The organism is Trueperaceae bacterium, from assembly GCA_036381595.1.
Lineage (GTDB): Bacteria > Deinococcota > Deinococci > Deinococcales > Trueperaceae > DASVCN01.
In genome coordinates, this window is sequence record DASVCN010000023.1 from 230,687 (window position 1) to 288,357 (window position 57,671).

The 57,671-nt window shown below is 67.4% G+C and carries 53 protein-coding genes (2 of these 53 running past the window's edge); 20 read left to right on the top strand and 33 right to left on the bottom strand.

Annotated features, from left to right (window positions below; genetic code table 11):
- The 3 genes from VF168_07605 to VF168_07615 all read right to left on the bottom strand — a co-directional run.
- Positions 1-169: the start of a hypothetical protein gene (locus VF168_07605; protein HEX7004036.1), read on the bottom strand. Its footprint begins 593 nt before the window's first position; only the first 169 of its 762 coding nucleotides appear in the window; it begins with the start codon at positions 167-169; its stop codon lies beyond the left edge, outside the window.
- Between the two features lie 149 nt (positions 170-318).
- Positions 319-1,545 (bottom strand): ABC transporter permease, encoded by a 1,227-nt coding sequence (locus VF168_07610; GenBank protein ID HEX7004037.1) that lies wholly within the window; start codon positions 1,543-1,545, stop codon positions 319-321.
- The gene (locus tag VF168_07615) at positions 1,542-2,294 is read right to left on the bottom strand and encodes an ATP-binding cassette domain-containing protein (GenBank protein HEX7004038.1); all 753 of its coding nucleotides are present in this window, start codon (positions 2,292-2,294) and stop codon (positions 1,542-1,544) included. The genes VF168_07610 and VF168_07615 overlap by 4 nt, the downstream gene beginning before the upstream one ends.
- Before the next feature lie 164 nt (positions 2,295-2,458).
- Here VF168_07615 and VF168_07620 point away from each other — a divergent pair, with 164 nt between their 5' ends.
- The 5 genes from VF168_07620 (at position 2,459) to ruvA (ending at position 6,639) form a co-directional block, all read left to right on the top strand.
- A complete protein-coding gene (locus VF168_07620; GenBank protein ID HEX7004039.1) occupies positions 2,459-3,235 on the top strand; it encodes an alpha-hydroxy-acid oxidizing protein in 777 nt (258 codons plus the stop codon).
- A 77-nt stretch (positions 3,236-3,312) separates the two neighbouring features.
- Positions 3,313-3,780, top strand: coding sequence for a hypothetical protein (locus VF168_07625; protein ID HEX7004040.1), 468 nt, complete (start codon positions 3,313-3,315; stop codon positions 3,778-3,780).
- Complete coding sequence (locus VF168_07630) at positions 3,777-4,808, top strand: DUF4397 domain-containing protein (protein ID HEX7004041.1); 1,032 nt, start codon at positions 3,777-3,779, stop codon at positions 4,806-4,808. The genes VF168_07625 and VF168_07630 overlap by 4 nt, the downstream gene beginning before the upstream one ends.
- A 4-nt stretch (positions 4,809-4,812) precedes the next feature.
- Positions 4,813-5,907 (top strand): AI-2E family transporter, encoded by a 1,095-nt coding sequence (locus VF168_07635; GenBank protein HEX7004042.1) that lies wholly within the window; start codon positions 4,813-4,815, stop codon positions 5,905-5,907.
- Positions 5,908-6,045: 138 nt separating this feature from the next.
- Complete coding sequence (ruvA, locus tag VF168_07640; protein ID HEX7004043.1) at positions 6,046-6,639, top strand: Holliday junction branch migration protein RuvA; 594 nt, start codon at positions 6,046-6,048, stop codon at positions 6,637-6,639.
- Positions 6,640-6,714: 75 nt separating this feature from the next.
- Here ruvA and ald read toward each other — a convergent pair whose 3' ends face one another.
- Together ald and truB are read right to left on the bottom strand one after the other, a co-directional pair.
- On the bottom strand, positions 6,715-7,842 hold the full coding sequence (gene ald / locus VF168_07645; GenBank protein ID HEX7004044.1) for an alanine dehydrogenase: 1,128 nt from the start codon (positions 7,840-7,842) through the stop codon (positions 6,715-6,717).
- A gap of 112 nt (positions 7,843-7,954) precedes the next feature.
- The gene (truB, locus tag VF168_07650; protein ID HEX7004045.1) at positions 7,955-8,896 is read right to left on the bottom strand and encodes a tRNA pseudouridine(55) synthase TruB; all 942 of its coding nucleotides are present in this window, start codon (positions 8,894-8,896) and stop codon (positions 7,955-7,957) included.
- Between the two features lie 84 nt (positions 8,897-8,980).
- Here truB and VF168_07655 point away from each other — a divergent pair, with 84 nt between their 5' ends.
- Positions 8,981-11,692, top strand: a complete 2,712-nt coding sequence (locus tag VF168_07655; GenBank protein HEX7004046.1) for a hypothetical protein — start codon at positions 8,981-8,983, stop codon at positions 11,690-11,692.
- Between the two features lie 221 nt (positions 11,693-11,913).
- Here VF168_07655 and VF168_07660 read toward each other — a convergent pair whose 3' ends face one another.
- Positions 11,914-12,426, bottom strand: coding sequence for a hypothetical protein (locus VF168_07660; GenBank protein ID HEX7004047.1), 513 nt, complete (start codon positions 12,424-12,426; stop codon positions 11,914-11,916).
- A 72-nt stretch (positions 12,427-12,498) separates the two neighbouring features.
- The gene (locus VF168_07665) at positions 12,499-14,139 is read right to left on the bottom strand and encodes a tetratricopeptide repeat protein (protein ID HEX7004048.1); all 1,641 of its coding nucleotides are present in this window, start codon (positions 14,137-14,139) and stop codon (positions 12,499-12,501) included.
- A 255-nt stretch (positions 14,140-14,394) separates the two neighbouring features.
- Between VF168_07665 and VF168_07670 the strand changes: the two genes are divergently transcribed.
- Genes VF168_07670 through VF168_07680 form a run of 3 tightly spaced genes read left to right on the top strand, consistent with a single transcriptional unit; the run spans position 14,395 to position 16,889 of the window.
- Positions 14,395-14,811 carry a hypothetical protein gene (locus VF168_07670; GenBank protein ID HEX7004049.1) on the top strand — a complete coding sequence of 139 codons (417 nt, stop codon included), beginning with the start codon at positions 14,395-14,397 and terminating at the stop codon, positions 14,809-14,811.
- Positions 14,808-15,476, top strand: coding sequence for a response regulator transcription factor (locus VF168_07675; protein ID HEX7004050.1), 669 nt, complete (start codon positions 14,808-14,810; stop codon positions 15,474-15,476). The genes VF168_07670 and VF168_07675 overlap by 4 nt, the downstream gene beginning before the upstream one ends.
- A gap of 54 nt (positions 15,477-15,530) precedes the next feature.
- The gene (locus VF168_07680; protein ID HEX7004051.1) at positions 15,531-16,889 is read left to right on the top strand and encodes a HAMP domain-containing sensor histidine kinase; all 1,359 of its coding nucleotides are present in this window, start codon (positions 15,531-15,533) and stop codon (positions 16,887-16,889) included.
- 169 nt (positions 16,890-17,058) lie between these two features.
- Here VF168_07680 and dcd read toward each other — a convergent pair whose 3' ends face one another.
- Positions 17,059-17,607, bottom strand: a complete 549-nt coding sequence (gene dcd / locus VF168_07685) for a dCTP deaminase (GenBank protein HEX7004052.1) — start codon at positions 17,605-17,607, stop codon at positions 17,059-17,061.
- A 69-nt stretch (positions 17,608-17,676) separates the two neighbouring features.
- Between dcd and VF168_07690 the strand changes: the two genes are divergently transcribed.
- Positions 17,677-18,450: a type III pantothenate kinase gene (locus tag VF168_07690; GenBank protein ID HEX7004053.1), complete on the top strand. Its 774-nt coding sequence runs from the start codon at positions 17,677-17,679 to the stop codon at positions 18,448-18,450.
- Between the two features lie 115 nt (positions 18,451-18,565).
- Here the strand turns inward: VF168_07690 and VF168_07695 are convergent, their stop codons facing one another.
- The 5 genes from VF168_07695 to VF168_07715 form a co-directional block, all read right to left on the bottom strand.
- On the bottom strand, positions 18,566-19,030 hold the full coding sequence (locus VF168_07695) for a hypothetical protein (protein ID HEX7004054.1): 465 nt from the start codon (positions 19,028-19,030) through the stop codon (positions 18,566-18,568).
- 103 nt (positions 19,031-19,133) lie between these two features.
- Positions 19,134-19,949, bottom strand: a complete 816-nt coding sequence (phnE, locus tag VF168_07700; protein ID HEX7004055.1) for a phosphonate ABC transporter, permease protein PhnE — start codon at positions 19,947-19,949, stop codon at positions 19,134-19,136.
- Positions 19,949-20,728 carry a phosphonate ABC transporter, permease protein PhnE gene (phnE, locus tag VF168_07705; GenBank protein ID HEX7004056.1) on the bottom strand — a complete coding sequence of 260 codons (780 nt, stop codon included), beginning with the start codon at positions 20,726-20,728 and terminating at the stop codon, positions 19,949-19,951. The genes phnE (VF168_07700) and phnE (VF168_07705) overlap by 1 nt, the downstream gene beginning before the upstream one ends.
- Positions 20,715-21,485: a phosphonate ABC transporter ATP-binding protein gene (gene phnC, locus VF168_07710; GenBank protein HEX7004057.1), complete on the bottom strand. Its 771-nt coding sequence runs from the start codon at positions 21,483-21,485 to the stop codon at positions 20,715-20,717. Before phnC ends, phnE (VF168_07705) begins: the two co-directional genes overlap by 14 nt.
- Positions 21,486-21,684: 199 nt before the next feature.
- The gene (locus tag VF168_07715) at positions 21,685-22,554 is read right to left on the bottom strand and encodes a phosphate/phosphite/phosphonate ABC transporter substrate-binding protein (protein ID HEX7004058.1); all 870 of its coding nucleotides are present in this window, start codon (positions 22,552-22,554) and stop codon (positions 21,685-21,687) included.
- 180 nt (positions 22,555-22,734) lie between these two features.
- Between VF168_07715 and VF168_07720 the strand changes: the two genes are divergently transcribed.
- Complete coding sequence (locus VF168_07720) at positions 22,735-24,414, top strand: PHP domain-containing protein (protein ID HEX7004059.1); 1,680 nt, start codon at positions 22,735-22,737, stop codon at positions 24,412-24,414.
- A gap of 115 nt (positions 24,415-24,529) precedes the next feature.
- A complete protein-coding gene (gene dctP / locus VF168_07725) occupies positions 24,530-25,612 on the top strand; it encodes a TRAP transporter substrate-binding protein DctP (protein HEX7004060.1) in 1,083 nt (360 codons plus the stop codon).
- Between the two features lie 163 nt (positions 25,613-25,775).
- Here the strand turns inward: dctP and VF168_07730 are convergent, their stop codons facing one another.
- The 11 genes from VF168_07730 to alaS form a co-directional block, all read right to left on the bottom strand.
- Positions 25,776-27,137, bottom strand: coding sequence for a TRAP transporter large permease subunit (locus VF168_07730; GenBank protein HEX7004061.1), 1,362 nt, complete (start codon positions 27,135-27,137; stop codon positions 25,776-25,778).
- On the bottom strand, positions 27,138-27,707 hold the full coding sequence (locus VF168_07735; GenBank protein HEX7004062.1) for a TRAP transporter small permease subunit: 570 nt from the start codon (positions 27,705-27,707) through the stop codon (positions 27,138-27,140).
- A gap of 122 nt (positions 27,708-27,829) precedes the next feature.
- Positions 27,830-28,669, bottom strand: a complete 840-nt coding sequence (locus VF168_07740; GenBank protein ID HEX7004063.1) for a carbohydrate ABC transporter permease — start codon at positions 28,667-28,669, stop codon at positions 27,830-27,832.
- A gap of 1 nt (position 28,670) precedes the next feature.
- Positions 28,671-29,621, bottom strand: coding sequence for a sugar ABC transporter permease (locus tag VF168_07745; protein ID HEX7004064.1), 951 nt, complete (start codon positions 29,619-29,621; stop codon positions 28,671-28,673).
- 25 nt (positions 29,622-29,646) lie between these two features.
- Complete coding sequence (locus VF168_07750; GenBank protein HEX7004065.1) at positions 29,647-30,684, bottom strand: ABC transporter ATP-binding protein; 1,038 nt, start codon at positions 30,682-30,684, stop codon at positions 29,647-29,649.
- 99 nt (positions 30,685-30,783) lie between these two features.
- Entirely contained in the window at positions 30,784-32,205 is a 1,422-nt protein-coding gene (locus VF168_07755) for an extracellular solute-binding protein (protein ID HEX7004066.1), read from the bottom strand.
- A 359-nt stretch (positions 32,206-32,564) separates the two neighbouring features.
- Complete coding sequence (locus VF168_07760; protein ID HEX7004067.1) at positions 32,565-32,939, bottom strand: hypothetical protein; 375 nt, start codon at positions 32,937-32,939, stop codon at positions 32,565-32,567.
- An 80-nt stretch (positions 32,940-33,019) separates the two neighbouring features.
- Positions 33,020-33,310 (bottom strand): hypothetical protein, encoded by a 291-nt coding sequence (locus tag VF168_07765; GenBank protein HEX7004068.1) that lies wholly within the window; start codon positions 33,308-33,310, stop codon positions 33,020-33,022.
- Between the two features lie 25 nt (positions 33,311-33,335).
- Complete coding sequence (mltG, locus tag VF168_07770) at positions 33,336-34,544, bottom strand: endolytic transglycosylase MltG (protein HEX7004069.1); 1,209 nt, start codon at positions 34,542-34,544, stop codon at positions 33,336-33,338.
- Positions 34,537-34,971: a Holliday junction resolvase RuvX gene (ruvX, locus tag VF168_07775; GenBank protein ID HEX7004070.1), complete on the bottom strand. Its 435-nt coding sequence runs from the start codon at positions 34,969-34,971 to the stop codon at positions 34,537-34,539. The genes mltG and ruvX overlap by 8 nt, the downstream gene beginning before the upstream one ends.
- 51 nt (positions 34,972-35,022) lie before the next feature.
- Positions 35,023-37,689, bottom strand: coding sequence for an alanine--tRNA ligase (gene alaS, locus VF168_07780; protein HEX7004071.1), 2,667 nt, complete (start codon positions 37,687-37,689; stop codon positions 35,023-35,025).
- A gap of 141 nt (positions 37,690-37,830) precedes the next feature.
- On the opposite strand from alaS, the gene VF168_07785 reads away from it, so the two are divergent.
- Both VF168_07785 and VF168_07790 read left to right on the top strand, forming a co-directional pair.
- Positions 37,831-38,616, top strand: a complete 786-nt coding sequence (locus tag VF168_07785; protein ID HEX7004072.1) for an SDR family NAD(P)-dependent oxidoreductase — start codon at positions 37,831-37,833, stop codon at positions 38,614-38,616.
- 208 nt (positions 38,617-38,824) lie between these two features.
- Positions 38,825-39,916, top strand: coding sequence for a PAS domain S-box protein (locus tag VF168_07790; GenBank protein ID HEX7004073.1), 1,092 nt, complete (start codon positions 38,825-38,827; stop codon positions 39,914-39,916).
- Between the two features lie 52 nt (positions 39,917-39,968).
- Here VF168_07790 and VF168_07795 read toward each other — a convergent pair whose 3' ends face one another.
- From VF168_07795 to VF168_07810, 4 genes are all read right to left on the bottom strand, one after another.
- On the bottom strand, positions 39,969-41,015 hold the full coding sequence (locus VF168_07795) for a DNA topoisomerase IB (GenBank protein ID HEX7004074.1): 1,047 nt from the start codon (positions 41,013-41,015) through the stop codon (positions 39,969-39,971).
- Positions 41,016-41,135: 120 nt separating this feature from the next.
- The gene (locus VF168_07800; GenBank protein HEX7004075.1) at positions 41,136-42,017 is read right to left on the bottom strand and encodes an RIO1 family regulatory kinase/ATPase; all 882 of its coding nucleotides are present in this window, start codon (positions 42,015-42,017) and stop codon (positions 41,136-41,138) included.
- 17 nt (positions 42,018-42,034) lie between these two features.
- The gene (locus VF168_07805; protein ID HEX7004076.1) at positions 42,035-42,505 is read right to left on the bottom strand and encodes a hypothetical protein; all 471 of its coding nucleotides are present in this window, start codon (positions 42,503-42,505) and stop codon (positions 42,035-42,037) included.
- Between the two features lie 18 nt (positions 42,506-42,523).
- A complete protein-coding gene (locus VF168_07810; GenBank protein ID HEX7004077.1) occupies positions 42,524-43,411 on the bottom strand; it encodes an RIO1 family regulatory kinase/ATPase in 888 nt (295 codons plus the stop codon).
- Between the two features lie 329 nt (positions 43,412-43,740).
- On the opposite strand from VF168_07810, the gene VF168_07815 reads away from it, so the two are divergent.
- Both VF168_07815 and thiI read left to right on the top strand, forming a co-directional pair.
- Positions 43,741-44,811 carry a CAP domain-containing protein gene (locus VF168_07815; GenBank protein HEX7004078.1) on the top strand — a complete coding sequence of 357 codons (1,071 nt, stop codon included), beginning with the start codon at positions 43,741-43,743 and terminating at the stop codon, positions 44,809-44,811.
- 97 nt (positions 44,812-44,908) lie between these two features.
- The gene (gene thiI, locus VF168_07820; GenBank protein HEX7004079.1) at positions 44,909-46,396 is read left to right on the top strand and encodes a tRNA uracil 4-sulfurtransferase ThiI; all 1,488 of its coding nucleotides are present in this window, start codon (positions 44,909-44,911) and stop codon (positions 46,394-46,396) included.
- A 62-nt stretch (positions 46,397-46,458) separates the two neighbouring features.
- On the opposite strand, the gene VF168_07825 is transcribed toward thiI, so the two are convergent.
- From VF168_07825 to VF168_07840, 4 genes are all read right to left on the bottom strand, one after another.
- Positions 46,459-47,883, bottom strand: a complete 1,425-nt coding sequence (locus tag VF168_07825) for a hypothetical protein (GenBank protein ID HEX7004080.1) — start codon at positions 47,881-47,883, stop codon at positions 46,459-46,461.
- Positions 47,884-47,949: 66 nt separating this feature from the next.
- Positions 47,950-48,816, bottom strand: a complete 867-nt coding sequence (locus tag VF168_07830; GenBank protein HEX7004081.1) for a carbohydrate ABC transporter permease — start codon at positions 48,814-48,816, stop codon at positions 47,950-47,952.
- Positions 48,813-49,913 carry a sugar ABC transporter permease gene (locus VF168_07835; protein HEX7004082.1) on the bottom strand — a complete coding sequence of 367 codons (1,101 nt, stop codon included), beginning with the start codon at positions 49,911-49,913 and terminating at the stop codon, positions 48,813-48,815. Before VF168_07835 ends, VF168_07830 begins: the two co-directional genes overlap by 4 nt.
- Positions 49,914-49,956: 43 nt before the next feature.
- A complete protein-coding gene (locus tag VF168_07840; protein ID HEX7004083.1) occupies positions 49,957-51,204 on the bottom strand; it encodes an ABC transporter substrate-binding protein in 1,248 nt (415 codons plus the stop codon).
- Between the two features lie 274 nt (positions 51,205-51,478).
- On the opposite strand from VF168_07840, the gene VF168_07845 reads away from it, so the two are divergent.
- The 4 genes from VF168_07845 to VF168_07860 are packed head-to-tail and all read left to right on the top strand — an operon-like array spanning position 51,479 to position 55,561.
- Positions 51,479-52,396 (top strand): PfkB family carbohydrate kinase, encoded by a 918-nt coding sequence (locus tag VF168_07845; protein ID HEX7004084.1) that lies wholly within the window; start codon positions 51,479-51,481, stop codon positions 52,394-52,396.
- 12 nt (positions 52,397-52,408) lie between these two features.
- Positions 52,409-53,485, top strand: a complete 1,077-nt coding sequence (locus VF168_07850) for a tagatose 1,6-diphosphate aldolase (protein ID HEX7004085.1) — start codon at positions 52,409-52,411, stop codon at positions 53,483-53,485.
- Positions 53,482-54,558: a Gfo/Idh/MocA family oxidoreductase gene (locus VF168_07855; protein HEX7004086.1), complete on the top strand. Its 1,077-nt coding sequence runs from the start codon at positions 53,482-53,484 to the stop codon at positions 54,556-54,558. The genes VF168_07850 and VF168_07855 overlap by 4 nt, the downstream gene beginning before the upstream one ends.
- 7 nt (positions 54,559-54,565) lie before the next feature.
- Positions 54,566-55,561, top strand: a complete 996-nt coding sequence (locus tag VF168_07860) for a Gfo/Idh/MocA family oxidoreductase (GenBank protein ID HEX7004087.1) — start codon at positions 54,566-54,568, stop codon at positions 55,559-55,561.
- Between the two features lie 67 nt (positions 55,562-55,628).
- Here the strand turns inward: VF168_07860 and VF168_07865 are convergent, their stop codons facing one another.
- Positions 55,629-57,671, bottom strand: partial view of a hypothetical protein gene (locus VF168_07865; GenBank protein HEX7004088.1) — the 3' portion only. It continues 207 nt past the right edge of the window; 2,043 of the gene's 2,250 nt are visible here — the last part of the coding sequence; the start codon falls outside the window, past its right edge; the stop codon is at positions 55,629-55,631.

Sequence of the window (57,671 nt, forward strand, 5' to 3'; positions counted from 1 at the left end):
AACGCCCGCTGACTCCGCGGTAGAGGAGGATTCCCGCCGCCGTCCCGAGGAGCGCTGCCGACGAACGGCGGCGGCGCGTCAGCGCTGCCGAGGCCGTCAGCGCCCCGAGGGAGAGCGAGAGCCCACGCTCGAACGGGCTCAGGTCGATTCGATCCTCGCTAGCTGCCATGCCCCTCCCGCGCCGCGCCGGGCGTCAGTGCGAGCCTAGGGCAGGCCGGGGAGGCTCACGACGCATCAAGGCACAGTCGTCGTCGGGTGCCGCTCGCCGCGAACGGCGGGCGAGGTTCCTCGACCTTCCGACGGGGCCGCCGCTGCGCCTCAGGTCCTGAAGATCACCCGCTCACGGCTGAAGTTGCGCAGTGCTAGAGCAAGCAGGACGACGATCACAACGATCAGCGAGCCCCAGGTTAGGGCCACCGAGGCTGCCCGGGCGCCGCCGGTGACGATCTCGTCCATGAGCAGCAGAACGTTGACCACGGGCACCAGGTAGACGCCGACTCCGAGCTCGAGCAGATCGGCGAACTGAAGCGCCATCACCGGCAGGATGAGGAGGAAGCTGAGTGGGGCGACGTAACTCTGCGCCTCCTTGAAAGACCGGGCGAACATCGTCACGCCAAGCAGCAGCGCAGCCAGCGTCGCGGCCAGCAGCAGCGTGCTGAGGAGGAGCAGGATCACCGACGAGGGCGTCACCTGCAGCGAACCGCCGAGGAGCTCGACGATCTCGGCGCCGTCGCCGCCCAGTCGTGAGGTGACCAGGCCCCGGAGGATCGTGCCACCGGCGACGTAGCCCAGGATCGCCATGACCGCCGCGCTGAGACCGAAGAGCATGGTGGCGAGGAACTTGCCCACCACTACTTCCGAGCGCTTCACGGGCGCCACCAGCAGCGACTCGAGGGTCCCTCGCTCCTTCTCGCCGGCGGTCGCGTCGATGGCCGTCATCTGACCGCCAACCAACGTCCAGATCGCGATGAAGAAGGGGATTATCCAGGAGAGCTGGCCGCTGCTCCGCTCGGCGACGGTAGAAGCGTCGACCGCCTGCACCGAGACCGGCTCCAGCAGAGAAGGATCGAGCCCGGCTCGACGTAGCCTCTGGGACACCAGCTCCTGACGGAAGGCGTCGACCGCTCGCCTGACTTTGGACACCGCTACCTCGGCCTCCAGGTTCCCCTGCTTGCTGTAGAGCACGACCTCCACCTGCTCGCCTTCGCTGAGGCGTTGGACCATCCCGGCAGGAACCGTGAGGCCGACGTCGGCCTCCTCGTTCCGGACCGCTGCCTCGGGATCGTCCTGGGCGTAAGGTTCGACGTTGGCGAGAGCCAGCTGTTCGCCGAGTTCAGGAGGGAGCTCGGCGAGGTTCTCTACAGCCAGAGGAGTTTCGCTGGCCTGTTCGCGGTTGAACAGACTGCCCAGCAGCAGGGGCAGGCCGAGCATGATCACAGGCAGGAGCACGAGCGGCAGCAGCAGGTTCGAGACTATCGCGCGTCGGTCCCGCAGGGTGGAGAGCACCTCCTTGGCGGTGATCTGCGAGATGATCCGCCACCTCACGCCGCTACCTCCGGCTGCAGGCCAGAGCGCCGCACGGTGGTGAAGAACGCGTCCTCGAGAGTGCTGCTGCCGGTGTTGGCGAGGAGTCCGGGAACCGTGTCCTGGGTAACCAGTTCACCCCGGAAGACGATCGCCAGACGGTCGCAGACCTCTTCGACCTCGCTCATCACGTGGGTCGAGTAGACGACCGCCTTGCCCTCGCTGGCGAACCGGCGCACCAGGTCGAGCACGGCCCGGCGAGCCATGACGTCGAGCCCGCTCGTGGCTTCGTCGAAGAAGACCACCGGCGGGTCGTGCAGTATCGCTCTGGCGATGACGATCTTCTGCTTCATCCCCGTGGAGAAGCCCCCAGCCTGACGGGTCAACGCCTCGCCGAGCTCGAGCACGTCGGCCAACTCGGCGATCCGCCGGTCGATCCTGGTCCTGTCGATGCCGTAGAGACGTCCGAAGTAGCCGAGGATCTCCCGGCCGGTCAGCCGGTCGTAGAGGCCCATGCCCCCGTTGACCACGCCGATGGAACGGCGCACCGCCTCCGCTTCTGCGCCCACGTCCAGCCCGGCGACGCTGGCGCGGCCGGCATCGGGGCGAAGCAGAGTGGCGAGGATCCTCAGCGTGGTCGTCTTGCCGGCGCCGTTCGGGCCCAACAGCCCGAAGACTTCACCGGCCCCGACCGAGAACGAGATGTCGCTTATCGCCCTCACGGCGCCGAACGATTTGGCGAGGCTGTCTACTTCTACCAACTTGCTCACTCCTCAGCTGCCGGCCCTCGCAAGAGTCTACCGGCTGCTCCGAACCGTGCCCGAACGGAGCGGAACCGGAACAGCGCCGCGCGGAACGGGGCGCGCCTGGAGTGCGCGACGTGGAGCGCCCGACTGCTCCGGCCGCCCACCGGCCTGCTGGTATCATCCGGGCGATGACAGAGCGCGAATTCGCTGCCCTCGACGAGTATGCGCTGGTGGCGCGGGTGCTTCACGAGGTAGACGAGGTCGACAGCCGCATCGAGCTGCTGGAGTGCGACCTGGCCAGTCCTATCGTGCCGCTCGAGGCGAACGGCGCCGCCCCTTCCGCTCGACTCGCCCTGCGTGCCGCCCAGGGTTTCGCGGGCAAGCGCGACGAGCAGCGTCACGGGTCGATCGTGCCGCTGCTACGGAATGACAAGATGGGAGAGTTGATGCCCCGCGTCAAGAGCCTCTCCGAGATGGGCTTCCCGGCACTGGCGTTGGACATGAGACAACTCGCCTTCACCGCGCCGCACGGTACTAGCCAGTGGCGTCCCAGGACGCGGGAGGAGCTGGCCGAACTGCGAGCGGCAGCTGGTTGCCCACTCTGGGTCTTCGGGCTGAACAGCTCGGCCGATGCAGAGATCGTCGTCGAGGCGGGTCTCGAAGGCGTGGTGGTCAGCTCCACCCTGGGGAGCTTCGTAGGCGGACCGGCGGCCATCGAAGTGCTTCCCGAGATACTCGACGCGGTAGCGGGCATGACCGGTGTCTACGTCGGCGGTCCGGTCCGCACCGGAGTGGACGTGTTCCGCTACCTGGCGGTTGGCGCAGAGGCGGTGATCGTCGAAAGCGATCGCTCGATCGCCAATCTCGAGGCCGAACTCCACTACGCCATGCGGCTTACCGGCTGCGAGACCCTGGCAGACATCGGTTACGAGAGCATCTACGCTCCCCTGTTCGGCGAGCTGTAGCCCACTCTCCCGGGGAACGGTGTGGCCGTCACCGGTTTACGCCGTGGCTGACAATAGAATGCGCTGGGGAGGGACTCTTGAGCGAACAGGGGGCACGCCGATTCAGGCTGGATCGGCGCCGGGTGGGCATCGTCCTGGCCGCGGCGCTGGCGCTGCTGCTCATCCTCTGGCTGGTGCTCCTCCTCCCCTGGCCCTTCACGACACAGCCGGCCTCGCTCGAGGTGCGTATCGACGCCGCCGTAGAGAGCCTCGCCGACTACGGGGCACGAAGCGAAGCTGTGCTGCGCCTGCAGTTCCTCGAGGCGGCGCTCATCGACGGGCGCCGTTCCAGCGAGTTGCGAAGCGACTACCGGCTGCTCGAGGAGAAGCTCGAACCGATCATCCGGCGGATGGAGCCGCAGCCGGCGTCGGCGCTGGAGGCCGAACTGACCGGGCTCTTGCCCGATCTGACGCGGGACCGTAGCGCCGCCGCCCATCGACTGGCGGAGATGACTGACCTCCTCTTGCCCGCCGGCGGACTGGAGCGGCAGGGGGACCGCCCGTGAGAGCGTTCGCAAGAGTCTTTCAACTGTGGTTGCTCCTGGCCTGCGCCTGGGGGGCCGCCCAGCCGATGGCGGCGATCCGACTCACGCACCTGTCGCCCGACGCGCCGCAGTTCGACATGGTCGTCGATCGCCAGCTATTCATGATCGACGTGACCTACGGAGAGGTGAGTCCCTATCAGCCGATCCCGGCGGGTCAGCACGAGATCAGCGTGTGGCCGCACCGGCTGCCGGACGGTGCTGCCGGCGAGGAGGCGGAGGGCCCGCAGACGCTGGAGCCGATAACGATCATCGTCGATCTGGAGGACGGCGGCTACTACACCCTGGCGATCTCGGGCTTCTACCAGGCGGCTCCGGAAACGTCGAGCGGAACGCTGGCCGTGGAGGTCGAACCTGCCGAGGCGACCGTGCTCGTCACCGGTCCCCGCGGGTTCGAACGGACGTTCCAGGGGGACAGGGTGCTCGAGGAGCTGGAAGCGGGCCGTTACGCGGTCAGGGCGGAGTACCAGGGGTATCAGCCGGCGACCTTCGAGATAAGCGTGCAGCAGAACGAAACCTCCACCGTCAGCATCACCCTTCAGGAGGGGGAGGAGGAGGGGGACGCCACCGCCACGCTGCCCGAGAACGTACCGGCGGCCCCCTCGGGTAGCTGGCGCCCGGTGGAACTCCACGCCTTCCGCGACGACCTCGAGGTCGTCCCCCCGCCCGGCGGCTCGCGGGTGAGGCTGGTGCACCTCTCGCCCCTCACCGGGCCGGTCGACCTCCTCGCCATCCCCTCGGACGGTGCCGGCGAGCCGGCGGTGATGGCCTCGGGCCTCGAGTTCCCCAACGCCGGGGATTACATGCGCCTGCCCGGCCGCGACTACACCTTTCAGGTGAGGCTGGCCGGAGCCGACGCGATCGTGACCCAGGTTCGTGACGTGACCGTCCCCGCTGGCGGCGTCTACACCTTCTTCCTCGTCCAGGAGCCGGCCGACAACTACGTCAGGCTGGTGCCGTCGGTCGACGCGCTGCTGCCGGTACGGAGGTAGGAAGGTGTGGGCCGCGGCTCGCCAGGTCTGGCGGAATCCCTACGTACGCGTGGCCGTGGGCCTCATCGCCCTCTACCTCCTCTACCGCTTCCTCTACTGGTCGAGACCGGTCTGGGGAGCGGTGCTCGCCGCCTACCTCATCGCCTTCCTCCTCCACCCGCTCGTCACCTGGGCGGAGCACCGTTCGAATCGGACGGTGGGCGTACTCCTGGTCGCGTTCCTGCTGCTCGCCCTGCTAGCCGGGCTCTGGTTCCTGGGCATACAGATCGCCGCGCAGCTCTCGGTGTTCGTCGAGGAGCTTCCGGCCCTGGCCGAGGTACTGGAGGAGCTGCCCTTCATCATCGCCCGGGGCATCGACCCTGGCTTCGGCACCACCTTCCAGCAGGTCTTCCAGAACCTGACCGCTGCCGCCAGGCAGCTCATCGACGAGGTCCTCCCGTCGATCTCGGCCTTCCGCGGCGGCCTCGTCGAGAGCCTTACGGTAGTCACGAGCGGTGGGCTGCAGGTCGTCATCGTGACCGTGCTCTCCATCTACCTGGTCTATAACTTCAGGCGCTACAACCGCACGTTGCTGCAGGCCTTCCCGCCGCGGTACCGCGACGCCGCGCTGGAGATCAACGACAGGGTGAGCTACGCGGTCGGCGGGTACATCCGCGGGCAGCTCATCATCGCCGCCTGCGTGGGCGTGCTCGTCGGCGTCGGCCTCGCCATCCTGCAGATCCCGCTCGCGGCCGGTCTGGGGCTCCTCGCCGGTGTGGGGAACCTCGTCCCGTTCGTGGGCCCCCTCCTGGCCTCGGTGCCCACCTTCCTGTTCGCCCTCACCGAGAGCTGGTTCCACGCCTTCGCCGCTCTGGGCGTGCTGTTGCTCGTGAACATCGTCGACAGCAACATCCTCACGCCGATCATCTACTCTCGTACCGTCTCCCTCGCCCCGGTGACCGTACTGTTGGCGATCCTCTTCGGGTCGGTCCTCTTCGGCCTCTGGGGAGCCGTTGCCGCGGTACCGGTAGCGGTGCTCCTCACCCTGCTCTACCGCGACTACTACCTCACCAGCGCCTGGTACTGGCGGGGCAGCGAGCAGGAGGTCGAGCAGGGATAGCGGCGCTTGGGGTCCGTCGAACGGCGCGGCAGAGCGGCGCGGTCGGGCCGGATACTACAATGAGGCCATGCGACCGCGATCCTCGGCCCCCGGAGAGGGGCGTTCGGCCAGCAGCTTCCGGAACCGTCCGGCGTTACCGTGATCGCCTTCGTGGACGGGGTGGTCAGCGAGATACGCGAGGCCAGCGTCGTCGTCCAGGCCGGCCCCATGGGCTTGGAGCTGTTCGCCCCCAAACCCACGCTCGTGAACGTCTCCAAGGGCGATTCGGTCAGGCTGCACACCCACCTGGTCGTCAAGGAAGACCTGTTGGCCCTCTACGGGTTCCACCATCGCGATCTGCTCGAGCTTTTCCGCCACCTCATCGCGGTGGGCGGGATCGGCCCGAAACTCGCTCTGGCGATCCTCTCGGCGTTGCCGGCGGCGACGATAGCCAGCGCCATCCTCGCTGGCGACGCCGGCCTCCTCGCCAGCGCCCCCGGGGTAGGCAAGCGTACCGCCGAACGGATAATCCTCGAACTGGGCAACAAACTGCCCGAGTCGTTGGGTTCGCCTGCCGGCTCTCAGCGACCCCAGTCGCCGCTCACCGGGCCCGCCGAGGACGCCGTCGAAGCGCTCATCGCCCTTGGCTACCGGGAGGGTCAGGTGAAGCAGGCTGTCGCGGAGCTCGCCCTTGCGAAACCCGAGGAGAGCGCCGAGGGGCTCATCCGCAGGGCGTTGGGCAAACTGCGGTGAGCCGGTAGGGAAGTCGCGCGCCAAGCCGCCGGAAACTCTCTCGCGGCGGCCGCCCAACTGTTCCTCCGCTGTGGCTCACGCCGGCACCGGCCGCTGTTCGAGGGCCTCCCGCGGCGGGGTGAACTCCAACCCGAACGCTTCGCCCACGGCGCGGTGGGTGAGCAGACCCTGATGTGCGTTCAGGCCGCGCAGCAGGGCTTGATCGTCGCGCAGGGCTGCGATGCCCTTCGCGGCCAGCTTCAACGCGTAGGGCAGGGTCTGGTTGGAGAGCGCCTTGGTGCTCGTGTTCGGCACTGCTCCGGGCATGTTGGCGACCCCGTAATGGACCACTCCGTCCACGGTGAACGTCGGCTTGTCGTGAGTGGTGGGGTGGATAGTCTCGATGCAGCCGCCCTGGTCGACGGCCACGTCGACGATCACGCTGCCCGGCCTCATCTGGGCTAGCATCTCGCGGCGCACGAGCCGCGGCGCGCGAGCCCCGGGGATCAGCACCGCGCCGATCAGAAGGTCGGCGCGGCGGGTCATCTCGGCGATGTTGGCGACGTTGCTGGCTAGAGTCTGGATCCTCCCCCCGAACACATCGTCGAGGTACTGCAGGCGTGAGTGGCTGACGTCCAGGATGGTCACCCGGGCCCCCAGGCCGAGGGCCATCTTGGCAGCGTTCGTGCCTACCACTCCTCCGCCCAGGATAACGACCTCGCCTGCCGCTACCCCTGGCACCCCGCCCAGCAACAGGCCGCGTCCGCCAAGGAAGCGGCTCAGGTAGTGCGCCCCGACCTGCGTCGCCATTCGGCCGGCGACCTCGCTCATGGGCGTGAGCAGTGGCAGGCTGCCGTTCTCCAGCTGCACCGTCTCATAAGCCACGGCGGTGGTGCCGGCCTCGAGGAGCGCGTCGGTGAGCGCCTGGTCGGCGGCCAGGTGCAGGTAGGTGAAAAGCAGCAGGTCGTCGCGGAGGAAGTCGAACTCCGCCGGTACCGGTTCTTTGACCTTGAGGACGAGTTGCGGCGCCCACGCCTCGGCCGCGCTCTCCACGACGGTCGCTCCCTGGCTCCGGTAGTCGTCGTCGGGGAAACCGCTGCCGTCCCCGGCGCCACTCTGGACGAAGACCCGGTGGCCAGCCTCGGTGAGGGCTCTCACCGCTCCGGGGGTCGCTGCCACCCGGTATTCGTGCGTCTTCGTTTCCCTAGGAATGCCGATATCCATCGTTCCCTCTTTCTGCTCCGGGCGGTTGGCCCGCTGACTACGGTATGTGAATCCAGTCTAGTTCAGCGGGGTGCGCGCAGCGGTGGCAGAGCCCGGGTGGGACGGACAAAAGTCAGCTCTTGACCCACACCCGCAACAGTTTCATCCTGCCGGCGTCGGTTTCGGCAACCGCCACCAGCTCGCCCGCCCTGTCGACCAGCGCCGTGCGCCGCTCCAGCGGGAGGGGCAGGCGCTGACCCTTGCGCACCCGGTTGGCGTCGGCTTCGCTGAGCTCGACGCGCGGCATCGAGAGCGCCTCGATGGCCGGTAGTGGGCTCGCCTCCGGCAGAGAGTCGAGAGGAACCGCCTGGGACAGGTCGAGGCTACCTGCATGGGTCCTGAGCAGTCCGCTCAGGAAAGCGCTCGCGTCCAGCGCCGAGCCCAGGTCACGTGCGAACGAGCGGATGTAGGTCCCCGCTCTGACCTCGAGGCGGATGAGCGCGCTGGGATACTCCCCCAGCGGCTCGGGGAGCGGGGCCTCGGAACCTCCGTCGGCGGGAACCCAGCTGCCGTCGCGCTTCTCGAACGCTTTCGGGAGCAGGTCCCTGCGCTCGGCGAATGCGAGCAGGGTAACCTCGAAGTAGCCGGCCGGCCGACTTTCGAGCGTCGGTTTCTCCCCCCTGCGGGCGACCTCGTACCCCTTCACCCCGGCCCGCTTTATCGCCGAGTAGTCGGGGGGCAGCTGCGAGCTCACCTCGAGGAACGAGGGCAGCGCCGCACCGATCGTCGCGGCGTCGAGGTCGGGGGGCTCCGCGTCGTTCGTAACCGGCCCCTCGGCGTCGAGGGTAGGGGTGCTGGCGCCGAAGGAGACCCAGGCCAGGTAGCCCTTGCGGGAACCGGTGAGGAAGGGGGAGAGTTTGGTGTCGTCGCCAACGAGCAAGGGGAGAACACCGCTGGCGAGCGGGTCGAGGGTGCCGCCGTGTCCCACCTTGCGGGTACCCAGCAGGCGCCGCGCTCGCGCCACCACATCGTGTGAGGTGATGCCGAGGGGCTTGTCCACGACGTATACGGGCATCCCGGCATTCTAGTAGGTTTCGTTGCGCCTGTCCGTTCGGCCGCCCGGAAACCGGCGGCGGCTGCGGCCCGCTAGAATCTACGGGTGAGCGGCAGCCGCGTTCTCCTCGTCACGCTTCTGGTGCTGGTTCCGGGCTGCGCCCTGGCGCAGGAGTGGCGAGAGGTCGTGAGTCCCCGCACCCGCGTGCTATTCGACGACCCGGCGCTGGAGGAGTACGCCGGCTTGGTCGCCGTCCGGGCCGAGGAGGCGCTCGATGTGCTGGCGGGCCTGTTCGGGTCGGTGCCTCGGCTGACGACCATCAGGCTCGACAGCGAGACTGACCTCTACAACGCCATCGCCCCGCCCCTGCCGCGGCCTCAGGTCGTGATGCCAGCGCTCTTCCCGGCCCTACCGCAGGTCGATCTGGGGACGAGCGACCCCCTCTACGCGCTCCTGCTCCACGAACTGACCCACGTGGTCCAGCTCGGGTACCTGGAGCGACCAGCCGAACTGCCGCCTTTGCCCCAGGTGGGTCTCGTCGGGGAAGACGTCGCTCCCTTGCCGCCCGGCTGGCTCCTCGAAGGCCTGGCCGTCTGGGTAGCCGGCGAGCACGCGCCGGGCGCAGCCGTACTCGACGCACGCACGCGCGGCGTCCTGCACGCCCTCACCCTCGAGGGGGAGTGGCCGAGCCTGGAGGACGTGTCGCTGCTCAGCCATTCCGAGTGGCCGGGAGGGGAGGCCCGCTACCTGTTGGGCGGCGCCTTCGTTGCCTACATCATCGAGGAGTACGGCTGGGAGACTCTGCTCGCCAGCCTCCGTGAGGCGAACGCGGGCTGGTATCCGCTGCCGTTCGAGGCGGCCTGGCGGCGTGCCAGCGGCGAGGGGCTGGAGGAAGTCTGGGAAGCCTGGACGGACCGGGTCGAGGAAGAGGCATCGGACCGAGCGGCCGCTCTGCCTGAGCGGTTTGCCAGGGGGCTCACGGGAGCCGGTGCCGCTACCACCGTGCTGGCGGCCGACCCGTCCGGAGATCGATTGGCCTGGCGCCCCGCCGGTGGCGGACTGGTCCTATCGGAGCTCTCCAGCGACTCCCAGGGCCGGCTCGTGATCTCGAACTCCAGGCGGCTGCTGCCGCCCTTCAGAAGTCCCATCAGCCTCGACTGGCTCGGTCCCGACCGGCTCGTCTACACCAGGCTCGCCCCGGGCCCCGGCACCCGTTTCACCGATCTGTTCGAGCTCGACCTGACGTCCGGCGACGAGCGGCGCCTCAGCCATGGCGCCCGCGCCAGGTTCGCTCGCGCCGGTCCCGAAGGTTGCGTCTACTACGTCCGCGACGTCGCCGGCGAGGGTTCATCGGTGATGCGGCGATGCGCGGAGGACCCGGCCGAACGGCTCTTCCTCGCACCCGCCGGCAGGCACCTCGTCGGGCTCGACGTTAGCGACGGGGGCCGGATCGTGGTTTCACTCTGGCTGGAGGGTCAGGTGGACCTGGCGATCCTGGAGGAGGGCGAGCTGAGGGTGGTATTCGGCGACTCCACCCTGGACCTGGACCCGGCCTGGGTGGACGAGGACGAGCTGCTGTTCCGCTCCGACGCGAGCGGAGTCTTCGACATCTACGGCCTGCGCCTGGAGCCGTACGAAGCGAGGCGTCTGACGGCCGAGGTTGGTGGTGCATTCGCGCCCAGCCCGCTGAGCGACGAGGTGATCTTCGCGCGGGTCGGCGGCGAGGGTCTGGATCTGGCGACGGTACCGCTGGCGGGACGGGTGCCGGGAACGCGGCTGCAGCCTTCTGACGCCCGGACGACGCCGCCCCACGACTCCGACGACGGCTACGCCGTGCGATCGTACGATGACACTTCGCCCCACGACCCGGACGCCGGCTACCCGGTGCGACCGTACGAGCCCTGGCGTTCGCTGGCGCCCTTCGGTTGGCTGCCGCGGCTCGAGCTGGCCGGAGTGGAGCCCCTGTCGATAGGGTTGTCGGCCAGCCTCCTGGGCGAGGACCGCAGCGGCGACCATTCGTACTCCCTGACGGCCGGGTACCGTCCAGGCCTCGAGGGACCTCTCGGCGGCGCCACTTTCCACGTTCGCTACGACTACCGGCGCGTCGACGCCTTCGACCTGTTCCAGAGACCGGATCCCTGGGGGTTCGGCGTGCGGTTCGGCCTGTGGCGCCACCGGCAGCACCCGGCGGAGGCGCAGGAGGTGGTGGCCGGGGTCGGCGTCGAACTGTGGCGGCGGGCGTGGTTGGGGAGCTGGCTGACCCTGTCGCGGCTGAACGTGAGCCTCCTGCGGCTGCCCTCCTACGCCGGCCTCCAGCCCGCTGCCCGTCTCGACGTCGTCGCGACGCGGCGCTACTCCGACCTCTGGGGTTATGGGTATTCCGGTCCTCGGGCCTCGGCTCACCTGGCGTGGAGTGCAGGTTCGACCGGCGGAACAGGATCGGCCTGGCTCGAGGCGTCCCAAGTGCTGGCCCGAAGCGGTCCTCTGCCGTTCACGACCACAATCGTTCTGTCGGGCGGCTACCGTGCGCCGCCGCCGATCCCGATTCACGTCGCGCCGTGGTCTCTGTTCGGTACCGTCGCAGCGCGCGCTTCCCTGCCCGTTGGTTGGCGCTATGCCGACGGGCTGCTGGCTCTCGAGCGATTGACTGCCGAGGTGCGGCTGCATTCGGCGTTCGACGGCGCTCTAATCCCTGGAGCCGACCTGTCGCTCTGGGCCGACACGATGCTCCGCTACGGCGCTCCCGTCAGCGTAGGCGGCACGCTCGGCTTCGCGGAGGGGTGGTGGTACCGGCTCGGCCTCAGGGTACCGCTATGACTTCTGCCTACGACTCCTGCTCTATCTAGGTAGTGGGGGCGGATGTGCCTCTGAGGGTGTGGTACCAAACGAGGAAGGCCGGCGCCCCCGTGCCGGCCCTCGCTCTTTCGGTGGTTCCGCTGCCCCCGATGCAGTAACGATACCGGGTGCGCTCGGCTGTCGCTACATCCATCGGTTGGCGCCGGGAGGTGACAGTTGGTAGTTGGTTCGTGAGGGGAGGGTCAGAGACAGGCGGTCGCCCGCCGGTGCGAGAGGATGTAACCGAGCGCCGTCTGTACGCCGATGGACGGGGTCGACCTGGTGGCGTCGGCGAACGCACCCAGCGGCGGGTCGAACACGAGGGTCGAAACGCCCTGCTCGATGAGTGCACGCAGCCACTCCTCCTTGGCGCGATGATCCTCTGCCGCCACGGTGAGGAGCTCGATTCCCGGAGGTGCCGCGGCGATGAACGGTGCCGCTGCCTCCTCGCTCGTGAAGGCGAGGGCGAGCGCTTGCCCGGAGTTCTTCGCGCTGGCCGCCGGTCGACTGGAGCCCTCGGCACGGTCGTGTCGCCCGGATCCCTCGTCACGGTCCGCGGGTCGCGTGGATTCCTTCGCACCGACCGCCGGTCGCCCGGGTCCCTCGGGAGGAGGCCCGGGCACGAGCGTGGCTACGTCGAAGCCGTCGCCCACCTCGCGGCCCAGGTAGAACCAGCCTCCGTCGAGGGCGTCCCACGGATCGGTCGGCGTACTCATGCCGTCAGGATAGCGCTATGCGCCAAGCTCGGCCGTTCCGCCCGATGCTCGACGCCGCGGCGGGAGCCGGTCTCAGACGAACAGGCTTCGCAGCAGCGGGAACAGGAGTATCCCGGCCAGGAGGCCGACGTGGAGGGTGAATTGGGCAGCGAGAGTAAGTGCGCCGCTCCTCGTCGAGCGGTATACCGCCGCGAGGACCAGACCAATCGCGAGGAGCAGCAGGAGCGGGGTAGCGAAGAGAAGGGCAGAGAGGCCACCAGAGATGAGCACAGCGAAGGCGCTCCCGTAACGGTTCTCGAACGCAGTGAAGGCGAAGGGACGGAAGAAGATCTCGCTTAGCGGGAGCAGCAGCATAGCAGCGGCTACCGCCGGGGTCAGGTGGGCGAGGTCGAGGAAGTAGTCGTCCCGGAACGGGCCTTCCGGCACGTAGAGCCGGTAGGCGATGGTGGCAGCCAGCAACGCCAGACCCAGTAGTATCCCGGCCGGTACGCGTTCGCTGCCACCCAGCAGCGCCGGGCCGGGTGACCAGCCGTTGAGCGCGGTGCGACGCCAGGCGCCCACCGCGACCACCAGTGAGAAGACGACGAAGAAGATCGCCAGGGTGTCGCTGTTCTGCACCGGGGTGACGAGGGACAACAGGTTCTCGTAGCGGAAATAGCCGTAGGCGACGGCTACGGGAAGGGCGCAAAGCAGGCCGGCCCAGCCGATTCCGTAGACCTGGCCGACGCTCCAGATCCGCGGTCCTTCGCCGGTGTCCGCGCTGCTGGTCGCGCCGATGCGGCTCTCGCCCACCAGGTGAACCGCCAGCAGGAACAGCAGCAGCAGGAGCCACGGCAGGTTGCCCGAGAAGAAAGTCTCCAGTGGGTTGCCGCGCAGCATCGCTTCGCGCAAAGCCAGGCCCCCGGCCTCGTAGTCGCCCAAACCGTAGTAGACGAGCGCCAGCGCCCGCAGGTCGCGAGCCTGCCCACCTCCGCCTCGGGCCGTGCGCAGCGCCAGAGCGCGCTCCAGTTCGGTGGCCGCGGCCTCCAGGTCGCCTCCAGCCCAGTAGGTCCGGCCCAGCAGGCTAGTCACCTCGGGGTCGGCGCCGGCGGAGCGGCCGATGTACGACTGGAGCGCCGCCTGGGCTTCGTCGGCCTCGCCCATCTCGAAATAGAGCGAGGCGAGCCGAAGCAGGTAGTCGCGGTTGCCCGGCTCCAGCCTGACCGCCTCCCGGAAGTGGTCGAGAGCCTCAGTGAAGTTGCCCCGGCTCTCCTCCAGCACCCCTTCGAGGTAGGCGTGACGCGCGGCCCACGAGCTCCCCGAACCCTGGACCTTGCCAGCCGCCTCCCGAAGCACGCTCTCCGCCTCGTCGAAGCGCTTGCTGCGGATCATCAGGTCGGCGAGGAGGAGGAGCGGTTCAGGGCTATCCGTCTGGCGCCGTGCCTGCTGAAGGTTCGATTCGGCGGCCGCGAGGTTACCGAGCGCGAGTTCGATCCGACCGAGGGCGAGGCGCGCCTGTGCCAGGTCGGGATCGCTGGCAAGGGCGTTAAGGCAGCTCTGCCTGGCGGTCTCGAAATCACCGCCCCTTTCGAACTCGAGGCAGTTCTGCAGGTAACGGTTGGCGTCGAACAGCTGGGCATCCGCGCTGTTGGGCAGCAAGAAGAGCAGGACCAGCAGTGGAAGCAGCCAGTATCGAAAGTGGGGGCGTGTGAGGCAGGGGGGCAGTAGGAGCATATCGTCCTCGGGGTGTCGGCTCGTCGCTCCGGTTCCGGAGGTCAGGCGCTGTTCCTGTCGCGTGCCGAGTAGTCCTCACATTATTTAGAGAAGCCGCTCCCGACAGTGGTTAGGTCGTTCACTTGCGTGGCTGCGCGTGGCTGGAGGTGCTGTGCGCGCCAGCGGGAGGGGCTTCGGCTCCATGAAGATTCCTTAAGACAAACGGTCTTCGGGCTAATGGTGCCGCTGCTACCATCGGTTCATGAACGTCGTCACATGTCCGCCGAGGGTGGCTCGGTGAGCGACCTGCTCTTCTGGTTCCTCGTCAGTCAGACGATCCCCGGGCTCCCTCAGATGCCGCCCGGAACGGAGGTCCGTCTCGTGTCCCGTGATCTTCTGACCGTATACGGCAGCGCCCGGGTAGAGGATGGTCGCCTCCAGTTCACCAGCGCGATGCGAGCGGGCCAGGAGTTGCGGCTACTGGTCTTCCCTCCCGACGTCAGCGACCAGGAGCGCGCGCAAGCGCTCTCCGGCGCCCAGGCGATCCCGGGTCGCGTGAGCGATGACGGCCACGACATCCTGGTGGAGTTCCCCCAGCTCGAAGGTCCCCTTTCGTTGCGGAAGTGGTTGGCGCAAGAACGCGACATCCTGCTGATCATGCCCGTCCCCAGCGGGGACAGGAGGGCTCCATGAACAAGAAGCACATCCTGATCGTTGAAGACGATCACGATATAAACAGGTTCCTCACGCTCGAGCTTGAAGACGCAGGTTTCCAGGTGAGCAGTTACGAGAGCGGCATCCGGGGTCTCTCGGCCGTTCGGGAAGACTCGCCCGACCTGGTGGTACTCGACCTCGGCCTGCCCGACCTGAACGGGGCAGAGATAGCCAGGCGCATCAGGCACACCGACGACACTCCGATAATCATCCTCACCGCTGCCGACGACGTGGGCACCAAAGTGGAGATGCTCAACGCCGGCGCCGACGACTACCTGGCCAAACCGTTCCACAGCGACGAGCTGATCGCCCGCATCAACGTCCAGCTGCGCAAGCGCAACGGTGCGATGGCCCGCAAGGTGGGCGAGATGACGCTCGATGCCACCCGTCGGCAGGCGTTCTGGGGCGAGGAGGAGATCCGCCTCTCCCCGCGGGAGTTCGACCTGCTGCTCTACCTCTGCTCCCAGCCCGGCCGCGTCTACAGTCGTCAGGAGATCGAAGCGAACGTATGGGGCGAGGAGCTCCCTCCCTCTTCCAACGTCGTCGACGTGCATATCGCAAACATCCGAAGCAAACTCCGGGAGGCGGGAGGTTACGGTGTCATACGGACGGTACGTGGAGTGGGCTACGCGATAAAGGGCTAGCCTGCTAGTTTGGGGCGGTGATCCCCATCGAGGGCAGTCGCGCAGGAGACCAGGATGAAGCGGTCATCGCCTAGAGGAGGCTCGCGTGGCGGCCTCACGAGACTGCCCCTGCGTTGGCGTGTCGCCGCGCTCGCGGGGATCACTATCGCGCTCCTGGCCGTCCTGGCCTCCCTGACGGCGTTCTGGGTCGTGCGACGCAGTCTCATCGGCGATCTCCAGGAGTCGCTGCGGGAGGACGTCCAGAACGTTGCCGCCCTCTACGCGCAGGGTGGACCGGGCGCAGCGGGCGCCTCGCTGGCCGGACCGACCGGCGGAGTCATCGTCCAGCTCTACGACCGGCAGGGCGCTCTTCTCGCTGCGTCGACCTCGGAGTTCGAGAGCGCCGATGCCATTCTGCCCCAGCCGGCGGTACTCATCGAGTCGGGGGTTCGCGACTGGGCCGGAGACCTGGCGGGCCGGCAGGTGCGAGCCGCGATAGCTCCGTTCGAGTTCGGCAGCGCCGTCGTCATCGCCGAGACCTCGTTCATCGCCCGAGCGCTGGGCCAACTGGGTCGCGCGCTCTTCGTCACCGCGCTGGCTCTGGTGCTGATCAGCGCTCTGGCCGCCTACCTCCTGGCCGCAGCTGCCATACGGCCGATCCGCCATCTGGCCCGGCAGGCGGCCAGGTTGGGTCCTGAGCGGCTCGAGCCCATCCGGTACTCGGGGCCGGCCGATGAACTCGGCCTCCTCGCCGGAGCGTTGAACGGGCTCATCGGTCGGCTCAAGGAGTCGCTAGATGCCCAGCGGCAGTTCCTGGCCGAAACGAGCCACGAACTCCGTACTCCACTCACCAGCCTCCAGGGGTACCTGGATCGAGCCTCCAGGAGGGCCTCTCCGGAAGTCGCCCGGGAACTGGCCGACGCACGCCGCATCTCCTACGCCATGTCGCGCCTCATCCGCGATCTCCTCCAGCTGTCACGCGGCGAACTGGTGCAAGATCTCGTGCCTCACCTGGTCGACGCCTACAGCGATGTGCTGAGCCCCATCGCGGAGGAGTTCCCGGGCGTGCGGGTGGAGGGGCGGGAGGGAGAGGCGATGCTGCTGGGCGACCCCGAGAGGTTGCGACAGTTGATCCGCAACCTCACGGCCAACGCAGTGCGAGCAGCGGGTTCGACCGCAGGAGTCACGCTCCTGCTCGAGCCGGGCGCCGGTGTAGTGGAACTGGTGGTCAGAGACACCGGTCCGGGAGTGCCGGAAGAAGTGCGGGAGAGGATCTTCGAGAAGTTCTACAAGGGCCAGGGGGGCGGCACCGGCCTGGGCCTGGCCATCGCGCGGCAGATCGCTGAACTCCATACCGGCTCGATCCGGGTGGAAGGCGCTCCCGGCAGGACCGAGTTCCGGGTCCGGCTGCCCACCGCGGACGTTCCCGACTGAACGCCAGCAGTCCCAGCAGGCGTCCCAGCAGCCGTCCAGCAGAAGTTCCAGCAGGAGTCTCAGCAGAATTCCCAGCAGAACTCCCAGCAGAGGTCCAGCGAGGCCGCGGCAGGAGCCCCAGCGTGGGCCCAGCAGGAGCCCCGACCGGAACCCGGGTAGCAGCCCCCGCCTAGAGCCTGGGCAGCGTCACGCCCCTCTGCCCCTGATACTTGCCCTTCCGGTCGGCGTAGGTCGTCTCGGGCCGCTCACCCTTGAAGAAGAGGAGCTGGACGATGCCCTCGTTGGCGTACACTTTCGCCGGCAGCGGAGTCGTATTGGACAGTTCCAGCGTCACATGGCCCTCCCAGCCCGGTTCCAGCGGAGTCACGTTCGCTACGATGCCGCATCGCGCATACGAGCTCTTGCCGAGGGCGACGACCATTACGTCCTCGGGGATCCTCAGATACTCGATAGATCGCGTGAGGACGAACGAGTTGGGCGGGATGATGCACGTCTCCCCGTGGGCCTCGACCAACGAGTCGGTGTTGAAGTTCTTAGGGTCGACGACGGTATTGAAGGCGTTCACGAAGATGCGCCAATCGGCGGCGGCGCGCAGGTCGTAACCGAAGCTCGACACGCCGTAGGAGATGACGCCCTCGCGCATCAGGCCATCGCTGAACGGCTCGATCATGCCTTTCCTGGCCTGCTCGCGGATCCACCGGTCGGACTGGATGGTCATGTGCGCAAGTCTACCAACCGGTCGCAACGGGCTGGCGGGGGGTCGGCGAAGCCCCGGTATAGTTGCCTCATGCTGCTCGCCGTCGACGTCGGCAACACCTCTACCGTGATGGGCCTGTACGACGGTCAGAGGCTGGTTGCTCACTGGCGGGTGGCCACCAATCGCGCGCGGATGGCCGACCAGTACGCGGTCTTCCTCAAGAGCCTGCTGGAGTTGGAGGATCTGCCGCCTCCCGCGCGGGCCGTCATCTCCTCGGTGGCGCCGCCGGTGGAACGGGAACTGAGTGCGGCGCTGAGGCGCTACTGGCGTGTGGAGAGCGCTCTCGTGACGAGCAGCAGCCTGGAAGGCCTGCTCAGCGTAGAGACCGACAACCCCAGGGAGGTCGGGGCCGACCGGTTGGTGAACGCCGTCGCTGCTCTCGGGCACGGCGCCGACGCCTATATCATCGTCGACTTCGGCACCGCCACGAACTTCGATCTGGTGGTCAGGCCGAACAGGCTCCTCGGCGTAGCGCTCGCACCCGGCCCGCTGGTGGCGGCAGAGGCACTCTTCTCGCGGGCCGCCAAACTGCCGCGGGTGGAGCTGGTGGCTCCGCCGGCGGCGGTGGGCAAGAACACGGTGACCGCGCTGCAGTCCGGCCTGGTCTTCGGCTACGCCGAGATGGTCGACGGCATGGTCGAGAGGATCAAGCTGGAGATCGAACCGGAGTTCGAAGAGATCCTCGTGATCGCGACCGGTGGCTTCGCCGACGTCGTCGAGGGCCACTGCCGCGAGGTCGACCTGTTCGAACCGATGCTCACCTTGCAGGGCTTACGCAAGATAGCGGATCAGCTGGGGTTGTAGCAGTTGCGACCAGCTCGGTGAGCGCACAGGCGCGCCGGGCCGTTCGCGAGTCGCGCCGAGGCGAAGAGAAGGGCGGCCCGACCAGCGGACCGCCCGACTTCGATATCCGATCGGGTCAGAAGTAGTAGTTGAAACCTACCGCTCCACCGAAGGTGGGTATCTGGCTCGCGCGACCGATGCCGATGGCGCCGCCCAACGAGAACTCGGCGAAGACGCTGAGCTCTTCGAGGTCGAGGTCGGAGAGGAAGAACTCGCCGCCCGCGAGGCCGTGGACCTCGAAGAGGGCACCGGCGCCGCCGAACTCGATGGCCGGGCCGCCGCCCAGGTAGACGCGGAAGGGGGGTTCGACGTGAACGGTCTCGAGCACATCGAAGCCCACGCCGAAGTCAACGTCCCCGCCACGCACCCGAAGGTTGGCGCTGACGCGGCCATCGGTGCTGTCAGAGAACATGTCCGAGATACCGTAGTGAACGGTCACGCCCAGCGGGTAGCCGGTCCTGAGGCCGACCCAGTTCTGGGCTTGTGCCGAGCCGAGAACGAGCACCAGCAGGGCGAGAGGAATGACGCGTCGCAACAACATTTTCGTCCTCCTTAGATGAACGTACCTCCGGCAGTCTAGCCAGACGCAATATGTGGCAAACGTGAGATTCACCCCGAATAGGTCGGGCGCCCACGGCCGCCGGTCAGACGAGCCGTCTGCGGATCCGGGCGCTCACCGCGTCGACCACTATGATCACCACGACGATGACGATCAGTATCATCGAGACCTGCTCCCAACGACGGAACTGGATCCGTTGGATGAGCGGCAATCCTATGCCGCCGGCCCCGACCAGGCCGAGGACGGTAGCCGCGCGCAGATTGATCTCGAAGCGGTAGAGCGCGGTCGAGGCGAACTCGGGCAGCACCTGCGGCACCACCGAGTAGAAGAAGACGTGTAGCGGGGTGCCGCCCGTAGCCCTGATCGCTTCACTGGGCCCCGGGTCTATCGACTCGATGACGTCGGCGAAGATCTTGCCCAGGAAGCCGATCGAATGGATCCCCATGGCCATGATCCCGGCGGTGGGACCGGGACCGGCCGCTACGACGAAGATGACGGCCAGGACGATCTCGGGGAAGGTGCGGATGGCCACCAGCAGCGTCTTGCCGGGCGCCGAGGGGAGGGTGCCGCCCATGAGGTTGGCGGCCGCCAGGAAGGAGACCGGGAAGGCCAGGATCGCGCCGATGGTAGTGCCGATGACGGCCATGAAGAAGGTCTCTGCCATGGCGCTCATCGCCAGCGGAGCGGTCTCGAGGTGGGGGTTGACGAAGCTCTGGAGCACGCGAACTACGTTGTTGGCCAGGCCGCGCGATACCCGTTCCCAGCTGGGCAGGTTGAGGGTAAGCAGGCAGAGGATGGTGAGGCCAAGTATCCCTGCCACGATCAGGTACTGCGTCACGAGGCTGCGACGGGCGTGCGGGGGAAGTGGCGGAACAGCTGCGAGACGTTCCCGGGTGGCCATCAGAGGAGCCTCGAGCGGAGGTAGACCGAAGCAGCGTCGATGAGGAGCACTACGGCGAAGATGACGATGATCAGGACCGCCAGGCCACCGTAGTCGAAGCGGCTCATGTACACGTTGAGCAACTGCCCAACCCCGCCTGCGCCCACGAAACCGAGCACCGTCGAGGCGCGCACGTTGATCTCGAAGACGTAGAGGACGTAGGAGGTCATGGTCGCGCCGATCTGGGGTAGCACGGCGTAGACGATCACGCGATTGCGACCCGCTCCCGTGGCCCGCAGCGCCTCCAACGGGCCCGGGTCGACCGCCTCCACCGTCTCCGAGGCCAGCTTGGCGAGGACCGCCATAGTGAAGATCGTCAGGGCCACGACTCCGGGCAGCGGCCCTATCGCCAGGATCGGCGCCAGGATGGCCGCGTAGAGGAGGTCGGGGATGCTGCGGATGAGCGTGAGGATGCCGCGGGCGGTCCACATAACCGGGGCGTTCGGAGCGGTGTTGAACGAGGCGAGGAATATCAGCGGGGCAGCCAGGAGGGTGCCGAAGACGGTCCCCAGGTAGGCGATCTGCAGCGTCTCTACGAGCGGAGCCCAGATCTCGTCGAGGGCTCGCCAGTCGGGCGCCAGGTTGAGGAAGAAGGCGAAGAAGTCGTTCGCCCCCGTCCACAGGTCCTCGAACGCGAACTCCGTCTGCCAGGCCGAAACCCATAGCAGAGCGACGAAGATCGCAACGGTCGCCAGCATCCGGAAGCGCTGAGCGGTCCTGTTCGCCTCAGGCAGCGCCACGTAGGTCCTTCTCGGCGTCGATGGCGCGTCCGTAGATCCGTTCGAACACTTCGTCGGTCGCCTCTTCGGGAGTGCCGTCGAAGACCACCTCGCCGGCGTTCATGCCCACGATCCTGTCGGCGTATTCGCGAGCCATGTCGATGAAGTGGAGGTTGACGAGGGTGGTGATCCCATCCTCGCGCGAGATCCGCCTGAGGTCCTGCATGACGGCGTGCGAGGTGGGCGGGTCGAGCGACGCGACTGGCTCGTCGGCGAGCATGATCGACGGTTCCTGGGAGAGGGCGCGCGCGATGCCGACCCGCTGCTGCTGGCCACCCGAGAGAGCGTCCGCGCGCACGAACGCCTTCTCGGGGATCCCCACCCTACGCAACGACTCGTGCGCCAGGGCGACGTCCTCCTTCGAGAAGATGCCTAGGAGGCTGAGGAGCGCGTTGTTGTCGCCCAACCGGCCGGCGAGGACGTTGCGGATCACCGTGCTTCGCTTGACCAGGTTGAAGGTCTGGAAGATCATGCCTATCTGCGAGCGAAGCCGCCGCAGTTCGGCACCTTTCGCCTGGGTCACCGAGCGACCGTCGATCCGTACCTCGCCGGATACCGGCACCACCAGGTTGTTGACGGTGCGGATCAGGGTCGACTTGCCGGCCCCGGAGAGGCCGACGATTACGACGAACTGTCCGTTGGGGATCTGCAGGTTGACCCCTTTGAGCGCCCTGAGCCCGTTGGGGTAAACGACTTCTACGTCGTGGAATTCGATCATCGCGTTACCGAGTCTAGCCCATCACCCAAGTAGCCGCCCAATCCGCGCTTTGGCTGCCTGCCCCACTGTCCGCTGCCCGATCGCAGCGCGACCCAGCGACCGAACGCCAGGTGGAGGCTGCGGTCGGCCGGTGAAGAAGGGCGGGACCCGTGAGGGTCCCGCCGCTACCGTCCTGGGGACGGCTCGAGGATGGAAATGCTCAGTCGCGTTCGAACTCGGATGAGACCTCACGGACTACGTCGTAGACCTCGGGCTCGATGGGTGCGAAGGCGGTGACGTTGAACAGCGCCTGGGTCAGCGCCTTGCCCTCTTCGGTTTCGGCGATGTCGATGAGAGCCTGCTGGATCTGCTCCTTGAGTTCGTCGGGCAGTTCGTTGCGAACGACCACCCCGTCGTTGGGGATGTCCTGCGTGTACCCGAGGACGCAGACCTTCTCCATCACGTCAGGGTAGTCGTCGACGAGCTCCTCGCGCGCGTCGTTGAAGCTCACGGCTACGTCGACGTCACCGAGGTAGACGGCAAGCACAGCGGCATCGTGACTGCCCGCGAAGATCGACTCCATGTCGGTGTTCGGATCGATGCCGTACCGGTTCTTCAGGAAGACGTAGGGGAACTGATAGCCCGAGGCGGAACCGGGGTCGACGAAGGCGATCGTCTTGCCCTCGAGATCCTCGAACGAGTCGATGCCGCTGTCGCACTGGATGTTGAACTGCGACTTGTAGGTGGTGGAACCGAAGCGGACTGAGGCGAGGATCACCTCGGCGCCGTGGCGGTCCATCGCCTGCACGAGCGCGGCCGGGCCGAACAGGCCGATGTCCACCCGTCCGCTGCCCATCGCCTCGACCAGACCTACGTAGTTGGTGGAGATGAAGGTGTCGACGGGGATGAGGAGGCGTTCTTCGAGCATCTGGGCGAGAGGCTCGAGCGAGTCGACGATGACGCCGGCCTCGCGACTGGGGACCATCCCAAGCACCAGTTCGTCGGGGAACTCTTCGTTCTGGGCCGAAGCTACGGCGGGTACCATCAGCAGGGCCGCCAGGATCGCCGACAACAGCAGTTTCAACTTCACGCTTTCCTCCTTATGTCTGCGGGTGCGAATTTTTACCCTGTGGCGAATCTAACATGCTAAGGGGGCTGGTACCGGGCCCCCGGCCTTAACCGTCGGCTAATGGGCCTGGTGAGAAGCGCGCGCCTCGGCAACGGGACCTTCGGAGGTGGCGCGGTCCGAACATTTCGTACACTCGTAGCGGTGGTCACACGCAAAGACATAGCCGCTCAGCTCAACGAGACCGCCAAACTGCTCGAAGTGGTAGGGGAAGACGACCGGCGCGCCCGTTCCCTCTACGTGATGGCCAGGGCGTTCGAGGCGTACCAGGGCGACGTGGGGGAGCTCTACCGCGAGGGGAAGTTCACCTCGCTGCGCGGGGTGGGCGCCAGCACCGAGGCGGAACTCAACGCTCTGTTCGAACAGGGGATCATGCCGAGCCTGGCCCGGCTGCGTGAACAGGTACCCGAAGAGGTAAGGGAGTTGTTCGCGGTTTCCGGTTTGGGGGCGAAGCGGATCGGCCTCCTCTGGCGCAGTCGGATCACCGGGTTGGAAGAGCTGCTGAGGGCGGCCGAAGATGGCCGTCTCGCGGCACTGCCCGGACTGGGCGCCAAGAGCGCCGCCAAGATCGCCGACAGCGCTCGCTTCGCTCTGCGTGCACGGGAACGCATGCGGCTGGACGAGGCGCACCGCCTCGCGGAGGCGATCGTGTCCGCTCTGCAGGCGGAGCTCGACTCCCTGGAACGGATCGAGGTAGCGGGCGAGTTCCGCCGCGGTCTCGAGACCGTCGGCGAACTGGAACTCGTGATCGCCGGTCCCGAGCCAGCCGAGCTGGCCCGGATCTGCGGCCGGTTGCTCGACGAGGTCGACGAAGCCTCACCCTACTCGGGCCGACTGATGGGCAGGCGCATCAGCTTCACTCCAGCCGCAACCGAGTCGTTCGGCGCGATGCTGGCCCTGCGGACCGGCAGCAGCGAGTTCGTGGAGACGCTGCTGGTCAGGGCGGAGCAGAAGGGATTCTCGGCGAGCGACCTCGAGACGATCGAAGCGCCGGACGAGGAGGCGTTCCTCGAGTCGTTGGGATTGGGAGGCATCGCCCCGGAGCTGCGCGAGAGCGTCTCCCCCACGCCGGTGGCAGACCTCGTCGAGCTCAGCGGTATCCGCGGTGCGATCCACAACCACTCGACCTGGTCCGATGGCGCCCTGTCGCTGAGGGAGATGGTGAAGACGGCGAGGGGTCTGGGCTTCTCCTACCTGGCGATGGCCGATCACTCCCGCAGCTCGACTGTAGCCAACGGCCTCAGCCCCGAACGCGTGCTCGCCCAGGCGCGAGAGGTCGAGGAGATCCGCCGGGAACTCGAGTCAGAGGGCGACGCTTTCGAGCTCCTTCACGGCATCGAAGTCGACATACTTCCCGACGGCACTCTCGACCTGCCGGATGAGCTCCTGGCCCGGCTCGACTACACGGTGGCCAGCGTTCATCAGAACTTCGGGCTCTCCGAAGCGGAGCAGACAGCGCGGGTGGTGCGGGCGGTTCGCAATCCGTACGTGCACATACTCGCTCACCCCACCGGCAGGCTGCTACTGCGCCGGCCGGGATACGAGATCGACCTCGAGGCCGTGATCGAGGCTTGCGCCGCGAGCGGCACGGTGATCGAGATCAACGCCAACCCCCGCCGGCTCGACCTCGATTGGCGCTGGGTGAGCCGGGCGCGGGAGCTGGGCTGCAAATTCTCCATCGATCCCGACGCCCATAGCGCCGACGGCTACGACGACATCCGTTACGGGGTGACCGTGGCGCGCAAGGCGGGGCTTACCGGAGCCGAGGTGATCAACACCGCCCCTACAGGCCGGGAGTTCCTATCGAGGCTGCCGAGGAGCTGAGAGCCGCTCCGGTCGATAGGAATGCAGGCCGCTGTATATAATCGGGGCGGTTTCGACCAAAATCGTGCCGGCGTCCCGCCGGGTGGCCGCGACACGTAGCCATAGGAGGTTCTGAATGAAGCGCCGTGATTTTCTCAAGAAGGCGGGCGTTATTGGCGCCAGCGCCACGCTCTCCCCGCTGATGTTCGCCAACGCGCAGAGGAGCACCTTCCGATGGGGCATGGTCACCTCCTGGCCCACAGGTCTCGACGCCCTCTTCGGCGCCGCGCAGGACACCGCCACCGTCCTCAGCGAGCTCACCGACGGGGACGTGCAGGTCGAGGTCCACCCGGCGGGCGCCCAGGTGGGCGCCTTCGAGGTCTACGACGCCGCCGCCAGCGGCGCATTCGAGATGGCTCACTCGGCTCCCTACTACTTCATCGGCAAGAACCCCACCCACGGTTTCTTCACCGCCGTGCCGTTCGGCATGACGGCCGAACAGTACGACTCCTGGATGTTCGAAGGGGAGGGCCAGTCGCTCCTCGACGAACTCACCCGTCCCGATGGTGTCGCCGCCTTCGTCGCCGGCAACACCGGCCCGCAAACGAGCGGCTGGTTCAACCGCGAGATCAACAGCCCTGAGGACCTGCAGGGCCTCACCATCCGCTTCCCCGGCTTCGGCGGTCAGGTGCTGAGCGCGGTAGGGGCGAACGTCCAGAACCTGCCCGGCGGGGAGATCTTCCTGGCGCTCGAAACCGGCGTGGTGGATGCCGCCGACTGGGTGGGTCCATACGACGACGAGATCCTGCAACTCAACCAGGTGGCGCGCTACTACTACTTCCCCAGCTGGGCGGAACCGGGCGCCGCTCTGGCCGTCTACACCAACCTCGACCTCTTCGAGAGCCTGCCCGAGGACATCCAGAATGCGATCCAGGCTGCCGGGCACGTCGCGAACGAGCGGATGCTCGCCAAGTACGCAGCCCGCAACGGTGCTGCCCTCGATCGTCTCATCGAAGGAGGAACCGAGATCAAGTTCCTCTCCGAGTCGATCCTCCAGACGCTCGAGCAGGCCACCAACCAGATCCACGAGCAGAACGCGAGCGGCAACGATCTCTACCAGCGGACGCTCGACAACTACAACGCCTTCCTCGAGACCTTGCGGGGCTGGGATCGGGTCAGCACCCACGCTTACAACCAGTACGTCTTCCGGAACGAGTAGTCGTCCGGCCCGCTGAGGGCGCGAAGCGACTGGAGTGGAGCCGCCCGAAGGCGGCTCCACTTCTTCGTTCTCGGCCTGCTGGACGGTGCGGCTGATGGTGTCGGACGGCGACCGTCAGAGCGGGACCGGGCGCGCCGTGGCGGCTCGGCGGCGCGACCAGCGCCTAATCGGCGAAGGAGATGGAGGGTAGCCAGTTGACCAGCGCAGGGAACAGGATGATCACCACCAGGATGAGCAACTGCATGGCGATGAACGGGATTATCCCGCGGTAGATGTCGAGCGTCCTAACCTGCGGCGGCGCCACACCCTTGAGGTAGAACAGCGCGAAGCCGAACGGCGGAGTGAGGAACGACGACTGCAGGTTCATGGCGATGACCACGCCGAACCAGACCATCATCCCGGGGCCGAAGAAATGCTCGGCGATGGGGGCGATGAGCGGCACCACGATGAAGGTGATCTCGATGAAGTCGATGAAGAAGCCGAGGATGAAGATCACCAGCATGGTGAAGAACATGAAGCCCCACTGCCCGCCCGGGAGGTTGACGAGGAACTCCTCTACCAGTCGGTCGCCGTGGAGGGCGGTGAAGACCATCGAGAAGGCGGTGGCGCCGACCAGGATGATGAAGACCATCGAGGTGAGCTTGACCGTCTGATCCATGGTGTCGGTGAGGTTCGAGAGGGTGAGCCGCCGATTGATGATGGCGAGCAGCATGGCGCCCACCGCGCCCATCGCTCCCGCTTCGGTTGGGGTGGCGATGCCGGTGAAGATGGTCCCAAGGACCACGAGTATCAGGAAGAGCGGCGGGATGAGGCTTACGAGCACCCGGACGGTCAGCGCCCGGCCGCTCAGGTTGCGGGCCTCGGCCGGCAGTGCGGGGGCGATGTTCGGCCGCGCCCAGGCGGCGATGGCGACGAACACGACGAAGGAGCCGGCGAGCACGAAGCCGGGGATGAGCGCTCCCAGGAAGAGTTCGCCCACCGAGGCGCCGATCTGGTCGCCCAGGATCACGAGCACGATGCTGGGCGGGATTATCTGACCGAGAGTCCCCGATGAAGCGACCACGCCCGAGGCGAGCCCTTTGTCGTAGTCGTACTTGAGCATTATCGGCAGGGCGAGCACGCCCATGGTGACTACCGAGGCCCCCACGACACCGGTTGACGCCGCCAGCAGGGCCCCCACCACCACCACCGAGATCGCCAGGCCGCCACGTAGCCGGCCGAAGAGGATGCCCATCGTTTCGAGCAACCCCTCCGCCAGGCCCGACTTCTCGAGCATCACCCCCATGAACACGAAGAACGGCACCGCCACCAGGGTGTAGTTGTCCATGATCGTGCCGTAGATCCGTTGCGGCAGGATGTTGAGGCGGGCGGCCCGGAATAGCGGGTCCCAGGGCAGGAACGGGAGTATGTCGCTGCCGATGAGGGAGAAGAGGACGGCGGTGCCGCCGAGGGTGAAGGCAACCGGGTAGCCGAGGAGCAGCAGCGCGACGGCTGCCAGGAACATCCAGAGGGCGAGGAACTCCACTCAGATCGCTTCCGTCTGCGTGGTGACGCGCTCGTGGATGCTGCCCGTGCCGGCGTAGCCGGAGAGGAACGCCACGTTCTTGATCAGTTCGCTGAGCCCCTGGACGATGAGCAGGCCGAAGGCGACGATTATCAGAGTCTTCGCCGGGTAGACGGGGACCCCTCCGGCGCTCAGGTTGACCTCCATCTGACGCCAGGCGGTGGAGACGTAGCGTTGCGAGAAGTAGAGCCCCAGATAGCAGAAGGGGAAGAGGAAGAGCAGCAGCCCGATGACGTCGACTATCGCCTTGGCGCGTGCGGAGAGGGAGGCGAAGACGATGTCGACGCGGACGTGGGCATCGAGGCGCAGCACGTAGGCGGCCGCCATCAGGAAAACGAAGTCGTAGGCGTAGACCTGCCACACGATGTACTGAGTGCCGCCCAGCGAGATTCCCAGGCTGCGACCTACGTAGCGGGTCACGACATTGAGCAGGCCGATGAGGATCATCAACAGGGTCATCCACCATGCGACCCGGCCTATCGTGGTGGTGACTGCGTCGATCCCCCGCGAGACCGCCAGCAAGAACTTCAAGGAACCCTCTCCTTCCGGGTCATCTCGGATTGTGTGCTGCCCAGGGCATGGTAGCCCCTCCCCGAAATAGCGTCAACGCGACCCCGAGGGGCCGCGTCGACGCGCGGAGCTGGCGGCCGGCTTCAGTCGCCGGCTACGGCGGTGAGGCCGGCGACGAACTGATCTATGAAGAAGGTATAGAGGATCGCGACCGGGATGCTCGCTATGAGCGCGCCACCGAGCAGCGGCCCCCAGCGGAATACGTCACCTCGCACCATCTCGGTCACCACGCCGATGCTGATCGTCTTCTGCGCCGAGTCCTGCACGAAGGTGAGCGCGTAGACGAACTCGCTGGTGGAGAGAGTGAACGCGAACACCACGACCGTGAGGATCCCCGGCACCGCCAACGGCAGCACCGCCTTGCGGAAGGCGCCCCAGCGGTTGTAGCCGTCGACCATCGCCTGCTCCTCGATGTCGCGTGGGATCCCCTTGAAGAAGCCCATGAGCAGCCAGGTGCAGAACGGCACGGTGAAGGTGGGGTAGGCGACCACCAGCGACCAGAGCGAGTTCTGCAGCCCCAGCGCCGCGATCACCTTAACGAACGGCAGGAAGAGGAGAGTAGGCGGCACCAGGTAGGTGAGGAAGATGCCGATGCCCACCACCTCCCCCCAGCCGCCTGCGAGCCTGGCGAGGCTGTAGGCCGCCGGGATGGTCAGGGCCAGGGTGATCAGTACCACCAGCACCCCGACGATGAGGGAGTTGAGCATCCAGCGCAGGAAGAGCGTGTCGGTGAAGAGCAGGTTCATGTGCTCGAAGGTGGGGGGTTGGCTGAACCAGAACGGGTTCGTGTTGGGGTTGAACAGCTCGTTGTTGCTCTTGAACGCCGTTATCAACATCACGTAGAAGGGCAGCGCCGCGAACAGGGTGAACAGTGTGATGGCGAGGTAGAAGGCTCCCCGGGCGCCCATTTTGCTCAGCGTCACCTCAGGCCACCTCGCTTCGTCTGATCATGGCCAGCAGCAGCGCCGATACCCCGGCGAGCACCGGGAAGAGGAACAGGGCGATGGCAGCGCCGCGACCCAGGTTGCCCCCGGCGATGCCGGTGAAGAAGGCGAGGCTCGAGAGCACCTGAGTGCTGTTGGCTGGACCGCCCCTGGTGAGGATATAGATCACGATCATGTCGGAGAAGGTGAAGACGAAGGCGAACAGGATAGCTACCAGCAGGATCGGTGAGAGCAGCGGCAGGGTGATCTGGAAGAGCCGCCGGAAGTAGCCGGCCCGGTCCACCCGAGCCTGCTCGAACAGCTCCGGAGGGATCGAGTTGAGTCCGGCGAGGACTATCACCGTCGCCAGCGGCAGCATGCGCCAGACGTTGACCAGGATCACCGATACGAAAGCCAGGGTCGGGTGACCGAGCCAGTAGAGGTTCGGCAGAACACCGAGTGGCGCGCCCGGCTGGCCCAGCAACCCAAGCTGACGCAACAGCCAGTCGATGGGGCTGAAGACCGAGTCGAACATCCACAGCCAACCGATCACGGCGAGAGCCGCCGGCGCCGTCCAGGGCAGCAGGATCAGGAAGCGCACCAGCCACTTGCCTCGGAACGGGCGTATCAGCAGCTCGGCCTGGATCGTGGCGAGGATCAGCATGATGACCAGCGAGCCGAAGGTGAAGAGGAAGGTGTTGCCCAGTGCCCCCCTGAAGGTGGGGTCGCCGATGAGGTTGCGGAAGTGGTCGAAGCCCACCAGGGTGACCTGGCTGCCGCCGGTCGTCACGTTGCTCAGGCTGTAGTAGACCGCCAACCCGAGCGGGAAGCCGATGAGAAGGACGATGAACAGGATCGCCGGCGCCAGCATCCAGACGGCGAGCGACGCCTGGCTGGGGCCCGTCTGGGGGCGGAACCGAACCGAGTTGGGCTCACTCACTTCGGTCGTCATGATGCGGCTGCTTCCAGTCCCGCCTTCATACGACGTCGATCCGCCGGCCGCTTCTCGGGTCGAACCGCTTGACGTACTCGGCGGCGACGAAGAACTCGTGCTCGCTGTCGGGCGTGAGCGAGCCCGCGAGCGTCGCCGGCAACTTCGAGATGATCTCGCGGCCGTTTCTGGTCTGTTGGGGCAAGTTGCGCAGCGTGCCGTAGAAGAGGGCGTCGGAGCCGAGATCCTCCTCCCCGTAGATGTAGAAGGTGAACCTCTCGACGTTTCCGGTGGCAGGGAAGTGTTCCGCCGGCAGGAAGTTCTCCGGGTGGAAGCCCAAGACCTCGTTGCCCCGTTCGACGAGGTTCATCGCCGGGGCGCCCATGAACTCGGCGACGAAGGTGTTCGCCGGCTCGCGGTAGATGTCGCTGGGTGTGCCGATCTGCTCGATCTTGCCGTGGTTCATCACAGCGACCCGCTCGCCCAACCCCATCGCCTCTACCTGATCATGCGTGACGTAGATGGTGGTGACGCCGGTCTGCCCGTGGAGCTTCTTAAGCTCGTGCCTGGCGAGATGCCGAAGTTTGGCGTCGAGGTTGGACAAGGGTTCGTCGAGGAGGAACAGGTTCGGCTCGCGTACCATCGCCCGGGCAAGCGCCACTCGCTGCTTCTCGCCGCCCGAAAGCGCCCGCGGCTTCCTGTCGAGGAGGTGGCCGATGCCGAAGAGGTTCGCCGCCCACTCGACCCGTTCACGGATCTGCGCGCTTCCCATACCCACCGCTTCGAGGGGGAAGGAGATGTTCCGGAAGGCGCTCTTGTGGGGGTAGAGTGCGTAGCTCTGGAAGACCATCGCCACGTTGCGGGCGTTCGGGCCCAGATGGTTGACCGGCTCGCCGCCGATCAGCACCTCGCCCTCGGTGGGCCGTTCGAGCCCGGCGATGGTGCGCATGAGTGTCGTCTTGCCCGACCCGGATGCGCCCAACAGGACCAGGAACTCGCCATCGGCGACCTTCAGGTCGACGCCGTCGACCGCCTTCACTCCCCCGAAGTGGGTACTGAGGTTCCGGACTTCTAGGACAGCCAATTCAAACCTCCGCCCCGGCCCGCCCGAGCTGCCCGAAGCGCAACGCGTGGATCGATCGGAAGCGCGGGCAGTAGATAACCGCCCGCGCCCCGGATCGGGTCAGAGGAGTCCCCGGTCGCGCCACGCCTGGAACACCTGTCGCGCCTCCTCGGCGGCACGCTTCACCGAGTCCTCGGGAGTCTGCTCGCCGCGAACCGCGCGCGCCATCATGTTGGGGATGACGAAGGTGTTGAAGACCTCGGCCACCGCCGGGTTGGTAACGCCCGGATGACCCACGTTGGTGGTCCAGTCAACCGCGTCACGCAGTGGGAGTAGCTTGCCGTCCTCCTCGTCGGGCAGCTTGAACGGGTCGTTCTCGAACCAGGCGTTGTGCAGGTCGCGTACCGTCTCGGCACCCTCCACCGCCTCGTAGCCGCGGTCTCCCTCGGGTATCGGCGTCGAGAAGAACGAAGGCGACATGTACAGCTCGCTGTTGTACATGACCTGATCCTCGTTGGCCGCCAGGTCGAGGATGAACTGCTTGGCTGTGTCGATATTGGGCGAGTGCTGGGGGATCGTGTAGTTGTAGATCACGTGAGCGTTGTTGAGCGAGGTGCCGCCGGGACCCTGCAGAGCGGGGGTGAAGAAGATGTCGCGGGCGATGTCCGGCCGGTCCTTCTGAGCCGAACGGTAGGCCGAGATCGAGTTGATGATGAACGACGAACGTCCGGCGATGAGGGTCTGGTTGTTCGAGGCGGCGTTCCAGGCGAACACCTCGGGCGTCATCGCCGCTTCGTACAGCTCGCGCATGAAGTTGACCGCGTCGACCGCCCGTTCGAACGTCTCGCCCTGGTCGAGGATGACCATGCCCTCCTCATCCTGAAGGGACGAGTCGAACGAGTAGAGCAGGGAGCGGTGAGCCATGTTGGAGTCGATCTCCTGGGCCAGGCCGATGCCCATCGGCACACCCTGTTCGTTGCGGATCTGCCCGCCGTACTCCACAAGGTCCTGCCAGGTACTCGGCCCATCGGCCTTGCCGGCTGCCTCCCAGAGGCTCTTCCGGTAGTCGCCCGGGTCGATGGTCCAGCTGTGCATGAAGCCGTAGTACTTCTCGGTAGCCGGGTTGTACGAGTAGCTCCGAGCCACTTCCAGCTGATCGCCGAAGTTCGACTGGGCCTCCTGGTTGATGTCGCTCAGGTCGACCAGGCTCGGCTCGAACTGACCGGCTTCGGCGCCAACGAACTCGATGAGGTCGTGGCCCGATCCGGCCGATATCTCTGCCGCCACGGTCGCCGTCAGGTCGGCCAGGTTCACGTGGTCGACTACGACCTCGACGCCGTTCGCGTCACCCCACTGCATCGCGTACTGATCGAACCAGGTGTCGTATGCCGGAACGAAGTGACTCCACTGCAGGATCCGGAGCGTACCCCCCTGGGCACGGACCCTGTTGAGATAGGGCGCCGCCCCGGCTGCCAGTGCCGCAGCTCCGGTCAGCTTGAGGAACTTCCTGCGAGAGATCCGACTGTTCACCAACTTGTTCATGGCCGCTCTCCTCTCAGGCCGTGGACGCAAGGCGCCCACCCAGTACTTGATCGCGCCGACTCGCCTAGTCGTTCTCGGGCGGCCAGTCGATGACGCGCGAAGGTGCCGCGCCGCCGGTTTTCACCGACCGGCGCACCATCCCAGGGGATCATGCCGAGGTGCGCTCCCCGTGCGCCTCTGGGCGTCGAAAGCGAATCAAGGGTTGCCGGCGGCGCCGTCGCTGCCTTCGGCAGCGCTATACGCCACGAGCGGGGAGCCGGCCTAGACAGAAGTCCACCCCCTCCAGCACGCAAGATGTCGAACCAACGGCAGTATAGGGGAGAGGTCAGGTGGTTCTCAACTTTGTACCGGCGGCGGCCTCAGGGCAACAGGTAGGTCCAGCCGGTTGTGCCGAACTTCTCCTCGACCAGCCGTTCGGCAGCCAGACGCTCGTGCTCCTCGAGATCACCGCGTTCCAGTCCGTAACAGTCGGCGAAGGTATCGATGAAGCGGTCGATTATGGCCTGGCGCGGTAGTGCCGTCTGCTGACGCAGAGGCGTAACGCGCTTGGCGGCGCTCGCCGTACCCTTGTCGGAGAGCTTCTCCTTGCCGATTCGCAGCACCTCGAGCATCTTGCGGGTGTCGATGTCGTAAGACATGGTCACGTGGTGGAGCACCGCGCCTCCCCGCCGGGTCTGCGCTGCGCCGCCGATCTTCCCGTAGGCAGAGCTTATGTCGTTTGTCGGCTTGTACACGGCGTCCACTCCCAGCGACCGGAGGGCTTCGATCACCCACTCGTCGAGGAAGACGTACGACTCGACGAACGAGAGCCCGTCTACCAGCTCCAGAGGCGCGTAGAGCGAGTAGGCGCTCCGGGGGGCAGGTTCTCGACTATCCGGGCCGTCAGGATCTCGGGTTCGGAGTCGGCAGGAGCGCCCTCGACAGCGCCGGTGATCGAAGCCAGCGCCTCGGGTGGTTCGAGGAAGAAGTCTCCCGACAGCATCACGTTGACGAACCTGCCGTCAGAGACCTCGAGGTCGATGACCACCAGCTTGCCGCCGGGAACCTTGTACTCGCCGTGATGGGGTCCGTGATGGGCTCCGTGGCGGGGTCCGGAGTCGGTCATCTCGGTGCTCACCTCCCGGCTGTCGTCAGCGCAGGTACTGCGCCACGTCCTCGTTGTGGCTCTCGAGATCGATGTTCGGCCTGAAGACGATCTCACCCTCGTGGAAACCGTGGATGAAATAGAGGTAATCCTCGCCCTGGGCGTTGGTGCGGACCGGGGAGAGCACCGCTTGCAGTGCAGCGTGACCCGGACTGCTTATCGGCCCCTGCGGGAGGCCCGGTCTGGTGTACGTGTTCCACGGGTGGTCGCTCTCCATGTCGCCGGCGAGGGGGTCGAGTTCCTGCAGGCTCTTTCCCAGGCCATAGGCGACGGTCGGGTCGGACTGGAGGGCCATGCCCTGATCCAGCCTGTTGCGGAAGACGCCGGCGATCACCGGCATCTCCTCGGTGCTGCCCGCCTCCGCCTGGACGATCGAGGCGAGCGTCACCCACTCGTGCACGCTCATGTCGAGTCGCTCGAGCTCCTGCCTCACAGCTTCGGTGAGTTCGCGTTCGAACCGTTCGATCATCCGCTCGAGAGTGAGAGCAGGCGGCTCGGAGTATGGGATCTCGTATGAGGCGGGGAAGAGGTAACCTTCCAGGCTCGCTCCCTCCGGAACGTAATCGGGTCGCAGTTCGCCCGGGTTGTCGATGAGCCGCCTGTACTCCTCGGCGTCGTGCAGCCCGGCTTCCTCGAGGCGCTCGGCCAGTTCGCCGGCGCGGATCCCTTCGGGCAGGAGCACCCGGGCGACGCGCGGTCGGCCGCCTTCGACCAGGGTCTGGGCGAGTTCAGGGGCCGAGGCGGCGCGGTCGAGATCGTAGAGTCCCTCGCCTATCGAGCGGTCGAGCCCCCGCATCCGCAGGTAGAGGCTGAACAGAGTGGCGTTGCGGATCAGCTCCTCCTCCGCGAGTTCGTCGGCCACGCGGCTCGCCCCCCAGCCTGGCAGCACTTCGAATTCCACTAGTTGGGGGGTATCGCTCACCGGCATGAGCCCCCAAACGACGAGCCCGCCCAGGGCGACGACTGCCAGCAGCAGGGTGACGATCACGCCCCGGAAGAACGATCTGCCCCGACGGGAACCCGGTCGTCCGGCAGGTGAGCCGCCATGCGATGCGACCGCATCGTCCCGGCTGTCGCGCTTCGAGCGAGCCTCTCGCCCGTCGGCCGGTCCGTCGCCGCTGCCGCGCCCGCTGGTGCCGACGGCGCTGAGTCCGGCGCCGGCCTCTTGGTGCGGCCGATCGCGTTCCTCACTCACCGACGTCCACCCCCTGCCTCAGCAGATAGGTCTCGAGAATCAGCACGGCCGAGGCCTCGTCTACCCGCCCCTTCTCCTGGCGGCGTCGCTTCTTCTGGCCGCTGCCCAGCAACTGGTGTGTCGCCAGTCGAGTGGTGAACCGTTCATCCTCCACCTCGACAGTCAATCCTGCGTCCCTGAGCAGCGCGATGAACTCCCGCACCTTGCGGGTCTGGTCGGAGTCGCTCCCGTCGGTGCGGCGCGGAAGGCCGACCACCAGCAGAGAGGCTCCCTCGGCTGCCGCCGCCTCCCTGACCGCTGCGACGTCGGCGGCATCGCCCCGGCGGCTGATGAAGCCACGGCCGAACGCGAAGCGGCTGCCCAGATCGCCGCGGGCGAGCCCTATCCTCGCCTCGCCCACGTCGAGGGCCAGGATCGTGCCGTCCATCAGCTGATAGTGGGGGCGAGCTGTTGCTGCCCTGCCGGAGGTTTCACCCAGCTACCCGGATACGGCCGCAGACAGCACGTCCGGCAGCGCTCCCAACGCCTCGGGCAGTCGGGTGGGGTCCTTGAGGCCGGCCTGCGCCATGTCGGCCTTACCGCCGCCGTTGCCACCCGCCCTGCGAGCCAGTTCACGCACCAGGGTGCCGGCATGGGCGCCGCGCTCCCGTGCCTGCTCGGCAACCTTCACCACCAGCAGGCCCTCGCTCCCCACCGCTACCAGGTCGGCGCCCGACTGCTGCAGCAGGTTGTCGGCGGCGTTCCGCAGCGAGGCGGCGTCGAGCCCGGCGAGGGAGGTGGCCAGGTAACGGAAGCCGCCCGCCTCCTCGACCTCGCGAGTCGCCCCGCCTCCTGCCTGCGCGGCGGCCAGCTTGTCCCGCAGGCTCGCGTTCTCGCGCTGCGCCGACTTCAGGTCGGCCTGCAACCGGATTACTCGGTTGGTCAGCTCGGTTGCGGAGGTACCGAGCTCGCTGGCCAGGTCGGTAAGCGTTCCCCGTAGCTCCTGCAGGTGGTCCAGGGCCGCCATCCCGACTCTCGCCTCGACCCGCCGGACGCCGGCCGAGACCGCCTCCTCGGCGACTATCACGAGCGATCCGATCTCACCGGTGCGGCTCACGTGGGTGCCGCCGCAAAGCTCGATCGACACCTCCTGGCCAACGTTCCCCCCGATCGACACCATCCGCACCTGCGAACCGTACTTCTCTCCGAAGAGCATCATCGCGCCGCGCTTACGTGCCTCCTCGATCGGCACGGTTCGCCAGTCGACCGGGAAGTCGGCCTGGATCCAGCGGTTCACCATCGTCTCGATAAGCTCGATCTCCTCGTGGCGGAGCGCCGCCGGATGGGAGAAGTCGAAGCGCAACCTGTCGGGCGCCACCAGCGATCCGGCCTGCGCCACATGCTTGCCCAGGATCGACCGGAGGGCCGCGTGCAGGAGGTGGGTTGCGGTGTGGTGCTTCTGCGTCTCGCCGCGCGCGGGGTCGACCAGCGCCCGGACCTCCTGACCGGTCTCCAGGCGGCCGCGGACCACCTTGGCTCGGTGCAGCAACAACCCCTGGCGCGAGCGCCTGGTGTCGCTGACCAGGGCGGCGCCGCCATCCCACTCGAGCTTGCCGACGTCGCCGATCTGGCCACCGCCCTCCGGGTAGAAGGGACTTCGGTCGAGGAGTACGTCCACGTCGCTGCCTTCGGTCGCCGCCGATTCGAGCCGCTCCCCCGTGATGAGGGCGACGACCTTCGCCTGGGCGGCCAAGCTCTCGTAGCCGAGGAAGTGCGTCTCCCCCCGCTCCGACGCGACCCGCTCGAGCGTCTCCTGGCTCGCCCCGAACATCGCTTGCGACTCCTGGCCGGCACGCGACAGCTCGCGGGCCTTCTGCCGCGCGGACTCGTAGCCCGCGGCATCGACCCGCAGCCCCCGCTCTTCGGCCATGTCTCGGGTCAGGTCGAGCGGGAAGCCGTACGTCTGCCACAGGTCGAAGGCCACCTCGCCGGGGAGGATGTCATCGTCGAGTTCGTCGAGCAGAGTCTTCACCCGTTGCGTGCCGCTCTCTAGGGTGCGGAGGAACTGCTCCTCCTCTGCCCTCACCGTGGTCCTGATCCGCTCGCGGGCCTCGCGCAGCTCCGGGTAGGCGTCGCCCATCGCCTCCACGACCTCGCCGGTCAGTTCATGCAGCACCGGTTCCTCGATGCCCAAGAGGAACGCCTGCCGGGAGGCACGGCGGATGAGCATCTTGATGACGTAACCGGGACCGTCGTTGGCGGGCATTATCCCGTCGGCTATGGCGAACGAGACCGCCCGTACATGGTCGGCGATTATCCGGTGCGGTACGCTCTCGAGGTCGCGGTAGGGGACCCCGCTCAACTCGACCAGTCGGCGGATGGTAGGCTGGAAGAGTTCGGTGGCGTAGGCGTCCCGGGCTCCCGTCACGACCGTAGTGATCCGCTCGAGGCCCATGCCGGTGTCTATATTCTGTTGCGGCAGCGGGCTCAGCAGGCCGTCCTGAAGGTTGAACTGGGTGAACACGAGGTTCCAGATCTCCACGTAACGGTCGCCGCTTCCGGTGTTGGGGCCGGTTTCGTCGGCGCTGCCGTATTCGGGACCGCGGTCGTAGAAGATCTCGGAGCAGGGTCCGCACGGTCCGCTCCGCTCGTCCTTGATGGCGTTCGCCGGCCAGAAGTTCTCGGCCTCCCCCCAGCGGGAGATGCGCTCCTTCGGCAGGCCGACCTCGTTGGCCCAGATGCCGTACGCCTCGTCGTCGTCAGTGAAGACGGTGGCGTAGAGGCGTTCGGGCTCGAGGCCTAGCCACTCCTTGCTGGTCAGGAACTCCCAGGCCCAGAGGATAGCTTCCCTCTTGAAGTAGTCACCGAAGGAGAAGTTGCCGAGCATCTCGAAGAAGGTGTGGTGGCGTCTCGTTCGGCCGACGTTCTCGATATCGCTGTCCTTGCCGCCCGCGCGCATGCACTTCTGACTCGTCGCCACCCGGTGCCACACGCCGTAGCCCGGGAAGCGCGGGGTCGCGCCCTGGAAGTACGGCTTGAACTGCTGCATGCCGGCCACGTTGAAGAGCAGGCCCGGATCGTCGCTCCGAAGCGGAGCGCTCGGGTGGATCAGATGCTCTTTCTTCTCGAAGAACTCGAGGAACTTGCGCCTCGCATCAAAGCTCATGGGGAACGCCTCCTGCTGCCCGAAGGGCGATTATAACGAAGAGGCCGACCAGTTCCTCGTTCCCGGCCCACCCAGTGAGGACTCCGGTCGATCTTGTTCGCCCTCGCAATGCTCCCGGGCAGGCCCACCTAGAGTGGTCACGTGAACTCCTTCGATCGGATGGCCGCGCTAGTCACCGGCGCCGGCTCGGGCATAGGTGCGGCAGCGGCCCGCGAGCTGGCCCGCAGAGGCGCCGCCGTGGGCCTGCTCTCCCGCACACGCTCGCAGCTGGAGGCCGTGGCGGGGGAGATCGAGAGCGCCGGTGGCCGGGCCCTGGTGCTGGCGGCCGATGTCAGCGAAGAGCGGGGTCTGGCGGAAGCGATCGAGAGTCTGGTGGCCCGTTTCGGCCGGCTCGACATCGTCGTAGCCAACGCCGGCATCAACGGGACCTGGGCTCCGATCGAGAAGCTGGGCTTCGATGAGTTCCGCAAGACGGTCGAAGTCAACCTGTTCGGGACTTTCGCTACCATCAAGCTGTCCGTGCCTTTCCTCAAGAGGCAGGGCGGCGCGATAGTCGTGACCTCCTCGGTGAACGGCACCCGGATGTACAGCAACTCGGGGGCAACGGCCTACTCGGCGACGAAGGCGGCCCAGGTCGCGATGGCCAGGATGCTCGCCCTCGAACTGGCCCAGGACAGGATCCGCGTCAACTCGGTCTGCCCTGGCGCCATCACCACTCAGATCGACGAGAACACCCGCAGCGAGGACGTCGACGAGGCCCGTGAACCGGTGGTGTATCCCGAGGGGGAGATCCCCCTGACCGACGGACGCCCCGGTTCCGCTGAGCAGGTCGCTCAACTGATAGCCTTCCTCGCGTCAGATGCCGCTTCGCACATCACCGGAAGCGAGGTCTTCATAGACGGGGGTCAGTCGCTACTGCAGGGCTGAAGCGAGCACGCGCCAGACGGCGCGTTCACGGCCGCTCCGGCAGCCTCGCCTAGTGACATCTGCCACCCTGCTTGGGAATCAGATGCTCCTATTGACCCCGAGGGCGGCGTGATAGTTTCGCGTTTACCGCCAGGGGGCGTGATCATCGGGAGTTGGGGAGTCTTGCTCGTCGGCTCTTTTCGCTGTGCCACCCCTGCGGAGGAGAAGCATGTTCCGTCAAAACGAGCAGTATCCGTTCGGAGGATTCCGCGAGATCCTCGACCGGCTGCCGCAAGCAATCGTCATCTTCGATGCCGAAGGAAGCGTTACCTACGCCAACCGCTCCGCCACCGCCCTCGTGGCCCGCAGTGGCGGCAGTGAGCCGATCGGGTGTCTGGAGGGATTGTTCCGGCGGATCGGACCGCTGGTGCGCCTCGACGGGAGCACCCCCGAAAGCGGCGACCATCCGGCCCGCAGGCTGGAGCGGAACGAGACTTTCAGCGGGTACCTGCTGCGCTCCGCGGAACGGTGGGAGGATGGCAGGCCGGTGCTCGCGTTCTCGGGCCACCTGGTTCGGGATCTCGCCAGTGGCGCCAACCTGAGGGTGCTCACCATCGAGGACGTGAGCTACCGGCACGAACGGGACAGCCTCTTCCGGACGGCTTTCGAACTCGGTCCCGTGCCGGTCTCGCTGGTCCGTGGCGTGGATCAACGGGTCCTCGACGCCAATGACGCTTTCCTCGAACTCCTCGGCTACCGACGCGACGAAGTGGTGGGACACACCGTCCCCGAGCTCGCGATGGTCCACGAGAACGAGAGCGTTCGCGCGGCCAAGGAGGAGCTCGAGAAGTGCGAAGGGGTCGAGCGGCTCGAACTGGTGGTCCGGGCCAGGAACGGCCGTCGGGTCACCCTACTCTCCTGGCTGCGTTGGGTGGAGGTCGGGGGTGAGGAGTGCCTGCTGGGCGTGTACGTCGACATCACCGAGCAGAAGGCGATGGAGAAGAAGCTGCGCGAGGCGACCCAGATCGTGCTGGAGAGCGCCTCGGTATTCAGTCGTAGCGTGGTCCAGCAGCTCGAGCGTTTGCGCTCGCCCGACCAGGCCGATTCGACCACCGGTGAACTCGACCTGCTCACCAGGCGCGAACGTCAGGTGGTCACCAGGGTGGGCGCCGGGCACAGCAACCTCAAGATCGCTGCCGAGCTGGCCCTCACTCCCCAGACGGTCAGGAACTACGTGACCCGCATCTACCGGAAGATCGGCGTCTCCAACAGAGCCGAAGCCGTGGTGTGGGCCCGCGAGCGGGGACTGGTACAGGGCTGAGCGCCCCGCTTACGAGCCTCAGGCCGCCCCTTCCGGCCCTCTACCACACCAGTCAGGACGCCTGTTTCTCCCTCAGCAACCGCCATACCGCCGCTTCGCTGGAGCGCAAACCGCCTGGCGGCTTCAGGTCGCCGCCATCGTTGCGGCCCCTCAGCCTCTCGCGCAGCTCGCCCTCGAGATAGGTATCGATGACCACGGGGTGAACGTAGCTCTGCCGGCAGACTGCCGGAGTGTTGCCGAGGACCGAGGAAACCGACTTGACGGCCGCCACCACGTTCTTCTTCGCCTGCCGCTCGGTCTCGAACTCGTAGCCGCACAGCTCCTCGGCGCAGAGCACGGTGCCCGCCCAGGTGCGGAAGTCCTTGGCCGTGACCTCCTCCTCACTTACCTGACGGAGGTACTCGTTGACGTGGCCCGACTCGACATCGCGACGGTTCCCGTCTTCGTCTATGTACTTGAAAAGCTCGTAGCCGGGGATCTCGACGCACTGCCGGACGACCTCGGCGATCCGCTCGTCCTCGGTCTCGACGTGCCACTCCTGGCCGCCCTTGCCGCGGAACTCGAAGACCACCGTGTCGTCCTCGAGCTCCACATGCTTCTTGCGTATCGTCGTCAGGCCGAAGGAACCGTTCTCCCGAGCGTAGCTGGAGTTGCCGACTCTGGCGAGGGTGGACTCGAGCAGCTTCACCACCGCCGCGAGCACCTTCTCCCGCGCCATCCCCTCCCGCTGCAGGTCACGGTTGACCCTTCGGCGGATCCTAGGCAGCACCTCGGCGAAGCTGAGCAGCCGGTCGAACTTGTCCTTCTCGCGAAGTTGCTGCCATCGCGGGTGGTAGATGTACTGCTTGCGGCCCTTCTCGTCGCGCCCGGTCGCCTGCAGGTGACCGTTCGGGTCGGGGCAGATCCACACATCCTTGTAAGCGGGCGGGATCGCCAAGGAGTTGAGCCGCTCGATCAGGTCCGGATCCGTGATCCGTTCCCCGTCGGGTCGGTAGTAGCTGAAGCCCTTCCCCCGCCGTCTCCGGCTTATGCCGGGCCCATTGTCGTTGACGTACCGCAGCCCCGCCTCTTCGATCCCCGCCCTGTTGTCGTCGAGCATGGGGTACAGCTTAGTGCCGCCGGCCCCCGGCCGACGCAAGCAGGCCGACACTCGTCGGGCGCTGCCGGTGCGAGAGCCATTCCCGGTCGTTGGCCGGGCTGCAGTGGCGGCGACGCGCCCTTAGCGCCGCAACGGCCCCGAAGCCGGGTAGCCCGCCGTCTGTCTGGTCTCCAGCAACAGCAATGCGGCGTCCTCCTCGATCCCCAATTGAGCGAAGGAGGAGCAGAGAGACCTGATGTCGCGTTGGAGCAGGTCGGCCGCCGCCGGGTTGCGATCCACCTCCACCGCCTGGGGTAGGTCGATGAGGACGAGCTCCTCCGCCCACCAGAGGAGGTTGAAGGTCGACAGGTCGCCGTGCACGAGACCGATCTCCAGGAGCCGCGCCGGCAGCAGGCGGGCGGCCTGCCACGCCCGTTCGGCCTCATTGGCATCTAGTTGCACGTCGGAGAGCCGAGGCGCCGGCTCCTCGTCGCCGATCCACTCCATGAGCACCACCCGGCCGGCGAGAACCATCGCTTCGGGGTCGGGCCCGACAGCGGGCAGGGGCACCCTCACCCCCGCGTCGTGGAGGCGCCAGAGGGTCAGGTACTCGTGGAAGACCCAGTCGGCGAGTTCGGGCGAGAGCCCGCGTCGTCGTGCGTCGCCAAGCAATTTCCGGATCCGTCGGTCGGCCACTCGCCGCCCTTCCAGATAGGCTTCGGCCGCCCTGAAGCCGCGGACCTCGATATCGCTGTAGACCTTGGCCGCCAACCGCCCTACGGGGCCGTTGGCGCGGTAGAGGGTCGCCTCCTTGCCGCCGCGCACTTGATTGCCGAGCTCCTTCAGGAGGCCCCGCGCGTGCAACCACTCGAGGCCCGGGTCGGCGAAGGGTGAGCCGCCATCGTCGCCCGGGCCCGTCGCCAGCTCCTTGCGGCGCCTTGCGCCTTTGGGCCGGCGCCGCTCCTTGCGCCGACCGAACCGCTCCTCACCGAAGTCGTCGCCCCAGTCGTCGCCGTCAGCCATGGCTCATCCGCTCGAACTCAATCGCTCTCGACCAGTCCCAGGGTCCCCCGCAGTTCGGCCAGGAATGCGGCTTCGCCCTCCGAGATCCGCGGACCGAACCAGCCGCTGCGCGACGCCCTGGCGACTCTCTGCGCCAGCTCGAAGAGGAAGCGTCTGAACTCCATGCCGACCTCGTCCCTGCGCAACACGGCCTCGATCCGTTCGATGTCGCGATGCAACGTCTCCTTGGTGATCGCGCCGCCCGGTTCATCCTCTTCGACGCGCAACTCGCTCCCCTCGTGCCTGCGGAAGAGCTCCTGCACGAGCGGGTTGTCCGGGTAGCGTTCCCGCGCCTCATAGAGGAAGGTGCCGGCGGCGGTCATCTCGGAGAAGTAGGCGACCGGGCCGGAGCGGTCGGCCGCGACGGTAGCCAGCAGCACCGTTGCGGCCGCTTCCATCAGCAGCTCATGGTCGTCATCGCCGTAGGGCTCGCTGTTGACCTGGTTCATCTGACCTCCTGGTCAAGTCTAGCTGCCGGGACGGACGATCCCGCCCTTCACTCGTCGCAGCGTTGCGGTCGGGTCGGCCCGTACCCCCAGCTTGCGGAACGAGCGACAGAGGTTCGCGACGTCCCGCTCCAGCAGCTCGCCGGCTTCAGGATTATCGGCCGCATCCACCATCTGCGGGAAGTCGATGGCCACTACCCGCTCCCGCCACCAGAGCAGGTTGTAGGTCGACAGGTCGCCGTGCACCTTGCCGAGCGCGTGGAGCCGGCGGGCGAACTCGACGCTCTGCTCGAAGGCGCTCAGCGCCTCCACGGCCGGCAGGCGGATGTCGGAGAGGCGGGGGGCCGGCCCCTCGTCGTCGCCGATGTACTCCATGAGCACCACCCGTCCGGCGTCGCCCAGGTCGATCTTGTCGGGACCGATCATCGGCTTCGGCACAGGCAGACCGGCTTCGAACAGCTGCCACAACTGCAGGTACTCGTGGAACACCCACAGGTCCTGTTGCGCCTCCAGCCCCTTCGCGGTGCGTTGCGTTATCGCCTTCTCGATCCTGGAGTCGCCGATCCAGCGGCCCCGCCGGTATACCTCGTCGTTGCGGAAGGAGCGCACCCGTAGGTCGGCGTACGCCTTCGCCGCCATCAGGCCGTCGGGCCCGCTCACCAGGTAGACGGTCGCCTCCTTGCCGCTCTTCACCTCCCCCAGGAGTTCGTCGATCTTGCTGATCTCGAAGAGGTGCTGGAGTTCCGGATCGGTGAAGCGGGCCTCGCTGCTTGATCCCGACTCCTCCGCCGTGGCCTCCTGCGCCACCAGGTCGGACAGTCGTTGCCGGCCGCGTGGCGGCCGGCGGTCGTGCCGCCGCGAGAAGCTCTCCTCGTTGTCGAGATAGTCGTCTGCGTACTGCGTGTCCACTCGGTTCAAGCGGTCCTCCATGCTGAAAGAGCTCGAGGACGCGCGCTGCTCGTAACCGGTCCACCTCGTCGCCGGTCCGCCTTCCGGAGGCTTGCCGGGTCAGTAGTTTCCGCCGATCTACAGTGAGTGAACGCTCAGGAACGGGCGCGCGTGCCAGTCGATCCGGTCGCAAAAGCAGTTATCGCTGGTCATGGACACCACCACCCTTCCTGACGTGCTCATCAAAGATAGGAGAAGTAGCCGGAGCTTGTCAATCGTTGCTTAATGCAGGGGACGCCACGCGAAATACCTCTCGCAGGGTCCGCTGCGGGCGACCGTAGACTTCCGCAGTGCGTCGTCTTCCCCTGCTTCTCCTCCTGATCCTCCTACCTTTCACTGTCGCGAACGGTCTGCCCGTGATCGATGATCCGCCGGCGAACGCGCTGCTCGAGCGAGCCCTGCTGAAGGAGACGAACGCGGCGCGCGCCCGATTCGGACTGGCGCCGCTGCAGGCCCACGAAGGACTCGCTCGAGCCGCCCGGGGCCATGCCCAGGAGATGGCGCGACTGGGTTTCTTCTCGCACAGCGGCCCCAACCCGGAGAGCGCCACCCTCGAGCATCGACTCGCCCGGGCCGGCGTGGCCAGCACCACGGCAGGGGAGAACCTCGCCCTGTTGCGTGGCCAGCAGGACCTGGCCGAAGCGGCCGTCGAGGGCTGGTTGCAGAGCCCGCCGCATCGTGCGGCACTGCTGAACGGCGACTACACTCACGTCGGCTTCGGGGCCTTCGACAGCGTCACCGGCGAGACTTACATCGCCCAGGTCTTCTCGAGAGAGCCACGGGAACTGCTTAGCGCGAAGGTCGTTCGCGAACCTCGCGCCGGATTCGACCTGAGAGTGGAGGTCGAGGTGCCGAGGCCGCTCACGGTAGTACCGAGGCTCGATGGTGTGGTGGGCGAGCCCACGATGCTCGCTCCCGGAGACGCGATGCTCGACCTGTACGCGGTCAGCGGCGACCTGCAGCAGCTGGTCCTGGCGGTAGCGCTGGACTCCGCCGGCCACTACCAGATCCAGGATGGCGGCTGGATAGCGCCGGGTAGCGGCAGCTGGCAGGCCGACGCCAGCATGCCCCGCTCCGCTCTCGCCATAGAGGCGGTCGAAGCGCGCAGGGCGCAAGGCGACGTCTTCCGGCTCGACCTCCACTACCAACCGACCGCGGGTGAACTCGCCGTATTCGTCGACGAGCAGCATGTGCGTGGAGCGCAGGTCGCTCCCGGTCATCTGCGCGTCTACCTGCCCAGCGACTCCGTGTCGCGGGTGAAGGTGGGCGCGGTCGATGGCCGCACCGTCATCCCGTTCGACCGCTTCACTGTCGCACCGGGCTCGAGCGGACCGGTGGTACGCGCGGGAGTGATCCGATAGCCGCGCGACTGCGCCGACGCCGCCCGCACGCGAGTCCGACGCGCCGCGTCACCTCGGCCGAACAGGAGCCGGCACCCCCAGGGCTTATCGTGAGGGGGTGCAGGAGTTTGACGAGAGACTGATAGTTGTCAGGCCGGCGGCCGAGGTGACGCTCAAGTCGAAGCGCACCCGGGACAAGTTCATGCGTTCGCTGCGCAGCTCCGTACTCGACGCGCTGCAACGCAACGGCGTCCGTTGTCGCATCAGGAGGCGCCCCAGTCGGCTCTTCGTCTACCTCACCGAGGGGCCCTCGGCGGCTGCTGAGGAGGTCCTCTCGCGGGTCTTCGGCGTCGGTTCCTACTCGCCGGTGAGGGCTGTCTGCGAGGCCGACCCCGAGACGATAGCGCGGGTGGGCCACGAGGCGTTCGCCGACCTCGTGGCCGGTCGCAGCTTCGCCGTGCGGGTGAAGCGACTGGGCCAGCACACGTTCGGTTCTATGGACGTAGCCAGGGAGCTGGGCGCCGCCCTGCGACCTTATGGCCCTGTCGATCTCGACGACCCTCAGTTCGAGGTCCGGGTCGAGATCATCAACGACCGCGCCTACCTCTTCGAGGAGCGTCTGCCCGGTATCGGCGGCCTGCCGGCCGGCACCGAATCCAGGGCGCTCTCGCTCATCTCCGGCGGGTACGACTCGGCCGTCTCCTCCTGGCAGATCTTGCGCCGGGGGGTCGAACTCGACTTCGTGCTCTTCAACCTCGGCGGAGCCGCCTACGAGCGGATGGTCGCCCAGGTGGTGAAGGTGATCTGCGACCGCTGGTGCTTCGGCGGCAGGCCCAGCCTCTTCGTAGTCGACTTCGCGGCCGTCCTCGAGAACCTGCGCGGCAACGCCCGTGAGGACTACTGGCAGGTCCTGCTCAAGCGCAGGATGCTGGCGGCCGCATCCCTCCTCGCCGAGCGGCTGGGCAGTGAAGCCCTCGTCACCGGCGAATCGATCGGTCAGGTGTCGTCACAGACCCTCAGCAACCTCAGGGCGATCGAGGATGCGGCCTCGCTGCCGGTGCTCAGGCCGCTGGTGGGCATGGACAAGCGGGACATCATGAGAGAAGCCGAGCTGGTGGGCACAGCGGCCCTCTCTGCCCAGGTGCGGGAGTATTGCGCGCTGACCTCGCTACGCCCGGTAGTCGCCGCCGACCCGCTGGTCGTGGCGGAAGAGGAGCGGAAGCTGGACGACTCGCTTCTGCGGCAGGGGGTACTTGGCGCCAAGGAGCTGAAGCTCAGGACGCTCGACCAGGCCGACCTGATGCTCCCCTACCTGTTCGTCGACGAGGTACCCGTGGGCTCGGTCGTCATCGACTGCCAGACCGAGCGGCAACACCGGGCGTGGCACTACCCGGGCGCCCGCCACCTCGAGGCGGCCCAGATCCTCAGCTCGCCCCGCGATCTGGACAAGGAGGCACGCTACCTCCTCTACTGCGCTCAGGGGATGCAGAGCGCCCAGGCCGCGGAGGTGCTCCAGCAGCTGGGATACGAGGCCTACTCGTTCCGCGGCGGCACTGCGGCGCTCCGGCGGCTGGCCGAGCGGGAGGAGCGGGCCGAGCCGGCCTGAGCCGTCCACGCGGCCGGCACGGTCAGCGGCTGCCGTGGTGATGCCCTCTCGCTGGCCGGCGGTCAGAGCGTGTCCCTCGCCGGGACGGGCTCCAGGACCTCGACTCCCAGCCAGGAGCACAGCTCCAGCGCGCCCTCGGTTAGATCGCTCTGGCCGAAGGCGAAGTGATGAGGGAGACGGTGGTCCAGCACGTTGGCGACGAAGCCGCGGGGGGTCACGGGGTCCTTGCCCCAACGGATGTCGCTCAACCAACCACGCACCCCGTCGTAGCCTCCGTCCTCGAAGGTGACGTCGCGGAACTCGCCGCTGAACAGGAGCGCCCGTTCGGCGCCCGCCGTGAACCTGAAGCCTGTGGCGGGACCCGGCCTCACGATCATGTCCCTCACCGTGCCGACCCCGTCCCGATTGAAGTGGGGCGCCAGACGGGTGGCGCCCGCGCTCCAGGAGAGCGGGCCGTTGCCGCAGTGCCAGAAGAGCGCTCCGCGTTCGGGGTCGACGTCCGACAGGTCCAGCAGCAGAGCGGCCTCCCCGCTCATCCCCTGGAGCGCCAGCATCGACAGCGCGCCCATGACGTCACCCTCGCAGGCGGCCGCTACAGCGCCATCCCCCAGGCGAGCAAGCGTCGCGCAAGCCATCGTGCCGGTCTCGTCGGGCAGTTCAGGCCAGCAGCGCAGGGCGATAGCGTCGTACTCGCTCTCGCTGACGATCCTGCCGAGGGCGAGGTCGAGCGCGGCGCTCCGCCTCAGCTGCTCCTCCGTGACAGCCGACCCTTCCCGCCAGCTGGCTGCCAGTTCTTCGGTCGCAGCGGAAGGGACACGGGCGACCCGTTCGAAGAGGGCGGTGAGCTCCATCCGCTCGACGGTCACGCCGGGTAGCCGCGGCTCCTGCTCCAGCCCGTAGAAGTGGGGCGCGGTGCCGCCTATCTGCAGGATCCTCGCTCCCCGCAGGGCCCGGAGACCTCGCAGGGCGGTGAGGGTAGGTGTGAGGCGTTCTCGGAACCAGTCCGAGTCGGCACTCCCGTAGAACCACTTGGCCGGCATCTCCCGCTCCACGGGTGGACGATCGAGGAAGCTCAGCGTCATGTTGAGGCCGCAGAGCGAGTTGAGCGGCAGTGGACCGGTGGTACGGTCGGCGCCGGCCTCCTCGGGCAGCGCCCACAGGCCCAGCGGCAGCGGCAGCCGCAGGAAGGGGGCCGGCGTCTCACCGGTAGCGAAGGTGGTGAGCTGGACGAGCAGCAGGTCGAGGTCCTGCGCTGCGAGTTGATCGGCGGCGAGCTGAGCGCTCGCCTGGTCGTGCACGGCGAAGCGGGGAAGCGGTGAACCGGTGGCGGCGTGAACCGGGCCGGTCGGGAGTTCTGGGAGGACTACCTCGAAGCCGTTATTCGCGGCCAGCCGCTCGAGACCCTCGAGGCTGTCGAGCGCGGCGGCCGGCGAGTCGCCCTTGAAGATCGGCCGGATGATGGCGACGAATCCGATTCGCAGGGACACGATCCAGCCTACTGCCGGACGTCCGCGGGACGAGTGCGACCGCCGCGACGGCGAATCGGCGAATCCTCACCCCTTCACCCCGCCGGCCGTGAGGCCGCTGATAATCCGCTGCTGGAAGAAGATTATGAGCGCCACCAGCGGCAGGATGCCGAGGGTGACGGCCGCGCTGATCACCGCCCAGGGGAAGGAGTACTCGCCCTGGTAGAGGGTGATCCCGACCGGTACCGTGCGCATCGCCTGGGCGCTGTTGAAGGTGAGCGCCAGGAGGAACTCGTTCCACGAGTTGACGAAGACGATTATCGCCGCCGTCACCACCCCGGGTGCCGAAAGCGGCGCTACGATCCGGAAGAGGGCGCCCACCCGAGTTGCGCCGTCGACCGTCGCGGCGTTCTCCAGCTCGTCTGGGATCAGTTGGAAGAAGCTGGTGAGGATGAGGGTGGCGATGGGCAGAGAGAGCGCCACGTAGGGGATTATCAATGCCCAGTAGGTGTTGAGCAGGTTGGGGGTGAACCAGGCCAGGCCGGGGATCTCGAAACCCACGAACATCCGGTAGAGCGGCACCAGCAGCACCAGCGCCGGGAACATGCTGGAGATGACGATGGCGGTGAGGATCAGCCGGCGGCCAGGTAGCCGCAGCCGCGCCAGGGCGTATCCGGCGAGTGCTGCGAACAGCACGCAGACGATCGTGGCGGCGAGCGAAACGACCGCCGAGTTGAGCATGAAGCGGGCGAACGGGTTCTCCGTGAACACGGCGACGTAGTTGCTCCAGGTCGGGTCCTGCGGCAGGTAGGTGATGGGGAGGCGGGTGAGCTCGCCCTCCTCCTTGAACGAGGTGAGGATCAGCCACACCGATGAGAAGAGGCCGTTGAGGATCACAAGGACGAGGCCCAACCGCGTGAAGATCGTGCCTGCCGGCGAGGGCTTGCGGTTCATTCCTGGTAGAGCCAGCGCAGGTAGACGACGGTGATCCCCAGGCTCAGCAGGAAGAGGATGGTCGACAGGGCCGCGGCGTAGCCGATGTCGAGACCGAGCGTGGTGCCGTGGATGTAGATGCCGAGGGTCTCGAGCGCCCTGCCGGGGCCGCCTCGGGTCATCGCGTAGGGGATGTCGAAGGTCTGCACCGCCGTGAGGGTGCGGAATATCAGCGCCACCGCGATGGCCGGCCGCAGGAGCGGAAGGGTGATCCGCCAGAAGCGTTGCCAGGCGCTGGCGCCGTCAACCGTGGCCGCTTCATACAGGCTCCGGTCGATCGACTGCAGGCCGGCCAGCAGGATGAGCCCCACGAACGAGGAAGTCTTCCAGACGATGGCGATGATCACCGCGACGATCGCAGGGGTGACCCGGGCGAGCCACAGCGGGCCTTCGATCCCCAGCTGGCCGAGCATGTCGTTGATCACCCCGTAGCGACTCTGGAAGAGCCAGGCGAAGGTGAGGCCTGCGAACACCCGCGGCATCGCCCAGGGCAGTAGCAGCGCGACCCTGACGAGCCAGCGCAGTCGCGACCCGACGTTGGCGAGGAGCGCCAGCGGAAGCCCCACGAGAAACGAACCGGTGACGGTGGCCACGATGATGAGCAGGGTTATCTGGAACGAGTTCCAGAAGCGGGGGTCGTTCCAGCGCCCCTCCTCGCCGGGGTGGAAGCCCAACAGCAGGCCGGCTACGAGCAGCAGCAGCGAGCTCCAGATGAGCGCACTACGCCGGGACGTCTTCCACCAGACGGGGATGAGTGCCGCTATGCCGAGAAGCCGCCAGCCCCACAGGCGGGTCGCGCTCCAGGTCATCCCCTCGCCCCACAGCATCTCGCGGAAGTTCTCCAGGCCGATGAACGGAGTGCCGCGCTGAGGGACGTTCAGCCGTTCGAAGTGGAGCGACTGCCAGATCACGTTGAGGACCGGGTAGAGCATGACCACCGCGAGCGTGACCAGCGCAGGCAGCAGGAGCAGCCAGGCTAGCTGCGTCTCGGTGGGGTTGCCGCGGAGTAGTCTCTGCCAGAAGCCCGGCGGTCGGTAAGTAGTCGAGGTCTGGGCCATGCAGAAGGGGCGCGCGAGCACGCGCGCCCCGCCGTCACGTCGGCTAGAAGTCGAATATGTCCTCGAGGCCGGCCTGCATCGTCTCGAGGGTCTCGTCGATATCCATCGCACCGGCGAAGAAGCCGTTCATCGAGGTGCGGATGACCTCGCTAACCTGTGTGTAGAACTCGGTCTGAGGCCGCGGTCGGGCGTTGACGATCACATCGTAGAACTGCTCGAAGTGAGGGGCCGCTTCGAGAACCGCCGGGTCGCTGTAGAGGCTCTCACGGGCGGGGATATGGCTCGCCTGGACGGCCAGGGTGCGCTGGCTGTCCTCGCTCGCCATGTACTGCATCAGCTCGAACGCAGCCTCCTTGTTCTCGCTGAACGGGTTCATCGCCCATTGGAAGCCGCCCACGCAGGTGGCCGACTGGCCGCCCTCGAAGGCGGGCAGGGGCGCCACCCCGACCTTGCCCTGGACCTGGCTCTCCTCGCCTTGGAAGTGCGCCCAGGCGTAGCCCCAGTTGAGCATGAAGACCACGTCCCCGGCCTGGAACTGCTGCCGGGAGTCGTCGGTGGCTACCTCCGCGATGTTGCTGGGGGTAATGCCGGAGTCGAGGGTCTCCTGGTACCACTCCAGCACCTGCCGGCCCTCGGGGCTGTCGACGGTGATGTTGCCCTCGCTGTCGCGCCAGTCGCCGCCGGCGCTCCAGAGCGGCTCGAGGAAGGTGCAGTTGGTGCCCTCGATGGCAGCGCCCTGGTAGTTGAAGCCTTGCAGGTTCGGATCGCCTTCGCCCTCCTGGATGGCCAGCGCCTGCTCCTTCAGTTCGTTCCAGGTGCGCGGCGGTTCGAAACCGTACTCCTCGAGCAGGTCGGCGCGGTAGTAGAGGAACTGAGCGTCGGTCCAGGCCGGGATGCCGTAGAGGGTGCCGTCGACGAGGTTGGCCTGTACGGTGCCGTCGAGGTAGGGCTCGAGGAACTCCTCCATCGCCGCCTCGCTCTCGAAGTAGTCGTTGAGCGGCTCGGCCCAACCGGCGGCCGCGTACTGCGGCGGGTCGATGACGTCGAAGAGGAAGACGTCGATTTCGCCGCTGCGGCTGGTTAGGACCGTACTCAGGTACTGCTGGCGCACGTCGGTGGTCGCGCCGCCCAGTTCGAGTTCGGTCTCGATGCCGGTCTCCTCGGTGAACTGCTCGAGGATCGGGCCGATCACGTCGGGCCGCAGCGTCGAGCCTATGAAGACACGCAGCGTCTGTGCGCCGGCCAGCGGCAACAGCATGAGAAGCGTGGTGAGAAGGACTCTACGGTTCATCGTTCCTCCCTCTGGGCCGACTCCGCCAGTCGTACGCGCCGGCCCTCGTGGCATGCAGCCGCTTTCCGCGGCCCTGCGCCCATCGTCACGAGGACCTCTCCTGTCCGTTCAGAACCCGGAACGGTCCCTTTTGAGATTCCCTGAAAGTAGCACACGGAGGAGGAGGCTCGACAGGGGTCGGCGCCGCACCTCCTGCTATCGTGGGCTCCACCGTGCCCACCCCCCTCGCCAACGTCGAGAAGCCGCAACGTGACACTGGCCCGGGAGACTGGCCGTGACGCGCGATGGGCTTCCACTGGTCGTCTGCGCCGGCCTCTCCTGCGTCGATCACATCTGGCAGGTCGGATCGTTCCCGCCTGCGGCCTCCCGTACCGATGCCTCCGGCTACCGCCTGCAAGGCGGCGGCCCGGCCGCGACCGCAGCCGTGACCGTCGCACGGCTGGGAGGCAGGGCCCACCTCTGGGCGGTTCACGGCGACGACCCCGGCGGAGCCTTCGTTGTGGACGAGTTGAAGAGGCTGGGGGTCGAGACGGGCGGCGTGAGGGTGGTGCCGGGGGCGACATCCTGGGTCAGTGCCGTGCTCGTGGCGCCCGATGGCGAACGGTGGATCTTCCCCTACCGCGGCGCCGGTCTGCCCGACAACGCCCCCAGCGAGCGCCCGGCCGATGCCGGCGCCCTGCTCGTCGACTTCCGGCAACCCCGGCTGTGCCGCGAGGCGATCGACTGGGCGGCCGGACGCGGCGTGCCGATCGTCGGCGACCTGGGCAACGCCCGCTACTGGGAGTCGAGCGAGCGGCTGGACGTGATCATCGCCTCGGAGGAGTGCGCCGAGGAGGTGCTGGGGCGCGACGACCCGGAGGCGGCCCTGGCCGCCATGCGCTGGCGGCCCGACCAGCATGTGGGCGTGACCCTGGGGGCGGAGGGGTACCTGTACGATGCCGGCCAGGGAGTGCGCCACCTGCCGGCCCTGCCGGTAACGGTCGTGGATACGACCGGGGCCGGTGATGTCTTCCACGGCGCCTACGCCTTCGCCCTTGCGAGTGGCTGGGATGCCGACCGGTGCGCAGCCTTCGCCTCGGTGACGGCGGCCATCTCCTGCACGGGCGTGGGAAGATCAGCGATACCCGACGGCGCCACCGTCGAACGACTACTGGAAGAACGCTCGCTGGGTGAGCTGCGGGAGGGCGCATGAAGGTGGAGTTCGATGAGTGAGCCGAAGGTGTCTCTGAGCGCGGGCAAGTACCGCTGCCTGCAGAACCTCGCCGACGACGGGGGGCGCTTCAAGATGGTGGCCGTCGACCAGCGACCCCCGCTCTTCCGCGCTCTCGCCAGACATGGCGACCGGGACCTGGAGGAGGTCGGCGACGGCGAGATAAGCGACGTCAAGAAGTTGCTGGTGGAAGTCCTCGCACGGCACAGCAGCGCCATCCTGGTCGACCCGATCTGGGCTCACCCCGATGCCCTGCCGCTCATTCCGGGCCGGGTGGGCCTCATCTCCACCCTCGAGGACTACGCCTTCGAGGAGCGGGCGGGCGAGCGCTATTCACTACCGATCGAAGGGTGGAGCGTGGCCAAGATCAAACGTTGCGCCGCCGACGGAGTGAAGGTACTCGCCTACCACCGACCCGATCTCTCTCCGGCCGCCGCCCAGCACCAGGACGCCTTCGTGGCGAGCGTGGGCGAAGCATGCCGCCGCCTCGACATACCCTTCATCCTCGAGCTGATCTACTATCCGAAGGGGGACGAGCGGGTCGACTCTCCCCGGTTCGCCAGCCAGAAACCCGAGATGGTGCTAACGTCGCTGCGGCACTTCGCCCAGCCCCGCTTCGCCGTGGACCTCTTCAAGCTGGAGTTCCCGGCAGACCTCAAGCACACCTTCGAGTTCGCATCGGGCGCCTTCGACGGCCGCGAGCGCGAACCGGTCTACCGGCTCGCCGAGGTCGAAGGGTACCTGCGTGAACTCGACTCCGCCTCCCCGGTGCCGTGGGTGCTGCTCTCGGCGGGAGTGGGCAGGCGGGAGTTCGCCGTCGACGTGGAACTGGCCGTGGCCGCCGGCGCCAGCGGCTTCCTCGCCGGCCGGGCCGTGTGGTTCGAAACGCTCGACCCCTACCCCGACATGGACGCGGTTCGCCGGAGGCTCATCGACGAGGCGGTTCCCTACCTGGCCTCGATCTCCGGGCTCGCCGACCGGGCCCTGCCCTGGACGGACCACCGACGCTTCGGTGGCGCCCCCGTCATCGAAGGGGCTGGCCGGGACTGGTTCGAAAGGTACGCGGAGTGAGCGAGGAGCTGGGAGTCCTGATCGTAGGCGCCGGCGAGATGGGCGCCCGCCACGCCGGCCACTGGCGGGAGGCGGGCGCCCGGGTGATGGGAGTGTTCGACCCCGACACGCTCCGCGCCGACGCCCTCGCCTCCTTGCATGGCGGCACCGCGGTGCGCACCCTGGACGAGGCGCTCAGCCTGGATGCTGTAGGGGTCGTTTCCGTGTGCACACCCACTTTCCTCCATGCGAATTTCACGATCGCGTCACTACGGGCCGGAAAGCATGTTCTGTGCGAGAAGCCGGCCGCCCTCACCCTGGCCGAAGCGTTGGCGATGAAGGAGGCCGAGGAGGCGAGCGGCAAACTGCTGCGCATCGGCTTCATGCGGCGTTTCGACCCGGCCACCCACCAACTGCGCAGGTTCGCTGCCGGGATCGGCAGCCCGCTACTTGCTCAGGCCACCATCGCGGCGGGCGTAAGGCCCAAGCTGATGATGCATGACGCCGCGGCCAACGGCGGGCCGATCATCGACATGTGCTGCCACGTCTTCGACCTCTGGGCGCTGCTGTTCGGGGAGGCGCCGGCGCTGGTACGGGCGCACGGTTACACGTTCAGCGAACACAAGCCGCAGGTGGCGGCGATACGAAGGAAGGCCCTCGACAGTGCCCACCTGACCCTCGCCTATCCGGGTGGGAGCGTCGGTCAGATCCAGGTGTCGTGGGGGCTGCCCAGCGGCATCGCGCCGATAGAACGCCATACCTACATGGCCCCGGAAGGTCTCGTCACCGTCGAGTGGCCCAGCGAGGTGACCCTCCACGACGGCCACGGCACCACTCGCTGGAGCACTCGCGGGGAAGACCCGTGGCGGGCTCAGATCGCCGCGTTCGCGGCCGAGATCGCCGGGCTGGAACTCGCCCCCGGAGGTTCCGGCACGCAGGCGGCCGTCGACCCGCGTCCAGTTCTCGCGACGATCGACGACGGCATCGCCGCGCTGCGGGTGTCGCTGGCTGCCATCCGCTCGGTAGAGGGACGTTGCGACGTGGGTCCGGCCGAACTGGAGCCGGAGCCGCAGATGCCCCTGACGGGCGCCTGAGATGCGGGTGGCGCTCATCGGCGGGGGCCGCTGGGGCGCGGTGCACCGCAACGCCCTGCGCACCGTGGGCGCCGACCTCGCCGCCGTGCTCGTCGCCAGCGAGGACTCGGCCCGGAGGCTCGCTCGCGAGTGGGGTGTGCCGGCGACCACGAGTATCGACGCTTTCTTCGATCAGCCCAGCGACGCCGTCATCGTGGCGGGCCCGAACTACCTCCACGCCCGCCAGACGATCGCGAGTCTCGAAGCGGGCCGTCACGTGCTGGTCGAGAAACCGATGGCGCTCGACACGCGGGAGTGCAACGCCGTCCTGGCCGCAGCCGCCCGGACCGGAAGGTTGGTGGCCGTGGGCCACGAGATGAGAGTGTTCACCCTCTTCGCCGAGGTGAAACGCATCCTCGAGGAGGGCGCGCTGGGCGCCCCGGTCCACCTCAAGATCGACCTGTGGCGCCGCCCCTACCGCAGCGGCGCCGGCGGCTGGAAGACCGACCCCGCGAAGATCGGTTCGACGGTCCTCGAGGAGCCGATCCACTATCTGGACCTGGCGCGCTGGTACCTGGGGCCGGTCGCCGAACTGCAGGCGTGGGGCAAGAGCCGCAGCGGCCGGGAGGGGCTCCGGGAGAACCTCGACGTCCGGCTCGAACACGAGGGCGGTGCTCGCTCCTGGGTCACACGCTCCATCGCCGCCTACGGGCATCAGGTAACGCTGATGGTCGTCGGAGAGGAGGGGGCCCTCCGGGCCTCCTGGCGCGGCCGCATGGACATGGACACCGAACCGGTGGTCAGTCTCACACTGCACCGCGGCGCCGCTACTCACGAGGTCGCGCTCTCCCGGAAGACTGGACACGCCTTCGATGTCCCCCGCCAGACCAGGGCATTCCTGGACGCCGTCAGCGGCAAGGGCCGGCCAGCGGCGACCGGCGATGACGGCTGCGCTGCGGTGGCGCTCTGCCTGGCTGTCGAGGAGTCGCTGCAGCAGGGGAGCAGCGTGGTGGCACTCCGCTAGTCGGGCCAGATGCAGGCCGGGGACGCGGGGCCGAGTGCGAGCGCCCCTAGGATGGTGGTCTGACCGCTTACGCCTCGTTGCGCCCGGACGCCCCGGACAGCAGCGCCACCAGGGCGTAACAGCCCGACGCCGCCCAGGCGACCGTGTCGAAGCCCCACACGATCGCCAGGGCCGTGGCTGCCACGGCGCCCGTGACCGAGGCGACCCCGTTGACCAACCAGGCGGTCGCTACCGGGCCGGCGCCCAACCGGCCGAGGGAGCGCAACAGCAGCGGGAATGGGACGCCCAGTGCGAAGGCGACCGGCAGCATTGTGGCGGCGGTACCTGCAGCGGCTCCGGCGGCAGGTAGCGAGCGCATGAGCCGTGCCGCGAGCGGCCAGCCGGCCGACCAGGCGACGGCCAGCAGAGCCGCGGCGCCTCCGGCGAAGGCGATCCACCGGTACTCGGCACCCGGGCGGCAGCGCGCAGCCAGGCCGGATCCGCAAGCTGCCCCGAGCAGCAGGGTCGCCAGTACCGTCGCGAGTGTGAGCGAGGGGTGGCCGATGAGCAACTGGGCGCGCTGCAGGACGCCTATCTCGACGAGCATGAAGCCGGCCCCCAGACAAGCGACCATCGCCGGTGCGACGAGGAGTTGTCGGCCCCGCTGGGACCCGCGCAGCGTGAACAGCAGCAGGACGCTCAGGAGGAGGGTTCCGAGACCCCAGGCCAGGGGGCGAAGCGCCCGCGGCAAACCCCTCTCGAACTGGTAGAAGAAGGGCCTCTCGTCGGTGGTGGGGCGCAAGTCCACGTCATCGCCTGCTTCGGTCAGCGCCTCCAGCCCGGCTTCACCGGCCAGTATCCGCACGAGCTCGGCCGGGCCGATCAACCCCGGGACGTAGAGGAGCGCGTAGCCGCGCGCTTCCGCCACGCGGGCCCAATCGACCGCCTGGGATCGTGTCAAAGGAGCCCCGTTCACCAGCAGCAGCGGCACCGGTGGCTGGGCGCTCGTGTCGAGGGCGGCGAAGAGGTGGCGTGCGGCGTCGTCCAACGGTTCCCCGCGTCGCTCGAGGGTGGCGAGGGCGGTAGTCATCGCTCGGGTGAGGGTGAGCTCGTCGTAGAGCTTCAGCGCCACCCGACCCTCGGTACTGAGGTGGTCGAGGTAGGAGTCGAAGGCCTCCACCGTGTAGAGGCCGTTCTCGACGAGGGCGAGGCCCCGGGCCTCGGCGGCCCCGCTCACCACCTGCGAGAGGAGGATCAGGTCGTACTCGCCGTCGCGCCGTCGCAAGGCGCTGCGGCCGTCGTCGATGATGAGCTCGGTCCCCTCGCCGTAGAGGTCGCCGGCGTACTCGACCAGGCTCCTGGTCAGGGCGACGGCCGACTCGTTTATCTCCGCAGCAACCAGCCGTCGGGCACCGGAACTGCGGGTGAGAGCGATGTCCAGGCCTCCCCCGGGACCTATCAGGAAAACGCTCTCGGGCGGGTCCACCGCGAAGGCGAGGCTCCCGATGTCGGCTAGCCAGGTTCGTGGCCTGGAAGCGTCGGGCACGAGAGAACCGGCTCCGCCGTCGAGATAGATCAGGTACCGGTCGCGCTCCTCGTGATGGACGAGGTCGGTTCGTGCGAACGAGTTCCAGCGGGTCTCGACCACGCTTGCCCCGTCGCGCAGCGTCCGGCGTATCGGCTTGGGGGTGGAGAGTTCGCCCAAGTCGAGGCTGGGGCCCACGCCGGTCGAGTGGAGGAGTACCGCCGCTGCCACCAGCAGCGCCGTGACGAGCGAGCCGGCCGAGCGCGGGGCGAGCAACGACCCGGCCAGTGCGGGAGCCAACGCCGCCGCCAGCATGCCGCCGGGTCCGCCGAGGAGGTCGAGCAGCGGCACGGCCAGGAGAGCGCCGGCGCCAGCGCCGGCCAGGTCGGCGAGGTAGAGCCGGGGGCTGGCGTCGGATCGCCGGGCGAAGATACCGGTGACGGTCACGCCGATGAACAGATAGGGGAGCGCCGTCAGCGGGAGCAGGACGAACCTCTGCCCCGAGTCCTCGCTGCCCAGCGCGTAGAGCGTCAGTACGACCGCGGCCAGCGCCGCGAGCGACGAGAAGAACGGCCAGTGGCGGGGATGCCTGGCGAGCTCGGAGAG

Coding starts and splice junctions, on each gene's coding strand:
- alaS (HEX7004071.1), bottom strand. CDS start 37,689: ATGAGCTTTGATGCGAGGCGCAAGTTCCTCGAGTTCTTCGAGAAGAAA.
- VF168_07850 (HEX7004085.1), top strand. CDS start 52,409: ATGAGTGAGCCGAAGGTGTCTCTGAGCGCGGGCAAGTACCGCTGCCTG.
- truB (HEX7004045.1), bottom strand. CDS start 8,896: ATGCCCGTATACGTCGTGGACAAGCCCCTCGGCATCACCTCACACGAT.
- phnC (HEX7004057.1), bottom strand. CDS start 21,485: ATGATCGAATTCCACGACGTAGAAGTCGTTTACCCCAACGGGCTCAGG.
- VF168_07840 (HEX7004083.1), bottom strand. CDS start 51,204: ATGAACCGTAGAGTCCTTCTCACCACGCTTCTCATGCTGTTGCCGCTG.
- VF168_07835 (HEX7004082.1), bottom strand. CDS start 49,913: ATGGCCCAGACCTCGACTACTTACCGACCGCCGGGCTTCTGGCAGAGA.
- VF168_07765 (HEX7004068.1), bottom strand. CDS start 33,310: ATGACCGACTCCGGACCCCGCCACGGAGCCCATCACGGACCCCATCAC.
- VF168_07795 (HEX7004074.1), bottom strand. CDS start 41,015: ATGCTCGACGACAACAGGGCGGGGATCGAAGAGGCGGGGCTGCGGTAC.
- VF168_07755 (HEX7004066.1), bottom strand. CDS start 32,205: ATGAACAAGTTGGTGAACAGTCGGATCTCTCGCAGGAAGTTCCTCAAG.
- VF168_07690 (HEX7004053.1), top strand. CDS start 17,677: ATGCTGCTCGCCGTCGACGTCGGCAACACCTCTACCGTGATGGGCCTG.
- VF168_07830 (HEX7004081.1), bottom strand. CDS start 48,816: ATGAACCGCAAGCCCTCGCCGGCAGGCACGATCTTCACGCGGTTGGGC.
- phnE (HEX7004055.1), bottom strand. CDS start 19,949: ATGGCCACCCGGGAACGTCTCGCAGCTGTTCCGCCACTTCCCCCGCAC.
- VF168_07620 (HEX7004039.1), top strand. CDS start 2,459: ATGACAGAGCGCGAATTCGCTGCCCTCGACGAGTATGCGCTGGTGGCG.
- dctP (HEX7004060.1), top strand. CDS start 24,530: ATGAAGCGCCGTGATTTTCTCAAGAAGGCGGGCGTTATTGGCGCCAGC.
- VF168_07695 (HEX7004054.1), bottom strand. CDS start 19,030: ATGTTGTTGCGACGCGTCATTCCTCTCGCCCTGCTGGTGCTCGTTCTC.
- VF168_07800 (HEX7004075.1), bottom strand. CDS start 42,017: ATGGCTGACGGCGACGACTGGGGCGACGACTTCGGTGAGGAGCGGTTC.
- VF168_07805 (HEX7004076.1), bottom strand. CDS start 42,505: ATGAACCAGGTCAACAGCGAGCCCTACGGCGATGACGACCATGAGCTG.
- VF168_07660 (HEX7004047.1), bottom strand. CDS start 12,426: ATGAGTACGCCGACCGATCCGTGGGACGCCCTCGACGGAGGCTGGTTC.
- VF168_07675 (HEX7004050.1), top strand. CDS start 14,808: ATGAACAAGAAGCACATCCTGATCGTTGAAGACGATCACGATATAAAC.
- ald (HEX7004044.1), bottom strand. CDS start 7,842: ATGGATATCGGCATTCCTAGGGAAACGAAGACGCACGAATACCGGGTG.
- dcd (HEX7004052.1), bottom strand. CDS start 17,607: ATGACCATCCAGTCCGACCGGTGGATCCGCGAGCAGGCCAGGAAAGGC.
- VF168_07670 (HEX7004049.1), top strand. CDS start 14,395: ATGTCCGCCGAGGGTGGCTCGGTGAGCGACCTGCTCTTCTGGTTCCTC.
- VF168_07680 (HEX7004051.1), top strand. CDS start 15,531: ATGAAGCGGTCATCGCCTAGAGGAGGCTCGCGTGGCGGCCTCACGAGA.
- VF168_07790 (HEX7004073.1), top strand. CDS start 38,825: ATGTTCCGTCAAAACGAGCAGTATCCGTTCGGAGGATTCCGCGAGATC.
- VF168_07665 (HEX7004048.1), bottom strand. CDS start 14,139: ATGCTCCTACTGCCCCCCTGCCTCACACGCCCCCACTTTCGATACTGG.
- ruvX (HEX7004070.1), bottom strand. CDS start 34,971: ATGGACGGCACGATCCTGGCCCTCGACGTGGGCGAGGCGAGGATAGGG.
- VF168_07745 (HEX7004064.1), bottom strand. CDS start 29,621: ATGACGACCGAAGTGAGTGAGCCCAACTCGGTTCGGTTCCGCCCCCAG.